The 53,623-nt window shown below is 57.6% G+C and carries 68 protein-coding genes (2 of these 68 only partly in view); 28 read left to right on the top strand and 40 right to left on the bottom strand.

Annotated elements, in window-relative coordinates:
- The 3 genes in view from ACR0KG_RS04295 to ACR0KG_RS04285 are tightly spaced (at most 32 nt apart) and all read right to left on the bottom strand, a layout consistent with a single transcriptional unit that may run on beyond the window.
- Positions 1-1,393, bottom strand: partial view of an ATP-binding protein gene (locus ACR0KG_RS04295; RefSeq protein ID WP_480826579.1) — the 5' portion only. The gene continues 326 nt to the left of window position 1, outside the view; 1,393 of the gene's 1,719 nt are visible here — the first part of the coding sequence; its start codon is at positions 1,391-1,393; its stop codon lies beyond the left edge, outside the window.
- A gap of 32 nt (positions 1,394-1,425) precedes the next feature.
- The gene (locus ACR0KG_RS04290) at positions 1,426-2,130 is read right to left on the bottom strand and encodes a response regulator (protein ID WP_170531319.1); all 705 of its coding nucleotides are present in this window, start codon (positions 2,128-2,130) and stop codon (positions 1,426-1,428) included.
- A 21-nt stretch (positions 2,131-2,151) separates the two neighbouring features.
- The gene (locus ACR0KG_RS04285) at positions 2,152-2,397 is read right to left on the bottom strand and encodes a hypothetical protein (RefSeq protein ID WP_480826578.1); all 246 of its coding nucleotides are present in this window, start codon (positions 2,395-2,397) and stop codon (positions 2,152-2,154) included.
- A gap of 80 nt (positions 2,398-2,477) precedes the next feature.
- On the opposite strand from ACR0KG_RS04285, the gene ACR0KG_RS04280 reads away from it, so the two are divergent.
- The 3 genes from ACR0KG_RS04280 (at position 2,478) to ACR0KG_RS04270 (ending at position 5,300) form a co-directional block, all read left to right on the top strand.
- Entirely contained in the window at positions 2,478-4,076 is a 1,599-nt protein-coding gene (locus ACR0KG_RS04280) for a phosphoenolpyruvate carboxykinase (RefSeq protein ID WP_480545012.1), read from the top strand.
- 357 nt (positions 4,077-4,433) lie between these two features.
- Positions 4,434-4,724, top strand: coding sequence for a hypothetical protein (locus tag ACR0KG_RS04275; RefSeq protein WP_170531325.1), 291 nt, complete (start codon positions 4,434-4,436; stop codon positions 4,722-4,724).
- Positions 4,725-4,835: 111 nt separating this feature from the next.
- Positions 4,836-5,300, top strand: a complete 465-nt coding sequence (locus ACR0KG_RS04270; RefSeq protein WP_480549933.1) for a hypothetical protein — start codon at positions 4,836-4,838, stop codon at positions 5,298-5,300.
- 4 nt (positions 5,301-5,304) lie between these two features.
- On the opposite strand, the gene ACR0KG_RS04265 is transcribed toward ACR0KG_RS04270, so the two are convergent.
- Positions 5,305-6,069, bottom strand: a complete 765-nt coding sequence (locus ACR0KG_RS04265; protein ID WP_480545009.1) for a sulfite exporter TauE/SafE family protein — start codon at positions 6,067-6,069, stop codon at positions 5,305-5,307.
- A gap of 144 nt (positions 6,070-6,213) precedes the next feature.
- Here ACR0KG_RS04265 and ACR0KG_RS04260 point away from each other — a divergent pair, with 144 nt between their 5' ends.
- Together ACR0KG_RS04260 and ACR0KG_RS04255 are read left to right on the top strand one after the other, a co-directional pair.
- The gene (locus ACR0KG_RS04260; RefSeq protein ID WP_480826577.1) at positions 6,214-7,905 is read left to right on the top strand and encodes an acyl-CoA dehydrogenase family protein; all 1,692 of its coding nucleotides are present in this window, start codon (positions 6,214-6,216) and stop codon (positions 7,903-7,905) included.
- A 197-nt stretch (positions 7,906-8,102) separates the two neighbouring features.
- The gene (locus ACR0KG_RS04255; protein ID WP_480545007.1) at positions 8,103-8,654 is read left to right on the top strand and encodes a hypothetical protein; all 552 of its coding nucleotides are present in this window, start codon (positions 8,103-8,105) and stop codon (positions 8,652-8,654) included.
- A 2-nt stretch (positions 8,655-8,656) separates the two neighbouring features.
- Here the strand turns inward: ACR0KG_RS04255 and ACR0KG_RS04250 are convergent, their stop codons facing one another.
- Positions 8,657-9,889, bottom strand: coding sequence for a hypothetical protein (locus ACR0KG_RS04250; protein ID WP_480826576.1), 1,233 nt, complete (start codon positions 9,887-9,889; stop codon positions 8,657-8,659).
- A 218-nt stretch (positions 9,890-10,107) separates the two neighbouring features.
- Between ACR0KG_RS04250 and ACR0KG_RS04245 the strand changes: the two genes are divergently transcribed.
- Complete coding sequence (locus ACR0KG_RS04245) at positions 10,108-10,500, top strand: META domain-containing protein (protein WP_480826575.1); 393 nt, start codon at positions 10,108-10,110, stop codon at positions 10,498-10,500.
- Here ACR0KG_RS04245 and recO read toward each other — a convergent pair.
- Complete coding sequence (gene recO, locus ACR0KG_RS04240) at positions 10,484-11,209, bottom strand: DNA repair protein RecO (protein WP_480826574.1); 726 nt, start codon at positions 11,207-11,209, stop codon at positions 10,484-10,486. The genes ACR0KG_RS04245 and recO overlap by 17 nt on opposite strands.
- A 166-nt stretch (positions 11,210-11,375) precedes the next feature.
- On the opposite strand from recO, the gene ACR0KG_RS04235 reads away from it, so the two are divergent.
- Positions 11,376-11,765: a VOC family protein gene (locus ACR0KG_RS04235; RefSeq protein WP_480826573.1), complete on the top strand. Its 390-nt coding sequence runs from the start codon at positions 11,376-11,378 to the stop codon at positions 11,763-11,765.
- A 49-nt stretch (positions 11,766-11,814) separates the two neighbouring features.
- Here ACR0KG_RS04235 and ACR0KG_RS04230 read toward each other — a convergent pair whose 3' ends face one another.
- The 12 genes from ACR0KG_RS04230 to folK form a co-directional block, all read right to left on the bottom strand.
- Positions 11,815-12,144 (bottom strand): DUF1491 family protein, encoded by a 330-nt coding sequence (locus ACR0KG_RS04230; RefSeq protein ID WP_480826572.1) that lies wholly within the window; start codon positions 12,142-12,144, stop codon positions 11,815-11,817.
- Entirely contained in the window at positions 12,141-13,049 is a 909-nt protein-coding gene (gene era, locus ACR0KG_RS04225) for a GTPase Era (RefSeq protein WP_480826571.1), read from the bottom strand. Before era ends, ACR0KG_RS04230 begins: the two co-directional genes overlap by 4 nt.
- Positions 13,050-13,232: 183 nt before the next feature.
- The gene (locus ACR0KG_RS04220; protein ID WP_480826570.1) at positions 13,233-13,751 is read right to left on the bottom strand and encodes a GNAT family N-acetyltransferase; all 519 of its coding nucleotides are present in this window, start codon (positions 13,749-13,751) and stop codon (positions 13,233-13,235) included.
- A 22-nt stretch (positions 13,752-13,773) separates the two neighbouring features.
- Entirely contained in the window at positions 13,774-14,451 is a 678-nt protein-coding gene (rnc, locus tag ACR0KG_RS04215; RefSeq protein WP_480544997.1) for a ribonuclease III, read from the bottom strand.
- The gene (lepB, locus tag ACR0KG_RS04210) at positions 14,448-15,275 is read right to left on the bottom strand and encodes a signal peptidase I (protein ID WP_480544996.1); all 828 of its coding nucleotides are present in this window, start codon (positions 15,273-15,275) and stop codon (positions 14,448-14,450) included. The genes rnc and lepB overlap by 4 nt, the downstream gene beginning before the upstream one ends.
- Positions 15,276-15,306: 31 nt before the next feature.
- Complete coding sequence (gene acpS, locus ACR0KG_RS04205) at positions 15,307-15,750, bottom strand: holo-ACP synthase (RefSeq protein WP_480826569.1); 444 nt, start codon at positions 15,748-15,750, stop codon at positions 15,307-15,309.
- Positions 15,747-16,370 carry a LysE family translocator gene (locus ACR0KG_RS04200; RefSeq protein WP_480826568.1) on the bottom strand — a complete coding sequence of 208 codons (624 nt, stop codon included), beginning with the start codon at positions 16,368-16,370 and terminating at the stop codon, positions 15,747-15,749. The genes acpS and ACR0KG_RS04200 overlap by 4 nt, the downstream gene beginning before the upstream one ends.
- A complete protein-coding gene (locus ACR0KG_RS04195; protein WP_480826567.1) occupies positions 16,367-17,113 on the bottom strand; it encodes a pyridoxine 5'-phosphate synthase in 747 nt (248 codons plus the stop codon). Before ACR0KG_RS04195 ends, ACR0KG_RS04200 begins: the two co-directional genes overlap by 4 nt.
- On the bottom strand, positions 17,106-17,804 hold the full coding sequence (locus tag ACR0KG_RS04190) for a DUF2062 domain-containing protein (RefSeq protein ID WP_480826566.1): 699 nt from the start codon (positions 17,802-17,804) through the stop codon (positions 17,106-17,108). Before ACR0KG_RS04190 ends, ACR0KG_RS04195 begins: the two co-directional genes overlap by 8 nt.
- 16 nt (positions 17,805-17,820) lie before the next feature.
- Positions 17,821-19,953 carry a RelA/SpoT family protein gene (locus tag ACR0KG_RS04185; RefSeq protein ID WP_480826565.1) on the bottom strand — a complete coding sequence of 711 codons (2,133 nt, stop codon included), beginning with the start codon at positions 19,951-19,953 and terminating at the stop codon, positions 17,821-17,823.
- A 25-nt stretch (positions 19,954-19,978) separates the two neighbouring features.
- A complete protein-coding gene (gene rpoZ, locus ACR0KG_RS04180) occupies positions 19,979-20,332 on the bottom strand; it encodes a DNA-directed RNA polymerase subunit omega (RefSeq protein ID WP_142639234.1) in 354 nt (117 codons plus the stop codon).
- Between the two features lie 94 nt (positions 20,333-20,426).
- Positions 20,427-20,996, bottom strand: a complete 570-nt coding sequence (folK, locus tag ACR0KG_RS04175) for a 2-amino-4-hydroxy-6-hydroxymethyldihydropteridine diphosphokinase (RefSeq protein WP_480544990.1) — start codon at positions 20,994-20,996, stop codon at positions 20,427-20,429.
- Between the two features lie 137 nt (positions 20,997-21,133).
- Between folK and ACR0KG_RS04170 the strand changes: the two genes are divergently transcribed.
- The 7 genes from ACR0KG_RS04170 (at position 21,134) to ACR0KG_RS04140 (ending at position 25,631) form a co-directional block, all read left to right on the top strand.
- Positions 21,134-21,709 (top strand): LabA-like NYN domain-containing protein, encoded by a 576-nt coding sequence (locus tag ACR0KG_RS04170; protein WP_480549967.1) that lies wholly within the window; start codon positions 21,134-21,136, stop codon positions 21,707-21,709.
- A 190-nt stretch (positions 21,710-21,899) separates the two neighbouring features.
- A complete protein-coding gene (gene ispH, locus ACR0KG_RS04165; protein ID WP_480826564.1) occupies positions 21,900-22,850 on the top strand; it encodes a 4-hydroxy-3-methylbut-2-enyl diphosphate reductase in 951 nt (316 codons plus the stop codon).
- Positions 22,847-23,299, top strand: a complete 453-nt coding sequence (locus tag ACR0KG_RS04160) for a DUF3429 domain-containing protein (protein WP_480549969.1) — start codon at positions 22,847-22,849, stop codon at positions 23,297-23,299. Before ispH ends, ACR0KG_RS04160 begins: the two co-directional genes overlap by 4 nt.
- Positions 23,296-23,889 (top strand): class I SAM-dependent DNA methyltransferase, encoded by a 594-nt coding sequence (locus tag ACR0KG_RS04155; protein ID WP_480549971.1) that lies wholly within the window; start codon positions 23,296-23,298, stop codon positions 23,887-23,889. Before ACR0KG_RS04160 ends, ACR0KG_RS04155 begins: the two co-directional genes overlap by 4 nt.
- Complete coding sequence (gene rnhA / locus ACR0KG_RS04150) at positions 23,882-24,349, top strand: ribonuclease HI (RefSeq protein ID WP_480544985.1); 468 nt, start codon at positions 23,882-23,884, stop codon at positions 24,347-24,349. Before ACR0KG_RS04155 ends, rnhA begins: the two co-directional genes overlap by 8 nt.
- Positions 24,346-24,969 (top strand): trimeric intracellular cation channel family protein, encoded by a 624-nt coding sequence (locus tag ACR0KG_RS04145; RefSeq protein WP_480826563.1) that lies wholly within the window; start codon positions 24,346-24,348, stop codon positions 24,967-24,969. The genes rnhA and ACR0KG_RS04145 overlap by 4 nt, the downstream gene beginning before the upstream one ends.
- A 65-nt stretch (positions 24,970-25,034) precedes the next feature.
- Positions 25,035-25,631: a COG3904 family protein gene (locus ACR0KG_RS04140; RefSeq protein WP_480826562.1), complete on the top strand. Its 597-nt coding sequence runs from the start codon at positions 25,035-25,037 to the stop codon at positions 25,629-25,631.
- 46 nt (positions 25,632-25,677) lie between these two features.
- Here ACR0KG_RS04140 and ACR0KG_RS04135 read toward each other — a convergent pair whose 3' ends face one another.
- From ACR0KG_RS04135 to def (ACR0KG_RS04115), 5 genes are read right to left on the bottom strand one after another with little or no spacing between them, the layout of a single operon-like run.
- Positions 25,678-25,914 (bottom strand): GlsB/YeaQ/YmgE family stress response membrane protein, encoded by a 237-nt coding sequence (locus ACR0KG_RS04135; protein ID WP_170531376.1) that lies wholly within the window; start codon positions 25,912-25,914, stop codon positions 25,678-25,680.
- Between the two features lies 1 nt (position 25,915).
- Positions 25,916-26,152 (bottom strand): hypothetical protein, encoded by a 237-nt coding sequence (locus tag ACR0KG_RS04130; protein WP_170531378.1) that lies wholly within the window; start codon positions 26,150-26,152, stop codon positions 25,916-25,918.
- A gap of 7 nt (positions 26,153-26,159) precedes the next feature.
- Complete coding sequence (gene fmt, locus ACR0KG_RS04125) at positions 26,160-27,074, bottom strand: methionyl-tRNA formyltransferase (protein ID WP_480549977.1); 915 nt, start codon at positions 27,072-27,074, stop codon at positions 26,160-26,162.
- Between the two features lie 2 nt (positions 27,075-27,076).
- A complete protein-coding gene (def, locus tag ACR0KG_RS04120) occupies positions 27,077-27,571 on the bottom strand; it encodes a peptide deformylase (protein ID WP_480826561.1) in 495 nt (164 codons plus the stop codon).
- Entirely contained in the window at positions 27,568-28,086 is a 519-nt protein-coding gene (gene def / locus ACR0KG_RS04115) for a peptide deformylase (protein WP_480826559.1), read from the bottom strand. Before def (ACR0KG_RS04115) ends, def (ACR0KG_RS04120) begins: the two co-directional genes overlap by 4 nt.
- Before the next feature lie 97 nt (positions 28,087-28,183).
- On the opposite strand from def (ACR0KG_RS04115), the gene ACR0KG_RS04110 reads away from it, so the two are divergent.
- Positions 28,184-29,356 (top strand): MalY/PatB family protein, encoded by a 1,173-nt coding sequence (locus ACR0KG_RS04110; protein ID WP_480826558.1) that lies wholly within the window; start codon positions 28,184-28,186, stop codon positions 29,354-29,356.
- 78 nt (positions 29,357-29,434) lie between these two features.
- Here ACR0KG_RS04110 and ACR0KG_RS04105 read toward each other — a convergent pair whose 3' ends face one another.
- Positions 29,435-29,788, bottom strand: coding sequence for a hypothetical protein (locus tag ACR0KG_RS04105; protein WP_170531387.1), 354 nt, complete (start codon positions 29,786-29,788; stop codon positions 29,435-29,437).
- 215 nt (positions 29,789-30,003) lie between these two features.
- Between ACR0KG_RS04105 and ACR0KG_RS04100 the strand changes: the two genes are divergently transcribed.
- Positions 30,004-30,993 carry a glutathione S-transferase family protein gene (locus ACR0KG_RS04100; RefSeq protein ID WP_480544976.1) on the top strand — a complete coding sequence of 330 codons (990 nt, stop codon included), beginning with the start codon at positions 30,004-30,006 and terminating at the stop codon, positions 30,991-30,993.
- On the opposite strand, the gene ACR0KG_RS04095 is transcribed toward ACR0KG_RS04100, so the two are convergent.
- Positions 30,975-31,337, bottom strand: coding sequence for a response regulator (locus ACR0KG_RS04095; protein WP_170531391.1), 363 nt, complete (start codon positions 31,335-31,337; stop codon positions 30,975-30,977). The two genes, ACR0KG_RS04100 and ACR0KG_RS04095, sit on opposite strands and share 19 nt — an antisense overlap.
- A gap of 183 nt (positions 31,338-31,520) precedes the next feature.
- Here ACR0KG_RS04095 and cobD point away from each other — a divergent pair, with 183 nt between their 5' ends.
- The 3 genes from cobD to ACR0KG_RS04080 are packed head-to-tail and all read left to right on the top strand — an operon-like array spanning position 31,521 to position 34,571.
- Complete coding sequence (gene cobD, locus ACR0KG_RS04090; protein WP_480826557.1) at positions 31,521-32,480, top strand: threonine-phosphate decarboxylase CobD; 960 nt, start codon at positions 31,521-31,523, stop codon at positions 32,478-32,480.
- On the top strand, positions 32,477-33,397 hold the full coding sequence (gene cbiB, locus ACR0KG_RS04085; RefSeq protein ID WP_480826556.1) for an adenosylcobinamide-phosphate synthase CbiB: 921 nt from the start codon (positions 32,477-32,479) through the stop codon (positions 33,395-33,397). Before cobD ends, cbiB begins: the two co-directional genes overlap by 4 nt.
- A gap of 10 nt (positions 33,398-33,407) precedes the next feature.
- Complete coding sequence (locus tag ACR0KG_RS04080) at positions 33,408-34,571, top strand: lytic murein transglycosylase (RefSeq protein ID WP_480826555.1); 1,164 nt, start codon at positions 33,408-33,410, stop codon at positions 34,569-34,571.
- Positions 34,572-34,581: 10 nt separating this feature from the next.
- On the opposite strand, the gene ACR0KG_RS04075 is transcribed toward ACR0KG_RS04080, so the two are convergent.
- The 5 genes from ACR0KG_RS04075 to ACR0KG_RS04055 form a co-directional block, all read right to left on the bottom strand.
- Entirely contained in the window at positions 34,582-35,379 is a 798-nt protein-coding gene (locus ACR0KG_RS04075; protein ID WP_480544971.1) for a class II glutamine amidotransferase, read from the bottom strand.
- A gap of 131 nt (positions 35,380-35,510) precedes the next feature.
- Entirely contained in the window at positions 35,511-35,861 is a 351-nt protein-coding gene (locus ACR0KG_RS04070) for a hypothetical protein (RefSeq protein ID WP_480544970.1), read from the bottom strand.
- A gap of 53 nt (positions 35,862-35,914) precedes the next feature.
- Complete coding sequence (locus tag ACR0KG_RS04065; protein WP_480826554.1) at positions 35,915-39,370, bottom strand: chromosome segregation SMC family protein; 3,456 nt, start codon at positions 39,368-39,370, stop codon at positions 35,915-35,917.
- Between the two features lie 140 nt (positions 39,371-39,510).
- Positions 39,511-39,906: a hypothetical protein gene (locus ACR0KG_RS04060; RefSeq protein WP_480826553.1), complete on the bottom strand. Its 396-nt coding sequence runs from the start codon at positions 39,904-39,906 to the stop codon at positions 39,511-39,513.
- Between the two features lie 44 nt (positions 39,907-39,950).
- On the bottom strand, positions 39,951-41,144 hold the full coding sequence (locus tag ACR0KG_RS04055) for an aminotransferase-like domain-containing protein (protein WP_480826552.1): 1,194 nt from the start codon (positions 41,142-41,144) through the stop codon (positions 39,951-39,953).
- A 146-nt stretch (positions 41,145-41,290) separates the two neighbouring features.
- Here ACR0KG_RS04055 and ACR0KG_RS04050 point away from each other — a divergent pair, with 146 nt between their 5' ends.
- Together ACR0KG_RS04050 and ACR0KG_RS04045 are read left to right on the top strand one after the other, a co-directional pair.
- Complete coding sequence (locus ACR0KG_RS04050) at positions 41,291-42,061, top strand: FadR/GntR family transcriptional regulator (RefSeq protein ID WP_480544965.1); 771 nt, start codon at positions 41,291-41,293, stop codon at positions 42,059-42,061.
- Complete coding sequence (locus ACR0KG_RS04045) at positions 42,061-42,549, top strand: metal-dependent hydrolase (RefSeq protein ID WP_480549999.1); 489 nt, start codon at positions 42,061-42,063, stop codon at positions 42,547-42,549. The genes ACR0KG_RS04050 and ACR0KG_RS04045 overlap by 1 nt, the downstream gene beginning before the upstream one ends.
- A 63-nt stretch (positions 42,550-42,612) precedes the next feature.
- On the opposite strand, the gene ACR0KG_RS04040 is transcribed toward ACR0KG_RS04045, so the two are convergent.
- From ACR0KG_RS04040 to ACR0KG_RS04020, 5 genes are all read right to left on the bottom strand, one after another.
- Positions 42,613-43,173: a F0F1 ATP synthase subunit B gene (locus ACR0KG_RS04040; RefSeq protein ID WP_480826551.1), complete on the bottom strand. Its 561-nt coding sequence runs from the start codon at positions 43,171-43,173 to the stop codon at positions 42,613-42,615.
- Positions 43,174-43,178: 5 nt separating this feature from the next.
- Positions 43,179-43,730 carry a F0F1 ATP synthase subunit B' gene (locus tag ACR0KG_RS04035; protein WP_480501553.1) on the bottom strand — a complete coding sequence of 184 codons (552 nt, stop codon included), beginning with the start codon at positions 43,728-43,730 and terminating at the stop codon, positions 43,179-43,181.
- Positions 43,731-43,816: 86 nt separating this feature from the next.
- Positions 43,817-44,041, bottom strand: coding sequence for a F0F1 ATP synthase subunit C (locus ACR0KG_RS04030; protein WP_005981269.1), 225 nt, complete (start codon positions 44,039-44,041; stop codon positions 43,817-43,819).
- Between the two features lie 69 nt (positions 44,042-44,110).
- Entirely contained in the window at positions 44,111-44,869 is a 759-nt protein-coding gene (locus tag ACR0KG_RS04025) for a F0F1 ATP synthase subunit A (protein ID WP_480826550.1), read from the bottom strand.
- A gap of 2 nt (positions 44,870-44,871) precedes the next feature.
- The gene (locus ACR0KG_RS04020; RefSeq protein WP_170531415.1) at positions 44,872-45,204 is read right to left on the bottom strand and encodes an AtpZ/AtpI family protein; all 333 of its coding nucleotides are present in this window, start codon (positions 45,202-45,204) and stop codon (positions 44,872-44,874) included.
- 231 nt (positions 45,205-45,435) lie between these two features.
- Here ACR0KG_RS04020 and ACR0KG_RS04015 point away from each other — a divergent pair, with 231 nt between their 5' ends.
- Positions 45,436-45,777, top strand: a complete 342-nt coding sequence (locus ACR0KG_RS04015) for an ArsR/SmtB family transcription factor (RefSeq protein WP_480544959.1) — start codon at positions 45,436-45,438, stop codon at positions 45,775-45,777.
- Here the strand turns inward: ACR0KG_RS04015 and ACR0KG_RS04010 are convergent.
- The 4 genes from ACR0KG_RS04010 to ACR0KG_RS03995 form a co-directional block, all read right to left on the bottom strand.
- Positions 45,770-46,183, bottom strand: a complete 414-nt coding sequence (locus ACR0KG_RS04010) for a universal stress protein (RefSeq protein WP_480826549.1) — start codon at positions 46,181-46,183, stop codon at positions 45,770-45,772. The two genes, ACR0KG_RS04015 and ACR0KG_RS04010, sit on opposite strands and share 8 nt — an antisense overlap.
- An 85-nt stretch (positions 46,184-46,268) precedes the next feature.
- Complete coding sequence (locus tag ACR0KG_RS04005; protein WP_480826548.1) at positions 46,269-46,541, bottom strand: hypothetical protein; 273 nt, start codon at positions 46,539-46,541, stop codon at positions 46,269-46,271.
- A gap of 66 nt (positions 46,542-46,607) precedes the next feature.
- Positions 46,608-47,522, bottom strand: coding sequence for a DMT family transporter (locus ACR0KG_RS04000; RefSeq protein WP_480826547.1), 915 nt, complete (start codon positions 47,520-47,522; stop codon positions 46,608-46,610).
- Complete coding sequence (locus ACR0KG_RS03995; protein ID WP_480826546.1) at positions 47,515-48,396, bottom strand: LysR family transcriptional regulator; 882 nt, start codon at positions 48,394-48,396, stop codon at positions 47,515-47,517. The genes ACR0KG_RS04000 and ACR0KG_RS03995 overlap by 8 nt, the downstream gene beginning before the upstream one ends.
- A gap of 117 nt (positions 48,397-48,513) precedes the next feature.
- Between ACR0KG_RS03995 and ACR0KG_RS03990 the strand changes: the two genes are divergently transcribed.
- Together ACR0KG_RS03990 and ACR0KG_RS03985 are read left to right on the top strand one after the other, a co-directional pair.
- A complete protein-coding gene (locus ACR0KG_RS03990; RefSeq protein WP_480826545.1) occupies positions 48,514-49,095 on the top strand; it encodes an FMN-dependent NADH-azoreductase in 582 nt (193 codons plus the stop codon).
- Positions 49,096-49,164: 69 nt separating this feature from the next.
- Positions 49,165-49,908: an aspartate/glutamate racemase family protein gene (locus tag ACR0KG_RS03985; protein WP_480826544.1), complete on the top strand. Its 744-nt coding sequence runs from the start codon at positions 49,165-49,167 to the stop codon at positions 49,906-49,908.
- On the opposite strand, the gene ACR0KG_RS03980 is transcribed toward ACR0KG_RS03985, so the two are convergent.
- Positions 49,905-50,435 (bottom strand): prolyl-tRNA synthetase associated domain-containing protein, encoded by a 531-nt coding sequence (locus ACR0KG_RS03980; protein ID WP_480826543.1) that lies wholly within the window; start codon positions 50,433-50,435, stop codon positions 49,905-49,907. The two genes, ACR0KG_RS03985 and ACR0KG_RS03980, sit on opposite strands and share 4 nt — an antisense overlap.
- A gap of 89 nt (positions 50,436-50,524) precedes the next feature.
- Between ACR0KG_RS03980 and ACR0KG_RS03975 the strand changes: the two genes are divergently transcribed.
- From ACR0KG_RS03975 to ACR0KG_RS03960, 4 genes are all read left to right on the top strand, one after another.
- Positions 50,525-51,043: a hypothetical protein gene (locus ACR0KG_RS03975; RefSeq protein ID WP_480544948.1), complete on the top strand. Its 519-nt coding sequence runs from the start codon at positions 50,525-50,527 to the stop codon at positions 51,041-51,043.
- Positions 51,044-51,204: 161 nt separating this feature from the next.
- Complete coding sequence (gene ffh, locus ACR0KG_RS03970) at positions 51,205-52,707, top strand: signal recognition particle protein (RefSeq protein ID WP_480826542.1); 1,503 nt, start codon at positions 51,205-51,207, stop codon at positions 52,705-52,707.
- Position 52,708: 1 nt separating this feature from the next.
- Positions 52,709-53,221 carry a GNAT family N-acetyltransferase gene (locus ACR0KG_RS03965; RefSeq protein ID WP_480826541.1) on the top strand — a complete coding sequence of 171 codons (513 nt, stop codon included), beginning with the start codon at positions 52,709-52,711 and terminating at the stop codon, positions 53,219-53,221.
- Positions 53,218-53,623 carry the 5' portion of a GNAT family N-acetyltransferase gene (locus ACR0KG_RS03960; protein ID WP_480826540.1) on the top strand. 185 nt of this gene lie beyond the right edge of the window, so 406 of the gene's 591 nt are visible here — the first part of the coding sequence; it begins with the start codon at positions 53,218-53,220; its stop codon lies beyond the right edge, outside the window. The genes ACR0KG_RS03965 and ACR0KG_RS03960 overlap by 4 nt, the downstream gene beginning before the upstream one ends.

The raw sequence follows: 53,623 nt of genomic DNA, 5'->3' as shown, positions 1-53,623 counted from the left end.
TGACGAACACCTGTGCCAAGCGTGCCTCTAGCCCGTTCACGACAATCGGATCGGCAGGCAGGTCAGTGATATAGTCGATACCCTGCGCACGGGCATCCTCGCCCAAAAACTGCCCGATATTGCCAAGCAGTTTAAGCAGATCAAAAGGCTGTTCTTCCTCTTTGACCAGTTCCGCATCCAGACGTGACGCGTTCGAGATGTCGCTGACCAAACGATCCAGCCGCTTTACGTCATGTTCAATCACGCCCAGCAGCTTCTCGCGCTGATCATCGCGTTTGACCATGCGCAGGGTTCCGACGGCGGATTGCAGGCTGGCCAGCGGATTCTTGATTTCATGCGCGACATCGGCAGCAAATTGTTCATTCGCATCAATGCGATTGTACAGCGCAGTCACCATACCCCGCAGCGCGCGGCTCAGCCGGCCAATTTCATCCGGTCGGGCGCTGAGGTCCGGAATGCGAATACGCCCCGGATTGACACCTGTGCCCCTGTCCTTCCCCATCTCGGCCGCCGAGGCGAGATCTGCCAACGGGTTGGCAATAGTCGAGGCCAGAACAAGGCTAAGGCCGATCGAGACAAGCAGCGCAACAACAAACATCTGAAGGATGCGTTCCTGTTCACGCCTGGCGAGCGCATCAATCTCACCCGCAGGACCGGACATTGCCACGGCACCTGCTGGAACATCTTCATACAGGATCGGAGCTGCGGCCACGATCACCGTATCTCCAGCATCATCCTGCACAGCCTGAACCTGGCTCTGGCCCATCAACGCTTGCGGAATGATAGCCTGCACCTGTTGTGCCAATGTCGGAGCCTCGGTGTCCGAAGACCAGTTGAATATGCGTGACAATCCCGTCCAAACCGCATTCAGCGCGTCGCTGATGACTGTGCCGCCTGTCCGCATCTCGGTGTCCGGCCGCAAAAGTACAGGAAGCTCCGATGCTTGCGGCGCGCCCCGTGTCCAGCCGATCAGCGTACCGCTGGCATCGTAAACAAAAACCTCGCCCCCTTCAGGCAGGCTGAGACCAGCCAGCGTGTCCTTAACGTCAAGTTGGCTTGTATCCTGCGACGATTGCACAACACCCTGTCGCAACTGTGTTTCGAACACATTGCTGACCAGCTGCGCATCGCCCATCAAGTTGCGTGCGGTCTGCTGTACCTGCTCGGACCGCGAGTCATCCAGATAGAGTAGCCCCGTGACCAAGATCACGAGAGCAATCAGGTTGAAGGTGATGATCTTGCGGGCCAAAGGTGACCCGCGCAAAGAAAACAGGTTCCTGCGGGATCGCTTTTCTCGTAACTCCGCAGACTCGGGGTCCTGGGGGATAACCCAGTCATCCCCGAGAACGACATCACCGTCGCGCGTTTCATTGGCTTGTTCGGTGTCGCGCACGGGACCCCATTACCCCTTGTAGATGGCCGCGCCTATTCTTCGTTGTATCTGTACCCGATACCATAAAGCGTTTCGATTGCCGAAAACTCAGAATCTGCCGCACGCATTTTCTTGCGCAGACGCTTGATATGGCTGTCGATGGTGCGGTCATCAACATAAACCTGATCATCATAAGCCACATCCATTAACTGATCCCGGCTTTTGACAAAGCCCGGACGCTGTGCAAGTGCCTGCAACAACAGGAATTCGGTCACTGTCAACGAGACATCGGTGCCTTTCCAACTGACCGCGTGGCGCAACGGATCCATCCGCAATTCTCCGCGTTCCATGACCTTGGTGTCGCCGGTTGCGGCAACAGTTGCATCACCGCTGGTGGCTTCTTGCCGACGCAGCAGCGCACGAATGCGCTCAACCAACAGACGCTGAGAGAATGGCTTTTTGACATAGTCATCAGCCCCCATACGCAGGCCCAGAACCTCATCAATTTCGTCATCTTTCGAGGTCAGAAAGATCACCGGCATTTGCGTCTTCTGGCGCAGCCGCTGCAACAGGTCCATCCCGTCCATACGCGGCATTTTGATATCCAGAACGGCCATATCCGGCAGTTTCTTGTTGAACGCGTCCAGCGCGGCCTGTCCATCATTGTAGGTTTCAACCTCGAAACCTTCGGCTTCGAGCGTCATGGATACGGACGTCAGAATGTTTCTATCGTCATCCACCAGTGCAATCTTTGACATCGGGCTTACCCCTATTCCTGCTCACATACGCAATAATACGCTTTTTTGTAAGGTATTGTTGGCGTTTTTGCTGATCCGAATCAATCCGTAACCCTGAATCGTGCCATTGTTGCGGCAGCTATGCGGCAAAAATGCCTTGCTGCCCGCAAAATGCTGCCCAGTTTTCCGACAGGAAATATTTGGTGGCGCTAAACCTGAACTTGGTTGCGCTAACTGCGCCAAACCGTCCTGTTCACGCCCCAAAGGACCATGATAAGACCCGCTCATCGGCCGGTTTTCCCCGGCAAACTGCCCCAATGGTGCACCCGGCCAAACACGCCGCAGCGCCGCCACAGGAGAAGACACGCATGACATCTGGACGGGTTAACCCGCAATTCCGCCTCGAAAATCAGGGGATCGAGGGCCTGGGCAATGTCTATTATAACTTCATGGAACCGGCGCTAATCGAAGAGGCGCTGAAGCGTGGTGAAGGCACGCTGGGCAACGGCGGTGCCTTTTTGGTCACCACCGGTAAGTTCACCGGCCGCTCGCCCAAGGACAAGCACGTCGTCAAGACCGACAGCGTCGCCGACAGCATCTGGTGGGAAAACAACGCCGCGATGAGCCCGGAGGGGTTCGATACGCTCTATGAAGATATGCTCGAGCATATGAAGGGCCGCGACTATTTCGTACAGGACCTCGTAGGCGGAGCTGATCCTACCTATTCAATCAATGTGCGCATGGTCACCGAGCTGGCCTGGCACAACCTGTTTATCCGCCATCTGCTGCGCCGTCCTGATCGTGAGGATCTGGACGAATTCATCGCGGATTTCACCGTCATCAACTGCCCCAGCTTCATGGCCGACCCAAGCAAGCACAACTGCCGCAGCGAGACAGTGATTGCGTTGAACTTTGACCGCAAGCTGATCCTGATCGGCGGCACGGAGTACGCAGGTGAGAACAAAAAGTCCGTCTTCACCCTGTTGAACTACATGCTGCCGGAAAAAGGCGTAATGCCGATGCATTGCTCAGCCAACCACGCCGTGGGCAACCCAGTCGACACGGCGGTTTTCTTTGGCCTTTCGGGCACAGGTAAGACCACGCTGTCGGCGGACCCAGCACGCGTGCTGATCGGCGATGACGAACATGGCTGGTCGGATCGCGGCACCTTCAACTTCGAAGGTGGCTGCTACGCCAAGACGATCAACCTGAATGCCGAGGCCGAGCCCGAGATCTACGCGACAACCAGCAAGTTCGGCACAGTCATCGAGAACATGGTCTTCGACCCCGAAACCAAGGAATTGGATTTCGATGATGACTCGCTGACCGCGAACATGCGCTGTGCCTACCCGCTCGAGTATATCTCGAACGCGTCCAGTAGCGCTCTGGGCGGTCACCCGAAGAACATCATCATGCTGACTTGCGATGCGTTTGGCGTCCTGCCTCCGATCGCGCGTCTGACACCGGCGCAGGCGATGTATCACTTCCTGTCTGGCTTCACCTCAAAGGTTGCAGGTACCGAGCGTGGCGTGACCGAGCCGCAGCCGACCTTCTCGACCTGCTTTGGCGCACCCTTCATGCCGCGTCGACCCGAGGCCTATGGCAACCTGCTGCGTGACAAGATCGCCCAGCACGGCGCCACCTGTTGGCTGGTCAACACAGGTTGGACTGGCGGCGCTTATGGTGTGGGCAGCCGGATGCCGATCAAGGCGACCCGCGCGCTGCTGACAGCTGCGCTCGAAGGGTCTCTGGCTGACGCCGAATTCCGCAAGGATGCCAATTTCGGCTTTGACGTACCCGTTTCAGTGCCCGGCGTTCCCGAAGTTCTGCTGGACCCGCGCCGTACGTGGGACGATCAGGCAGCCTTTGACAAGCAAGCCGAGAAATTGGTGCAGATGTTTGCCGAGAATTTTGAGCAATACATCCCCTTCATCGACGACGACATAAAATCGGTCGCAATCGGCTAAACAGACAGGGGCGCTTGCGCCCCTTCTTTTTTGCGTCATCAATATGGCGCTTTGACCTTCAATAGTTACGCGACGGCACCATTCTCCACAATTTTATTGTTTTGACACTCAGATTGAGATAGGCACTCTGCCCATTACTAAGACCTCCGATGCAACTGCGCCGGAACCAAAACAGAAAGCACCACAGGGTTTCTCGCGCCTGCATACTCACCTCTGCAGATCGGGCCACCCAAATAGCAGAGTAAACCACTTACACGGGGATACGTGCCAGCGCGCAACTTGTTGAACACCCAAATTCAACCGATTTCGCGCCACCAGGACTGGACAGTGTCAGGCACGAAGCAAGACAGGTAAAATATGACAGAAATTTCGAAACTGACCGAGCTGCGCAAGTTGATGCAGAGCATGGAGCGTACATTGGGGCTGGAGAATCTCTCACCGGTCGAGCGCGACATCTACTACGCGGCCGAGGAGCTGTCGAAAGCAGATCAAGAGGTTCGGACATTCGGCTTGATCGAACACACACTGGTCCAAAGAGTTTCGCGCCCGACTTTTTTTCGTGCGCTGAAATCGTTGGTTGAAAAAGGCTATTTGTCTCAAAGCGGCAATGCAAATCGAGGGCGATACATCGTTCATGCGCCCAGATAAGCTGCGCCTCTTACGCGTTGTCGGTTGATCCCGGTGCGCAGGTGGGTCACCGAAACTTTCTTTGCCTCTTTGGCTTATGTGGTCGCATCACTCCTCACCTTTGAGGTTTTGATGCCGCTACAGAACATGTTCTTTCCAGAATATCCCAGCCGGGCAAGCCTGCTGTTTCTACCGCACGGTGTGCGCGTGCTATCCGCCTGGCTGTTGGGTTGGCGGGCGATCTTTGCGCTGTTGCCGGGGGTCATTGCGGTTTTTGCAATACTGGGCGGGGCGGATCTGTTCCTGCCCAGCCGCCTGATGGCCATTGCCATCGCGGTCACAACCGTACCGGCGGTGTTCTACCTTCTGAAATGGATGGGTTGGGATTTGTTCCCAAGAGCCGACAGAAAGCCCTGTTGGATTTGCGTCATGGGCGTTGGCGTAATCACGTCAATTCTGGTCTCTGGCCTGACCAACATGGCCTTTGGCAGCGCGACGGTTGAATATGTTGCCTTTTTGATCGGCGATATCTCGGGCCTGTTTTTCCTGATGCTGGGTCTCTATTTTGTGTTTCGCTTAGCAGACAAACGGGCATAACCGGCTAGCCAAACAGACCGCGCCGCACAAGGTTCAGCCCTGCGATCAAAAGCACCAACAGAGTGATTTTCCGAAATCTGACCTGATCAATGCGCGTTTGCTGCCGCATCCCCAACCACAACCCTGCAAGGGCTGGCACGACCAATACCGCCGAGAACGGTGCAGTGTCACGATTTAGAATCCCCGATCCGATATGAGCAACCACCAAGGCAACGGCGCCCAGGCCATAGATCACGCCCTGAACCCGGAATTGCTCTTGTTTCGGTGTATTCAGGGCTGTCAGGTAAGCCACGGTCGGCGGACCCCAAACCCCCGACATCCCTCCAACAAAACCTGCGACAGCGCCTATTGCGGCCTCAACGAGGGTGGATGCTGACGTCAGTGAGACCTTAACTCCGAAGACCTGGATCAGCGCAAAGACTGTCACTGGCACACCAATCAGCAGCAAAAACGTGGCCGTGGGCACAAGCGCCACGAGCTGAGCGCCGATTAACAGGAACACCAAACCAACAGTCAGAAAAACCTTGAACCGCCGGATCGATTCATAGGCGGCCCGAACCCCTTCGCGCAGCGCCTGCACGCCGTTGGTCACCAGTGTGGGCAAGATCAACCCGGCGACTGCAAGCTCGGGCGGCAAAATCATACTGAGACCCGAGACCAGAACCATGGGCATTGCAAACCCGACCATGCCTTTTATCCAACCTGCTAGGCACGCAATTGTGGCAGCCACGGCAAGATCAAAAGGGGAGAGCATAGAAAGCAATGTCATGGCTTCTAGATATCATTGCAGAAAATCTCTGCACTGCAAAAACGAAAGCGCAATTTTTGAACTTTTTCGCAGCGTAATAAGTATTTTTGTTGCGCTGCACGTGCAGCATGATATGACCAGACCACCCAAGACAGGACGCGATTCATGGCCCATGATGGACAGGACATATCCCAGATGACCACCAATGCAACTTTGCCAGACCTTCTGAACCTGACCAGCAAAGCTGTACCCGCTGTTGAAGCTGTCTTTGAAAAGGCGCGCGTTTCAGTACGGGACAAGGTGACATCTGATGGGCGCGTCTCTGGTGCGTTGATCGAAGCCAACCAAACCGCCGCCCATGGGCTTGCATGGCTGGCCACATATCACCAATCGCTACAACAGATGCAGCGGTGGGCCGAAGCACTGGAAGCCGCAGGCAAGTTCGGTGAGATCGAACAGCTGCTGCATCAGATCGCCTTTGGTGAATACCTGCATCAGGTGGCCGGTGGCATCCCCATGAACCAGGGCGAAGTTGTGCGCCTTCAGGATCTTGGCCTTGGTTGGGATGCGTTGTCCGGGTTCCAATGCCCCGAGGTGCAGACCCTCATGTCGCAGGCCAACTCACAGGCCGCGCGGACACGTTTGGTCGAATTGATGGAGGCGCAGGCCGGTGCCGCCATGTTCGGGGCTTCGGGGCTGGATGAAGAGCTTGAGATGATCCGCGACCAGTTCCGCCGCTATGCGGTCGAAAAGGTCGAACCCAACGCCCATGACTGGCATCTGAAGGACGAGCTGATCCCGATCGAGATCATCGAAGAGCTGGCCGAAATGGGCGTGTTCGGCCTGACCATACCCGAAGAGTTCGGCGGATTTGGCCTGTCCAAGGCCTCAATGTGCGTGGTCTCGGAAGAATTGTCACGCGGCTATATCGGCGTCGGTTCTCTGGGTACCCGGTCTGAAATTGCGGCTGAATTGATCCTGGCTGGCGGCACGAACGAACAAAAAGCCAATTGGCTGCCCAAACTGGCCAGCGCCGAGATCTTGCCGACCGCCGTGTTTACAGAACCCAATACTGGCTCGGACCTTGGCAGCCTGCGCACCAGAGCGGTCAAAGATGAGAACGGCGACTACCAGATCACTGGCAACAAAACCTGGATCACCCACGCGGCCCGCACCCATGTTATGACCCTGCTGGCCCGCACCAACCCGGACAGCACCGACCACCGTGGCCTGTCCATGTTCCTGGCCGAAAAAACCCCGGGCACCGATGAAAATCCATTCCCCACCCCCGGAATGACCGGTGGCGAGATCGAGGTTCTGGGCTATCGCGGGATGAAAGAATACGAGCTGGGCTTTGACGGTTTCCACGTGAAAGGCGAAAACCTTCTGGGCGGGGAAGAAGGCAAAGGCTTCAAACAGCTGATGGAGACCTTTGAATCTGCTCGCATCCAGACGGCCGCACGCGCGATTGGCGTGGCGCAAAGCGCATTGGATATTGCGATGCAATATGCGCAGGATCGGAAACAATTCGGTAAATCGCTGATCAACTTCCCCCGTGTCTCGGGCAAACTGGCGATGATGGCGGTCGAGATCATGATCGCGCGTCAGCTGACCTATTTCTCGGCCTGGGAAAAGGACCACGGCCACCGCTGCGACCTTGAGGCCGGTATGGCCAAACTGCTGGGGGCCCGCGTCGCTTGGGCTGCGGCCGACAATGGGCTGCAAATTCATGGCGGCAACGGCTTTGCACTGGAATACAAGATCAGCCGCGTTCTGTGTGACGCGCGCATTCTAAATATCTTCGAAGGGGCTGCCGAAATTCAGGCACAGGTCATCGCACGACGTCTGCTCGGGTGATCGAATAAGGCGGCCTTGTTTCCCCAACTGACCCGGTCTTTGCACCGGGTCTTTTCTTGCGCCAGTTGTTGCAACCAACGCAGTCCAATTTCCTAAACCAGTAGTGTTGGCAAACCTGCGGCCAAACTTCCCCTATGAAATCCGTCGATACCGACTTATTGCCACCAAAAGAAACTGGACAATTGCTGGCACCCGACATGACACGAATATTGGTTCTCTGGGCTATGTTGACAGCCCTGACCCTATGCGGCTGCGCGGTACCGCAGCCAACCGCAAATCAAGATGATATCGACGAACTGGCACAAGCCATTCAATCCCTCGGGCCAGAGGTTGATCCAATTGAGGCACAAACCGCCGCATCAATCTCGTACAGCTATTCTCAGCACCTCGCCCGGGATTGGAACGTAACCGACCCGGCGATCATACATAACGCCAAGGTCGCCAACGGCTTTCGGGAATACGGGCTGTGCAATGACTGGGCACAGGCCATGACGCGGCGACTGCGGCAGGAAGGGTTTCGAACACTCGAACTACACTGGGCTACATCCCCACCCACACCCTTTCGGATCATTCACCATTCCGCCCTGATCAGCGCCAAGGGCGATTCGATGTATGACGGCATAATCCTTGATCCGTGGCGCAATAGCGGCGCCTTGTTCTGGGGGCCTGTTCGGAAAGATACCCGGTACAACTGGCGCCCAAGGATGGAGGTGCGCACACAATTGCTAAACGGTGAACTTGCGTTCTGAGATCAGGACCCCGTCTCGCATTTTGAAATGGTGTCGATCACTACGGGCAGCATCCGGGCCGCCACCAGTTTCGAACCTTCCGCCGTCAGGTGCGTATAGTCGACATACAGGCTTTTGTCCTTGTGTTCAGGAGCTGCGATCTCAGCGATTTCGGTATAGGGAATATCGGCCTGATCAAACAGCTCCGGAAACTCAGCGCGCGCGCGCGTCATCACCTGCTCTCGTCCGGGCACGTACCAGTCGCGCGTAATCTGAGCGATTTCCTGATCTGCCGCGCTCAGGTTTTCGACGTTTTCGAATACCACCTCAGGCTGCAGGAAGACATGGTAGCAGAACCCGTGATAGGCACCAAAAGACTCGATCAGCTTGTAATTGCGCAAAAACCCACGACGTGCGGTCTCGGCCAGCTCGGCTGAGAAATCGCGTTCCAACGCGGTCACGTCGCCGGTCAGATTGTAGTTGGGTGCCTCATAGCGCTGATACAAACCTTGGGTGAATTTCGACGCCAGCTTGAACGTATAGGAATACTCGGCCGGGGCCCGCAAGAACGCATAGGCCGCAAAGAAAGGCTCGCGGTCGTTGAGCGCATCCACCATCCGAGCCGAGGAATAGCCATAGCTCTGGATCGGATTTTTAACCCCCACATTGTAGAAATCATTGTGACCGTCCAGAAAAACAATCAGGTCAGGCTCGTACTCATAGAGCGTCTCGTAGATATACAGCACATGCTGAAAGCTGTGATAGGCGGCAACACCGGCGTTGATCACCTCGATCTTCACACCGGGCATTTCATCCTTCAGCTGCTCGCGGAGAGTTTGTTCAAGGAAGTAAGACACCGTTTCACTATTGGTGAGCGTCGGATGATCTGGATACACGCGCCCTTGTGATCCGATGGCATAGGCGGTGGAGCCGCCCATCAGAAAGATGCGGTAGGTGCTATTCGGCTTGGGCAGATCGACAACGGAGTCATACCGGAACCCCTGATCCGAATGAATGCGCTGCCCGCCAGTATCGAATTGACGTTGGTAGTCGGGGTTAAGTTCATGCCCTCGGATCGAGGAGTAAAGATGACGCTCGGCCTTGCCACCGAGCGCATTGTCAAACAGGTGGACAACCGCGACGTAAGACAACAATTCAACCAGCAGGAACAAAAACACCAGATAAACCAGGACGATCACGACTTTGACGATGGGCCGCGTTCGCTTTTTGGTTTCGGTGTCGCTGACCTGTGACATGAAACAAACTCTGCTTTTGCGCTACCAGCTTAATGGGCATTGCCCTTCGGGATTAGCTGTGATGCTGACTAGGGCCCGGGTTTGGCTTGGCTCCACTATGTCGATTTGTGACCTTGGGTCAACTATGGCCTGAATACGACCAGAAGCCTTCAACTTCCTTGACGATGCCGGATCGACACGCCTAAAGGCGAAGCGTTCCGAGGTCGTGGGAGACTGATATGATCCGCCTTGCCTTTGCGTTACCGCTCATCGGGCTCTTGCAATGTGACCGGGATGAAACCTTGTCTGCCTATGGTGCGGCAGACCAGTCATGGCAGTTGCAGGAGATTGATGGCCAATCGTTTGAGGCCAGCGCGCTGCTACGGTTTCCCGCAGACGGGCAGATTGCCGGAAATGCCCCCTGCAACAGCTATCAGGCGACGATCAGCGCGCCATATCCCTGGTTCGGGATTGAAAACCTCAGCGCTACGCGTGCGGCTTGCGCATCGCTGGAACTTGAAGGCACTTATTTTGCCGCGTTGATGGCGATGACACAATCCGAGGTGTCGGGGAATGTGCTGATCTTACGCAACGAAGCCGGGCACGAGATGGTGTTTAAAGCCGTCGAGTAAGTTGATCTACAAACCGCGCCCGTGCCTGAGGCAATGGCGTATGACCCAACGCGGGGGCGACGCGGTTTTCTAGGAAATAACCTGTGGTCTGTAGGCCGGTTGCAACCTCAACATCCGGCGCGTCGCCTTCGCCGCGCAAGCAGGGCGGCAACGGCAACAACCGATCTGCCCAATCACCTGCGCCCTCAGTGCTGACCGCCCGCCCCGTTTTGGGTGAGACAAAGACCAGCCCCTCGGTCGCGCCGGTGACGGCGCAGGCTGACAGGTCCAGACCAAAGCCCAGCTCCTCAAGCAACGCCAACTCCCACCGCAGATAGGCCAGCGGCCAAATGTCGTCCTGTCCCAACAGGTCCATCAATTGTTCGGTCTGCTTGTAGATCGCCGGATGAGGCTCTCGCTCTGGCAGGCAGAAGGACAGCAGCGATACAACCGCGTTCAAACCTGACAAAGCCAACCGCCCCGAAAACGCCGCAGCTGCGCGGGACCGCAGAGGTTCAACCTGAAACATGCCGATATGCTCCTCCAACCGCGCGCGCCACAGCACATCCAGCTGCGCGCCCGGCTGTAGGATCGGCGCAATCTTCCGGCTGGTCCCACCGCGCACAACCCCGGCATGGCGACCGTGGGCTTCAGTGAAAACCTCGACAATCGCAGATGTTTCGCCGTGTCGGCGAGAAGTCAGAAGTATGCCGTGATCGCGCCAGTCCAAGGCTGTATCCGTTCGGTTGTCTTGTCTATTCGCAGAAAATCTCATGCCCGCTGAACACACAAGGCAGAAACTGGCCTAAGGGATTTACAGGGTCGAACAATCGAATTGCACGCTATCACCGCACTGGCTAATGTTCGCTCAATGTTCTTAGCAAGGAATTCAATCCATGTCTCTTAACTACGTAATGATCGGCTCAAACGACGTTGCCAAAGCCCGCAAATTTTACGACACAACAATGGCCGGAATTGGTGGCAAAGTCGTAGCTGAATACATGCCATACGCTGTCTGCTACCAACTGCGCGACGGCGGACGAATATGGGTTTCGCTGCCACATGATCAAAAGACTGCAACACCGGGCAACGGCAACATGGTTGGCCTGATGTGCGAAAGCGAAGATGAAGTGCGCAAAGTCCATGCAATCGCGATGGCCAATGGCGGCACCAACGAAGGCGACCCGGGACCGCGCCCACAGTATGGCCCGGACTTTTTTGGCGCATATGCCCGCGATCTGGACGGCAACAAGATGAGCTTTGTTTATTTTTCAGACTTAGACTGAACGCGTTTATGTTCAGGCAAAAGAGTGGATACCGAACTCGCTAGAGTTCTTACTCCAACCCCTCTTCCCCTAACAGATGCCGCCCTTGCCTATCCTCGACCTCGATCACCCAAAGATCGGGGTCAAAGCTGCGCTGCCTGGTGAGGGTGGCATCCACATCGCCCTCGGGCCCCGAGGATAGCTCAATCCATTTCCGCTCACCGCTCATAAGGTCAAAGCTGCGTTGATAGGCGATGGCCTGACCGTCGAGCGTGTTCATCTTGACCAGCACCGCGCCTGCAGTGTTGTCCCCATGGGCCACGACAAAGGCCGGGATATCCTGTAGCCGCAGCCGCGCCAGATAGGCATGCACCCAGAATTCGGCCGTCAGGCGAGTCATGCGTTGCCGTCTTTGAAGTCCAGCCCCATTTCCGAATAGCGCTCGGATTCCTCCAGCCAGTTGGGCCGGACTTTGACCTGCAGGAACAGGTGGATCTTGCGGTCGAGAAACTCTTCCAACTCAGCCCGCGCGGCCTGGCTGACGGCCTTGATCGTCTCTCCGCGTTTGCCCAGAACGATGCCCTTGTGGCCGTCGCGCATGACATAGATGACCTGATCGATCTTGGCCGAACCATCCTTGCGCTCTTCCCAGTTCTCGGTCTCGACGGTCAATTGATAGGGCAGTTCCTGATGTAGGCGCAGGGTCAGTTTCTCGCGCGTCATCTCGGCGGCGATCATACGCAGAGGCAGATCGGCGATCTGGTCTTCGGGGTAGAGCCACGGGCCTTCGGGCGCCTCGCTAGCCAGCCATTTCCGCAGATCTTCGACGCCGTGACCCTTTTCCGCGGAAATCATGAAGGTTTCGGCAAAGGGATAGCGCGCATTCAGATCGCTGGTCAGCGCCAGCAGCTTCTCAGACGGCACCTTGTCGATCTTGTTTATGGCCAGAGCAATGGTGCGGCCCTGCCCAATCTCTTCCAGACCTTCAAGGATGCGTTCGAGGCCTTCGGTGATGCCGCGATGGGCCTCGATCATCAGGACAACCACATCCGCATCCGCAGCGCCGCCCCAAGCGGCGGCGACCATGGCGCGATCCAGGCGGCGGCGGGGTTTGAACAGGCCGGGCGTATCGACAAAAACCAGTTGCGCATCGCCCTCCATCGCTACACCGCGAATGCGCGCGCGTGTGGTCTGCACCTTATGCGTCACGATCGAGACCTTGGCCCCGACCATTCGATTCAGAAGGGTGGATTTGCCTGCATTGGGCTCTCCGATCAGGGCGATAAATCCGGCGCGTGTGGTCATGTGTGCTGCGATCCTGTTTGCAAGTGCGCACCCCTATAGCAGAATGGCGCCGCGGGCCAGAGGGATTTGTTGCGTTTCCGGCGGGTTGCGTAGTTGTGGAGCGTTCGGGAAGTCAGCCGCTTCAGTGTCATGTGATCAAGCATTGGAAGACCGGGCCAAGCGGCTTTACCCAGCAGATTGACTTTAGGCTTGCCCTTGTATGGTCAAAGCCAGCACATGGTTCGGGTAGGCTTGATCCCCGATACGGAAATCCGTGACGCCAACCTGCCGGAACCCTTTGGACAGGTAGAAATCAATCGCGGGTTTGTTCTCGGAATTGGTTGTCAGCCAGATCCCATTCCGGCCTCGATCCCGAGCATATTCGATCGCAACATCCAACAATGCGGAACCTATGCCTTTGCCGTGATGGCGGGGCTGGACGTAAAACGTCAGGACCTCAAGATCGGAAAGCCCGTCAACAGGTGCAACGCGTTGCTCTGCCAGCCGAATATAGCCGTCGATCCCGTCGCTGTTTTCCGAGACCATCAGCGTATCGCCCCCCTCTTCAAGCAGAGCCTCGAACTGGGCGGCCGTGAATTCGGACAGAACAAATTCGGCGAAGAAAGCGTTTACGCCATGCCGCAGGTAAGTACTGATCCAGACTTCAATCGACAATGCCGCAAGGCTGGCAGCATCCGCTTTCTGTGCAGGTCTGATCTTCATGTTCCGAATTCGGCAAAACAGCTCAACTCAACTGACCCAACAGGGATTTTGCTGCAGCCTGCTCGGCCTGGCGTTTGGAGCCTGCGGTCGCCTGCGCCTCAGTGCCATCTTGCAAACGGGCAGCGATGGTGAAGATGGGGGCGTGGTCAGGGCCGGTGCGCTTGACCTCGACATAAGCCGGAGGTTTCTGACCGCGGGCTTGCGCCCATTCCTGCAGCGCGGTTTTGGCATCACGGGCGTCGGCTTCAACCTTATGAATGCGCTCGCCCCATAGGGCTATGATGACGTCCCGCGCCGCCTCAAAACCAGCATCACGATAGATGGCCGCGATGACCGCCTCCATCGCATCGCCAAGCAGTGCCTGTTTGCGGCGACCACCCGACAGCATCTCGGACCGGCCCAGTTTCAGGACGGCCCCCAGATCAATCTGGCGAGCGACATCTGCACAGGCCTCTTTGCGGACCAACGCGTTGAAGCGCGGCGCCAACTGGCCTTCGGTGGCTTTCTTGTCCGCCTCTAGGAGCGCAGTCGCCATAACCAACCCCAGCACACGGTCCCCCAGAAACTCCAACCGCTGGTTATCGGGCCGCGTGGCCGAAGACACTGATCCATGAGTCAATGCGCGCACCAGCAGTTGGGGATTGGTGAATTCGTATCCCAAACGCTGCTGGAATGCTTTTATCTCGGATGAAAGCTTCAATTCACCGCCTTAAAGAACCGATCCCCACGCCAGGTCCAGAAGAACAGCATGGAGCGCCCGGCGGACGAGAACATGATCCGGTCAGCACGGCCAATTAGGTTTTCGTAGGGAACATAGCCAACGCCGCCAGCAGATTGCGGCAGACGGCTGTCGGCGGAGTTGTCGCGGTTGTCCCCCATGAAGAAGTAATGGCCTTCGGGCACTGTATAGATGCCGGTATTGTCTGACCCTTGATTGCCGATGTTCAGCACATCATAGGACACGCCATTGGGCAAAGTTTCAATTAGGCGCGACTTTTCGCAGGTGCCGCCATTTCCAACCGGCCCGTTTTCACAGCGCGGGCGCAGGCGTTGCGGCCCCTGGGGTTCGGCGATTTCTGTAAACACCCCGTCAGGCTGTTGCGGCACCGGCGTGCCGTTCAAAATGATCTGACCTTCGCGCACCTGAATGCGGTCACCCGGCAAACCGATCAAACGTTTGATGTAGTCCCGCCCCGTAACCGGATGTCGGAACACAATGACATCACCGCGCTCGGGCTCGCCGCCCCAGATACGCGTGTTGTCATCACCGGGCAGCCAACCACAGATGTCTTCGGCGTCGATGTTCATAAAGGTCAAGCTGGGGCAGGACGCATAGGAGTAGCCATAAGCCATCTTGTTCACGAACAGAAAGTCGCCAATCAGCAGGGTTTGCTTCATCGAGCCGGAGGGAATCCAGAACGGCTGAAAGAACAGGGTGCGGAAAACGCCCGCGATCAAAAGGGCATAGACGATGGTTTTGATCGTCTCCCACACGGGGTTACCTGTTTTGGCGTCCTCGGCCATACTGCTCTCCGGTCATTGCGTTGTTGGGATGCTACATGCGGGGCGACTGGGGCCAAGTCAAGGCCGCAGCCGTGTCAGCAATGGGTCTGGCCTCGATCACCACGAAAGCCTGCGCCCAAGGGTGATCATCCGTCAGGGTGACATGGATGATTGCCTCATGCCCCTCGGGTGTCATTTCCTTGAGACGCTCGGCCGCCCAACCGGTGACATGCATCACGGGTTGACCGGTTTTAAGGTTGGTAACCGCCATATCTTTCCAAGAGATACCCATACGCAAACCAGTGCCCAGCGCCTTGGAACACGCCTCTTTTGCGGCCCAGCGTTTGGCATAGGTGCCAGCGATGTCAGCGCGGCGTTCGGCCTTACGCTGCTCGGTCTCGGTGAAGACCCGGTTGCGGAACCGGTCGCCAAAGCGATCCAGCGTGCCCTGGATGCGGTCGATGTTTGCGAGGTCTGTGCCGATGCCGAGGATCATTGCAACCGCACCGTCAGGATCTTGTAACTCGCCAGCCCGAAGAACCCGGCAAATGCCAGGTCAAACCAGCGGCGGGCGCGACGGTAACCTTGGACCATGCGGCTTGAGGAAAAGAGAAAGGCATAGCCGATAAAGATCAGCAACGACCCGACATAGAGCAGCGCGAAATACCCAAGCAACATCAGCAAGCTGGCATCGTTCGGCGCAACGATGGCGTAGATAGAACCCCAGCTGAGGATTGCCTTAGGATTGGTTAGGTGGATTGCAGCGCCTTTGGCAAAGATTGTCGGCAGAGAACCTGTGACAGGTTGGCCCAAAGCAACTTCATCCGAGGTCATCGCGCGGCGCAGAGCATTGAAGGCAAGCCAGCCCAGATAGGCCACGCCCACATATCGGATGATTTCGAAAACCCAGACATTGGCCAGCATGATCGCCGACAGGCCCAGTGCAGCGGCGATCCCCCAGGCTGCAGAGCCAGCACAAATGCCCAGCGCGAAGGCCAACCCGGCGCGGCGGCCTTCATTCATCGCGGTTCCTGCGATGCCCATGGTTGCAGGCCCCGGAGCGCCCCCGGCCATGATCCAGGCAAACCAGATCGCAATGAAGCCGTATGTGATCATGCGCGCGCCTCATCCATCAGACGACGCATCTGCTGGATGGCAGGCGTAAGGCCCAGAAAGATCGACTCGCCAATCAGGAAGTGACCGATATTCAGCTCTTTCACCTCGGGGAAAGCAGCGACTGGTTGAACCGTATCATAGGTCAGCCCGTGGCCGGCATGTACCTCAAGCCCCATAGAATGGGCAAAGCTCGACATTGTGCGCAGCGCCTCAAGCTCGCGGGTAGCCTCCTCCATGCGGCCTTCGGCATGGGCATCGCAATAGGCACCGGTGTGCAACTCGATGACCTCGGCCCCAATGCGATGCGCGGCTTCGATCTGGCGTTGATCTGCGGCGATGAAGATCGACACGCGGCAACCTACGTCGCGCAAAGGTGCGATGAAATGCGCCAGCTTGTTTTCCTCGCGCGCGACCTCAAGCCCGCCCTCGGTTGTGCGCTCCTCACGCTTTTCGGGAACGATACACACAGCATGCGGTTTGTGGCGCAGGGCGATTTTCTGCATCTCGTCCGTTGCCGCCATCTCGAAATTCAGCGGGACCGACAGAACCTCCATCAGCCCGTCGATATCGGCGTCAGAGATATGACGACGGTCCTCGCGCAAATGGGCGGTGATGCCATCTGCCCCCGCCTCTTCGGCCAGCTTGGCAGCGCGCAGAGGGTCAGGATAAGCCCCGCCACGCGCATTACGTACGGTGGCGACGTGGTCGATGTTTACACCCAGGCGCAATTGGTTGTCAGACATCGTTCGATTCCTTTTTCAATGTTTGACCCGAGCCTAGGGGTTTTGAGGTCAGGGCGTCAGCCGATTCTTCCGCCCGTCGTTTGATTTCTTCGAATTTCGCTTTGATCTTATCGCGGCGGCGTTGCTGATACGTGCGGATCAGCGGCAGGCTGAGGTAGTGGCATATAGCTCCGGCCAAAAGTCCGGGCAGAATGCCCCCAACGAGGTAGGGATAAAACACCTCGTAGTAAAATACGCCAAGCCCGTGCCAGTCCGCGACACGGTCGGTGAATATCGACAGAAAGTTATTTTTGAGATCGCCCAACGCGCTGGCGAACTTACCCATCAACCCGCGCTCAACACTCTTGTCGAACTCTGTGCCCAGTATGAAATGACCCGCCTGTAGACAGATCACCCCAATCGGTACATAAGTCATTGGATTGCCAAAAAAAGTCCCGCTAAGCGCCGCCAGGATATTGCCGTTAATCAGACGCGCACACAGGGCGGCTACGACAAAATGCAATCCATAAAACGGCGTAAAGGCTGCAAATACTCCGGCGCCGATGCCTCGCGCGATCCGATCAGGGGAATCCGGCAGACGCCGCACCCGATGTTTGACGTAGTGGAAGGCGCGGGTCCATCCACCGCGCGGATAGACGAACTCCGATGCGATCTGGATGGGCGAGCGTCGATCTCGGCGCTTGAAAACCACTCCTGATCACCTCATCTCAACCAGCCACAACAACTGGTTTTGCCTGTTCCCTGTGCCGCTCAACGGCGGCGACATCGCTTTCAGCCTCAAGCATCAGCATAAGCGAATGCAACTGTTCCAGGTCACGCAACTCAACATTGATCAGCAACCGGTAAAAATCTGGTTTCCGATCAACAAACTCCAAGTTCGAGATATTGGCCTTTTTCTCACCAATCAATGTGCAAATGCGCCCCAGCACCCCGGCATCATTGCCGATGGTAAGGTCAAGCGTCGCGCCATAGGCGGCGGGGTGAGTGCCGGAATGCCAATGCAGATCGACCCAGCGCTCCGGCTCGCTTTCGAATTCGGACAATCGATTGCAATCGATTGCGTGCACCTCAACGCCTTTACCGCGATAGGTGATGCCAACAATGCGCTCACCGGGAAGTGGCTGACAGCAAGGTGCTCGGTCGAATTTCTGCCCCGGCTCCAGGCCAATCACCGCGCGGCGCATCGGGATCGCATCGCCCTCATCCTTGGTCAGTTCGGGATAAACCGCCTCGACCACGTCATGGGCGGTCAGTTCCGCACTGCCCAATCGCGCCAGCAGTTCATCACGATCCTTCAGGCGCAAATGCTTGGCCGCAGTGTCCAACGCCTTGTCGGTCGCCTTGCGGCCCACATGTTCAAAGCCCGAGCGCGCCAGTTCTTTGCCCAGCCGAATAAAGCGCTCGCGATCAACTTCGCGCAGCGCACGCCGGATCGCGGTGCGGGCCTTGCCTGTTACCGCGATCTCAAGCCATGTGACCTGCGGCGTCTGCCCATCTGCGGTGATGATATCCACCGATTGTCCGTTCTTGAGCCGGGTCCATAGCGGTACGCGAATGCCATCCACCTTTGCTCCGACACAAGCGTGCCCAATCCGGGTGTGGATCGCATAGGCGAAATCAATTGGTGTCGCCCCGCGCGGCAATTTCACCACATCGCCCTTGGGCGTAAAGCAGAAGACCTGGTCGGAGTACATTTCCAGCTTTACGGCTTCGAGGAAATCTTCGTGGTCTTCTTCGTTGTCGAACTGTTCAGTCAGGTTCGAAATCCACTTGGCCGGGTCCACGGCGAACGGGTTTTCAGTACGCACGCCATCGCGATACGACCAATGCGCCGCAACCCCGGTTTCGGCGACATCATGCATCTGACGGGTGCGGATCTGCACCTCAACCCGCTTACCATCGCGGCCCGACACGGTGGTGTGGATCGAACGGTATCCGTTCGATTTCGGCTGGCTGATATAATCCTTGAAACGCCCAGGCACCGCTCGCCAACGCTGATGGATGGCTCCAAGCGTGCGATAGCAATCCTCCTCGGTCATGGTGATGATGCGGAACCCGTAGATGTCGGACAGCCGCGAGAAACCCTGGTCTTTCTCCTGCATCTTGCGCCAGATTGAATAAGGTTTCTTGGCGCGGCCAAAGACCTCGGCCTCAATCTCTGCCTTTTCCAATTCATGCCGCATATCACCGGTGATCCGGTGGATCACATCGCCGGTTTCGCGTTGCAGCGTGATGAAACGGCGAATGATCGACTGGCGGCCTTCGGGGTTGAGAACGCGGAAGGCGAGGTCTTCCAGTTCCTCACGCATCCATTGCATCCCCATCCGGCCTGCAAGTGGCGCATAGATATCCATCGTCTCGCGCGCCTTGATCACCTGCTTTTCGGGGCGCATCGCCTTGATCGTGCGCATGTTGTGCAGACGGTCAGCCAGCTTGACCAGAATGACCCGCAGGTCCTTGGACATGGCCATGAACAGCTTGCGGAAATTCTCAGCCTGTTTGGTTTCGCGGCTAGAAAGCTGCAGGTTGGTCAGCTTGGTGACGCCATCCACCAGCTTGGCGACCTCATCCCCGAACAGCTCGGCCACTTTGCCGTAGCTGGCTTTGGTGTCTTCAATCGTGTCGTGCAAAAGCGCCGTGATGATCGTCGCATCATCCAGACGCTGTTCGGTCAAAATGGCGGCAACGGCAACGGGATGGGTAAAATAGGGCTCGCCAGAATGGCGGAACTGCCCCTCATGCATCTGATGGCCAAACTCATAGGCCCGCTCGATGCGCTCGGCATTTGTCTTGGGATTGTAATTGCGGACCAGCGCAATCAGGTCTTCTGCTGAAATCATCCGGTCCGCACCTTTATCGCTGGGGTTAACCCTGGCCTTGCGCCTCCATCAGAGCACGCAGGAGCTTTTCTTCGGACATGTCGTCATCGGCGGGCTTGTCCGTTTCTGCACCCATCAGCAATGCCATCTGATCTTCTTCGGGCTCATCAACCTCGATCTGGGTCTGGTTGGCTTCGATCAGACGCTCGCGCAATTCATCCGCGCTCTGGGTTTCGTCGGCGATCTCGCGCAGCGACACGACAGGGTTCTTGTCGTTGTCACGGTCAACGGTGATCGGACCGCCGGCAGAAATCTCGCGCGCCCGGTGGGCGGCAAGCATCACCAGTTCGAACCGGTTCGGAACCTTGTCTACGCAGTCTTCAACCGTCACGCGGGCCATTGGGCGCTCTCCGTTACTGAGTCCATGTCAGGAAGAGGTTTATCTAAGGCCGATTGTACGCCTTGACAAGCAAGAAATGCTGCCCCTGCACCAATCACAGTGGCGTGACCTCAGCCACGTCTGCAGCGGGTAAGGCAGCCATCATCTGCATCACAGTCTTGTTCAGCACCGGATGCCGCCAGTCCGGCGCAATGTCGGCCATAGGAATCAGCACAAACGCCCTGTCCTGAAGACGCGGATGCGGTAGGATCAGCTCGTCCGGGGCCGCCCGCGCCTGCAGATCCGGATCAAGATCACACCAAAGATCGAAAGTGGCGCGATCTGGCAATACCTGATCCGCGTAGCAGATCAGATCCAGATCAAGGGTCCGCATGCCCCATCGCTGCGCGCGTTCTCGACCGAACTCATGTTCCACGGCATGCAAATCCTGCAACAACTCCACCGGAGCCTTGGCCGTTTCAATCGACGCAGCCGCATTCACATAATCAGGCCCCGCACCTGCGGGAAAACACGGTGTGGAAAAAAACCGGCTGACGTCGCGAATCACCAGGCCCTTCTCCGAAAGTGCAGAAAGCGCCTGCCGTAACGTCAAGTGAGGCTCAGTTCGTCCCAAACTGAGATTTGCCCCCAAGGCAACGATGGTTTTTGGCACAGAATCACTCATATGAGGCCGTATATTCGGTCAACTGCATACTTGCGATGCCCAACAAAAGCCCTAATTATAGGAGCACCAAAGCGCGACATTTTTACACCCACTCACACATCACTCACCGCGCTGTATTATACCGGAAGGGACTATTTATGTTTTATAAAGACGAACGGCTAGCGCTGTTCATCGACGGCTCCAATCTTTATGCGGCCGCCAAAGCGCTTGGATTTGATATCGACTACAAGCTGCTGCGACAGGAATTCATGCGCAGAGGTAAACTGCTTCGGGCTTTCTATTACACAGCGCTTCTGGAAAATGATGAGTATTCTCCGATCCGTCCGCTTGTAGACTGGCTGCATTATAACGGCTTCACCATGGTGACCAAGCCGGCCAAGGAATACACCGACAGCATGGGGCGTCGGAAGGTCAAGGGAAACATGGATATCGAGCTTACCGTCGATGCGATGGAACTGGCACCGCGGGTTGATCATATCGTGCTGTTCTCGGGCGATGGGGATTTCCGCCCACTGATTGCCAGCCTGCAACGACAGGGCGTGCGCGTTTCGGTGGTCTCAACCATCCGCAGCCAACCGCCGATGATCTCGGACGAGCTCCGCCGCCAGGCCGACAACTTTATCGAACTGGAAGACCTACGCGATGTAATCGGGCGGCCCCCGCGCGAAATGCCGGCTGAACCCCGCAGCGTCGCAGTCGCTAGCGGAACTTGATCGAAATTTGGCCCCAAAGGGCCAAGAAGGTTGCGCGGCCAGGGCTCACTGATCTGGCCGCGCTTCATTAACTATAGCTTGGTGCTCAAACACCGGCTGGCTAACACCGATTCATGTCAGATGGATGACAGATCTGGCGGCTGGACCAATGCCGGGAAAAGACTTACCTGTGCCGTAAGGAGACACCGACATGACCAAGCCACCGCTGACATTGTATCTGGCTGCCCCCCGCGGATTTTGCGCAGGCGTAGACCGAGCCATCAAGATCGTTGAAATGGCACTGGAGAAGTGGGGAGCGCCTGTCTACGTGCGCCACGAAATCGTTCACAACAAGTTTGTCGTCGACGGGTTACGCGACAAAGGTGCTGTGTTTGTAGCCGAGCTGAACGAATGCCCCGATGATCGCCCTGTGATCTTCTCGGCTCATGGCGTTCCAAAATCTGTCCCGGCTGAGGCATCCAGGCGCGAGATGCTGTTTGTAGATGCGACCTGCCCGCTGGTGTCAAAGGTGCATATCGAGGCGCAACGCCATTTCGATGCCGGTCTGCAGATGGTGATGATCGGCCATAAAGGACACCCGGAAACGATTGGCACCATGGGGCAATTGCCCGAAGGCGAAGTGCTGTTGGTCGAAACGGTCGAAGATGTCGCTGATATCGAGGTACGAGACCCGGACAAGCTGGCGTTTGTGACCCAGACCACCCTGTCGATTGACGACACGAAAGACGTGATTGCAGCCCTGCAGGACCGCTTTCCAGCCATCGTAGGGCCGCAAAAGGAAGACATCTGCTACGCCACCACAAACCGGCAAGAAGCTGTCAAAGCCGTCGCCCCAAAGTCAGACGCCTTGCTGGTAGTCGGTGCACCAAACTCGTCAAACTCGAAACGTCTGGTCGAGGTCGCCTCACGCGCCGGATGCAGCTATGCGCAGCTGGTTCAGCGCGCACCCGATATCGACTGGCGCGCCCTTGAGGGTATTGCCAGCGTGGCCATCACAGCCGGCGCCTCGGCCCCCGAGCAACTGGTGAACGAGGTCGTCGACGCTTTCCGTGAACGGTATAACGTGACAGTTGAACTGGCTGAAAACGCCGTGGAAAACGTGGAATTCAAAGTGCCCCGTGTGCTTAGGCAGCCGGCATGAATGGCGTGCCCAAGGCCGCGCTGTACTTGGGTCTGGCGGGGTTGATTCCGTTTATCTGGGGCGCATTGACCTATCTGAACAGCGATCTGAACGCTTGGGGTTCACGGCAGTTTGGCGCGCGTTTCGTAGGGCCATATATCCAGCTGTTTTACGGCTCGGTCATTCTGAGTTTCATGTCGGGGGTGCTTTGGGGTTTTGCAACCAAAGCATCAGGTAGCCGAGCAACAGTGGGGTATACCCTGTCTGTTCTGCCTGCGCTCTGGGCCTTCTTCATGACAGGTGGCGGGCCTGTGAATGCAGGCAACAATCTGATTGCTGGCTTTGCGGGGCTTTTGGTCTTGGATGCCATCTTTTGGTACTGGGGTTTGGCCCCCAACTGGTGGATGCGACTGCGCATTCTGCTAACCTTGATTGTACTGCTTTGCCTAGCAGTTGGAGTTTACCTGTGAGCAACCGCAACACCATATCCGTCTATGACGCTCAGGCGACGCGCTACGCCGAGCTGACGAATGAAGACAATAAGGGCGATCCTCAATTAGGTCGGTTCATCCAAGCAGTGCCCGCCGGTGGCAAAGTGCTGGATTTCGGGTGTGGACCGGGCGCATCCTCTGCAATCATGGCCAAGGCCGGATTACAAGTCGACGCAATGGATGCATCGGAAGAAATGGTGAAACTGGCCTCGGAACACCCCGGTGTATCGGCCAGACAAGCCACGTTTTCCGACCTTACAGTCGTGGGCATCTATGATGGCATCTGGGCCAATTTTAGCCTGCTGCATGCCACGCGGGCAGAATTTCCCAAACACCTGAGCGCTATTCACCGCGCACTGAAACCCGGTGGTGCGTTCTTTATCGCCATGAAACTGGGCGAAGGTGACGGGCCTGACCGTTTGGGTCGATATTACAGTTACTACTCCGAGGACGAATTGAAGACTTATCTGGAAGATGCCGGCTTCACCATCACGAACCGAAGACGAGGCAGCGGTACTGGACTTGACGGCTCGGTCTCGGAATACATCGCACTGGCCGCCCATGCCTGAACTGTTCGCCTACACGGACGGAGCCTGCTCTGGCAATCCCGGCCCCGGTGGTTGGGGCGTGCTGCTGCGCGCGATCGAGGGTGAGAAGGTCCTGAAAGAGCGCGAGTTAAACGGTGGCGAGGCCGAGACAACGAATAACCGCATGGAATTGCTGGCCGCAATCAGCGCCTTGGAAACGCTAGAACGCGCATCCCGTATCACCATCGTGACCGACAGCGCCTATGTAAAAAACGGCGTCACCGGCTGGATTTTCGGGTGGAAGCGTAACGGGTGGAAAACGTCGAACAAAAAGCCCGTCAAGAATGTCGACCTGTGGCAACGTCTGGATACCGCGCAAGAACGCCATGATGTGACCTGGGAATGGGTCAAAGGCCATGCGGGTCATCCCGAAAATGAAAAAGCCGATGAACTGGCCCGCGCCGGCATGGCCCCGTTCAAACCCAAAAAGGCGCAGGCGTGAACGGGCTTGCACTGCTCGACTATGCCTCGGTCCTGATCTTTGCATTGACCGGCGCGCTGGTTGCAAGCCGCGCGCAGCTTGACCTTGTGGGGTTTGCATTTATGGCCTGCCTGACGGCAGTGGGAGGTGGCACCGTTCGGGACCTTCTGCTGGATCGACATCCTGTCTTTTGGGTTGGTCAGCCGGATTACATCCTGATCGCAGTCAGCGCCGCCGTTCTGGTGTTTTTCACCGCTCATCTGGTTGAAAGCAGATATAGCTGGCTGGTCTGGCTGGACAGTTTCGCCCTATCCATCGCCGTTGCTGCCGGAACAGGTGCCGCGCTTTCATTGGGCCAATCCGGGATCATCGTGGTGTTGATGGGAGTTACAACCGGATGTCTAGGCGGCCTGATGCGCGATGTGGTTTGCAATGAGGTGCCTCTGGTACTGAAACAGGGTGAACTCTATGTCTCCTGCGCCTTAGCAGGCGCATTGAGCGCGGTTTTGGCCACCAAATTCGGGCTAGAGGGCCTGCTGGCTCTTGGGTTATGTGCTCTTGTTTGCTGGGTTCTCAGAGCTGGCTCTTTGCTGTTTGGCTGGCAACTACCGGTTTACAAGGCCCGTCCACCGCGACAATAAGCTCGATACCTACGCACCATCTTTGGGCTGTTTGCAGTCTGCTAGACTTTGGAGGTCAAAGACTGATGAAAGCATATGCGATTTTGACGAGCCTGACCGTCCTGACCGCCTGCGCCGAGCAATACACGCCTGTCAGCTTTGTCTCCCAAGGGGATCAGATCATTGCCGCAGGTACCATTGATCACACCACGCTGGATGCGTTTGAAGAGGTGATTGCGCAGAATCCTCAAGCCAAAACGCTGGTGTTGCAGCAAATCGAAGGATCGGTCGATGACGATGCGAATGTCATCTTCAGCCGCGTTGTTCATGAGAGCGGGATGACTACGGTTGTGCCCTCTGATGGGCTGGTCGCATCGGGCGGGACCGATCTTTTTCTGGCCGGGAACTCCCGTGTTCTGCAACCTGGCGCGTGCGTCGGTGTCCACAGCTGGAGCGGTGGGGGATTGGTTGCGACAGAGTTGCCAGAGGATGACGCCGAACATGACCGCTATCTCGACTACTTCGAAGATATCGGCGTGGACGAAGACTTCTACTGGTTCACGCTCGAAGCTGCCCCGGCTGAAGACATGCACTGGATGACCGCGGCCGAAGCGAACCGGTTCGATATGACCAGTCTCACCGCAACTCGTCTGAGCTCAGCAACAGTTTGCGACGAACGCTAAGACGCGCATTGCATTTGCTCGGACAGCATAGGGCCAAAGAAGCTCGCTATCGACGACGAATTGCCTGCCAAATCCAGATCACCAGCAACGCCCCGAGTACAGCCCCCACAAATCCAGATAACCAGCCCATCATCGTCGCCAGGGCCCGCAGAAGGAAACCACCAACCAGCGCTCCTACAATGCCAATCAACATCGTCGTAGGGATATCGGATTCGATCCGCATCAAACGAGTGGCCAGAAAGCCCGCAGCAGCACCGATGATGATCAGGGCGATAACGGGCATGTCACTTCCTCCAATGGGTCGGGACGATGATCAGCGCGCCGATAGAGGACAAAACCGCATCCAACCCCGGAGGTCCAAAGCTGATGCCGAACATGATGCGCACAAAGTAGAACAGAAACGCCCCACCCACGCAGATTATGATGGATTGCAAATAGCCATTATGGGTAAAGCCTGTTTTCTCGGACAGGTATCCAACGATCCCGGCGATCACCACAGTACCCATCAAGACCATGAACATGAATGCGCTACTCCGATGCCAATCGCGTGCCCGGCGGGATCGGCCAGCCCCGCAGGAAGGTTTCCCGATCCTGCGCACCTTTGCCTGCCCTTTGCAAGCGCAGCAGCTCGACCGCGCATTGGCCGCAGGCCACGTGCAGATCATCGTTCAGAACCTCACCGGGCGCGCCCTGCCCCTCTGCCAAACGTGAGGCCAGCAACTTGATCCGCTCTCCATCGATCTCGGTCCATGCACCGGGAAATGGAGAAAGGCCGCGTATCTGGCGATCAACCTCGGCAGCGCTGCGTGACCAGTCGATCCGAGCCTCGGCCTTGTCGATCTTCGAGGCATAGGTGACGCCTTCATCGGGTTGCGGCTCGGGCGTCAGATTAGACAGGCGGTTCAGCGCCTGAACGATCAGCGCCGCACCCATGACTGACAGGCGGTCGTGCAACTGGGCCGTTGTCTCTTCGGTCTGGATCGGTGTTGCTTGCCGCAACAGGACGGGGCCTGTATCCAGCCCAGCCTCCATCTGCATGATACAGACGCCGGTTTCTGCATCCCCCGACATGATCGCACGATGTATCGGGGCCGCCCCGCGCCAGCGCGGCAATAGGCTGGCATGGATGTTCAAACAGCCCTGCGCAGGCGCATCCAGAATGGCTTGTGGCAGGATTAGCCCATAAGCGACCACAACCGCCACATCTGCATTCAGTGCCGCAAAAGCGGACTGTTCTTCGGCTGATTTCAGAGACACCGGATGACGTACCACCAGGCCCAGCGCCTCGGCGCGTGCATGAACTGGCGTCGGGCGATCTTTCTTGCCGCGGCCCGCCGGACGTGGCGGCTGGCAATAAACGGCGGCAATCTCATGTCCGGCCTCAACCAGCGCATCCAGAACCGGGACCGAGAAATCGGGCGTACCCATGAAAACGACGCGCATCGTTACCCCTGTTTCCTGGCTTTGCGCAGAAGCATGTCGCGTTTGACCTTGCTAAGCCGGTCGAAATACATCTTGCCGTTCAGATGATCGATTTGGTGCTGCACGCTGGTGGCTTCGATCCCCACGAAATCGCGGCGGTCGATCATCCCGTTTTCATTCAGGAACTTGACCGTTACAGCACGCGGGCGTTTCACCTTGGCCGACACACCTGGCAGGTTGGGACTGGCCTCATCATGCTCACGCATCTCGATTGAACTGTGCAGGATTTCCGGGTTTGCCAAACGCACCGCCCGTCCCCGTTCAGTCGAGCCGTCAACAACCGCCAAGCGCAGCATCACACCGATCTGCGTGGCGGCAAGGCCAACGCCTGGCATCGCCTCCATCGTGTCGATCATATCGTCCCAGATTGCGCGGATTTCATCCGTGATCTCGGCAACGTCTTCGGCCTTGGTGCGCAGGCGCTTGTCGGGCCAGGGCAGGCAAGTTCGAACGCTCATGCCCGCGCCTTTTCGCGCTTTAGCTTCTGCATCTTGCGCGTGATCATCTGCCGTTTCAGAGGCTTGAGGTAGTCGATAAACAGTTTGCCATCCAGATGATCAATCTCATGCTGCACACAGGTCGCCCAGAGCCCATCGAAGGTTTCTTGCTGCAGGTTGCCGTTCCGATCCATCCAGGCGACATCCACAACCTTGGGGCGCGTCACCTCGGCATATTGTTCGGGAATCGACAGACAGCCCTCTTCATAGACATTGGTCTTATCGGAGGAGGCAATGATCTCGGGGTTGAACATGATCAACGGGCGTGGGGCCTCGCCCTCTTCCTTGACACAATCCAGTACGATCAGCCGATCCAAAACACCGATCTGCGGCGCGGCCAAGCCAATACCTGGCGCGTCATACATCGTCTCGAGCATATCATCAGCCAGCTTGCGCAAATCGTCCGTCAGGTCAGCCACCGGCGCGCAGACCTTTTTCAGACGGGGATCAGGGTGAATTAGAATAGTGCGTTTCATGGGGCTGATTTAGGGCATCGTGCGCGCCGCCGCAACGCCCCCCTTGCGCATGCTGCAATTCCCGATAGCTTGCGAAACGATCATACAGGAGACACACATGAGCTTTGACGACCTCATCAACCGCCACGGCACCCATTGCGCCAAATGGGACATGATGGAGCCGGTTTACGGCGTGCCAGCCGATGACGGCCTGGCGATGTGGGTCGCCGACACTGACTTTCGCGCACCGCCACCTGTGCTGAACAAGATGCGCGAGCTGCTGGATCATGGCGTTTTTGGCTATGTAAACCTCGATCAACCCTATAAGGACGCGATCCGCTGGTGGATGCGCACCCGTCACGACTGGGTGGTCGATGCCGATGCGATCTTTACGACCACCGGTCTGGTCAACGGGGTTGGCATGTGCCTGGACACCTTTACCAAACCGGGTGACGGGATCGTATTGTTCACCCCGGTCTATCACGCCTTTGCCAAAGTCATCCGCAATGCCGGGCGCGAAGTCGTTGAATGCGAGATGATCAATACCGATGGACGGTATGAGATGGATTTCGACGCCTATGACGAACAGATGACCGGTCGCGAGAAGATGGTTATCCTGTGCTCGCCACACAATCCCGGTGGGCGCGTCTGGAGTCAGGACGAGCTGCAAGCCGTTGCCGATTTCGCCAAGCGTCATGACCTGCTGATCCTGTCGGATGAGATTCACCACGATCTGGTCTTTCCGGGTCACACTCACATCCCGATGCAGAACGCGGCCCCTGAGATTTCCGACCGTTTGTTGATGCTGACTGCGCCGTCAAAGACGTTCAACATCGCGGGGCTGCACACCGGTCAAGTGATCATCCCCGATCCCGAATTGCGCGGCAAATTCGCCAAACGTATGGCTGCCTTGTCGCTTGCACCCAACTCGGTCGGCCAGTTTGCAACGGCGGCCGCGTATTCAGCAGAAGGCGCTGCTTGGGTGGACGAACAGGTCGCGTATATCGAAACGAACCGCCAGGTGTTCGACGCGGCCATCGCTGACATCCCCGGCCTTCGGTCAATGCCGCTGGAGGCCACTTACCTTGCCTGGGTTGATTTCTCGGGAACCGGGATGGAGCGTGCCGAATTCACCAACCGTGTCGAACAGACCGCCAAAATCGCGGTGAACCACGGCACAACTTTTGGAACCGGCGGCGAAAACTTCCTGCGCTTCAACCTGGGAACCCAGCGCGCGCGGATCGAGGACGCCTGTGCGCGGTTGAAAAAGGCTTTCTCGGATTTGCAGTAAGCGATCTGCTTTTGCATAAAAAACAAAGCCGGGCGAACTTCTTTACGGAGCACCCGGCTTCGATCCAGCCTTAAGGCCCTAGTCCTCGTGCCCCAACAACGCGATTGGCGCGTCCGGCGCACGGTAGAAATCGAGCGGTGCCTTATCATGCGCCGCTGTGCTGCGCTTGAACTCGTATCGCATCTCGCCGCCTTCATCCTCATCCGCGATGATCAGGCACTGGTACAGATGGTTCGCCCCGTCGTAGATATCGACCAGCCCGCGCAGGCGTGGCGTGGTGGCAGCCTCAACCGTGAACCCATCTTTCCACAATTTCAGAATTTTGTAGGTATTGTCGCCCATCTCAACCCGCAAACGGCTGGATTTTTTCAGGGCAGCGATTCGAGCGGCATCTAATTCGGCGCGAATCTCCTTGGAAACATAAGTACTCATCAAACTATTCCCCCTCTTGTATCCATTATTGTGGGCACGCGAGCGTAAAAATCCAGTGAACTTCGTCACATACACCAGACCGGGTGGCAAAATGTTGCGCAGCCATCGCAGGCCTGACTGTGCAAAGGCGCAGGCCAGATGCGCATATGCTGATGTGGCATGGCTATCTCTGCACTCCTATCTTTGCTGCAGACACAAAATGCGGAGGATGACCAATGGGTTTGCTAGTCGATGGGACATGGCACGATACCTGGTACGATACTAAGTCCACCGGCGGGGCGTTCAAACGCAGCGCCGCGCAATTTCGCAACTGGCTAACGGCTGATGGTAGCGCTGGACCATCTGGTAAGGCCGGGTTCAAGGCGGAACCGGATCGCTATCACCTCTATGTCTCTCACGCCTGCCCTTGGGCACATCGCACATTGATCTTCCGCGAACTCAAAGGGCTGCGTGATCTGATCCCCGTCTCAGTCGTGCATCCGGACATGCTGGACAAAGGTTGGACGTTCGAAACGGACAATCACGGCGCAACGGGCGATGACCTCTATGACCTCGATTTCGCCCATCAGATCTATAGCAAGGCCGATCCCGCCTATTCCGGTCGCGTTACCGTGCCGATCCTTTGGGACAAACAACAAGAGACAATCGTGTCGAACGAAAGCTCGGAAATCATCCGCATGTTCAACACGGCTTTCGACGGGATCACCGGCAACACAGATGATTATTGGCCCGAAGAGATGCGCGCTCAGATCGAAGAGGTCAACGCTCGCATCTATTCTGACGTCAACAATGGCGTCTACAAATCTGGCTTTGCCACCTCGCAAGAGGCTTACGATGCCGCCGTAGGTCCGTTGTTCGACACACTGGATTGGCTCGAAGACCGCCTAAGCCGAAATCGCTATTTGATGGGGGATCGCGTGACCGAGGCGGACTGGCGCTTATTCACAACCCTGATCCGGTTCGATCCGGTCTATCACTTGCATTTCAAGTGCAACAAGCGCCGGCTGGTCGATTACCCGAACCTTTGGGCCTACACCCGCGAGCTATATCAATGGCCCGGAGTCGCACAGACGGTGAATATGAACCACATCGTGCGGCACTATCATTATAGCCACGACAGCATCAATCCGCACCGGATCATCCCGGTGAACCCGGTGCTGGACTACATGGAACCGCATGGCCGCGATCAGCGACCTGCTGCGTAGTGTTCAACCATCGCCGCCAGATCCTCTGGCGGCGTGCCACTTTGCACATAGGCACAGGCATTGGGGCTATGGGCAAAGATCGAACCATCTGAGAAGAACGTTGTGTTGGTAACAAAGATCACCCGCGCCTCGGGGCGACGATAGCTGGCAAAGTCAGCCACAGCCAAGGCACTGCCGCTTTCCAGCACCAGATCCAGCACGATAATGTCAAACGCAGTGCTATAGAGCGCGAGGATCGCAGCCTCTTGCCCCGTGACCAGTTCAACATCTGCACCTTGTCTTTCAAGATGTCTTTTCCAGACCCGACCAAGGTCGGGGTTACTCTCAACAATCAGAACTTTCATTTGCAACAACCTCGGCACTTGGTATGGTGAGTGGTGCCGACCCCCGTGGTCTGTGATCCCGTTATTTCCTTAACAAAGTGTTAACGACACCAGCGACACGCGCTGATCACGCGGATTTGCTTGTCAAAACGGCAAAAATCCGCTTGAAGCAACGCGAATTCGGCGGTTGAGGCTTGAGGCGCGATGACTGAAAACATGTTGAATCCGCGCACCGAACGCGACCATGGCGGCGGGCTGGATCAGGCGATCAAGCACTATGGCGGCACCCGAAGCGATTGGATAGACCTGTCGACCGGTGTCAACCCACACCCCTATGACCTGCCAGCCTTCCAACCCGAAGACTGGGCCCAATTGCCCGATCATGGCGCTTTTGAACGGCTCTGTGAGGCAGCGCGGGGTTTTTGGAATGTGCCCGAAACTGCACATATACTGCCTGCCCCCGGCGCATCCGCTGTGATTGCACGCCTACCCGCGCTTGCGCCCGTTGGGCGGGTGCAAATCACGACGCCTACCTATAACGAACATGCTGCTGCCTTTGCCGTGCAAGGCTGGCAAGTTCAAGAATACGGGTCGGCCGATGCGCGCGTTCTGGTGCACCCGAACAACCCAGACGGACGCCTCTGGCGTGAAGAGGATGCCAATGCGCCCTTGACCGTGATTGATGAAAGCTTCTGCGACGTGAGCCCAGAGGCGTCTCTGATCCAGTTATCCGCCCGCCGAGGTGTCGTTGTACTAAAGAGCTTTGGCAAATTCTGGGGCCTGGCTGGGCTGCGGTTGGGCTTTGCGATCGGTCAGCCTGACATGATCTCTCGGCTGAACGACCTGACCGGTCCTTGGGCGGTATCCGGACCAGCGTTGCGAACGGGAACCGCCGCTTTGCAAGACAGGAACTGGGCCGAAGAGACGCGCGCGAAACTGGCAACCAACGCCGATCGTCTGGACACTTTGCTACTGGACAGCGGCGCGCAGCTGGTCGGCGGCACCACGCTGTTTCGTCTTTACAAGGTCGACAACGCACGAGGTTGGCGGGACCGTCTGGCCAGCGCACACATCTGGAGCCGCATCTTCCCCTATTCCGACACCTATCTGCGCCTTGGACTGCCCCCATCAGACGGGTGGAGCCGGCTGGAAAACGCGTTATGAGCACGGCCTTTGTGCTGGCTTGCGCCATGCTGCTGGACGCGGCACTGGGCGAACCCGATTGGCTCTGGTCCCGCGTGCGTCACCCTGCGGTGATCATGGGGAAAGCGGTTGGCACGCTTGATAAGACCCTGAACCAAGAGCCATATCAACGCTTGAAGGGCGTAGGTGCTTTGATCCTACTGATCGGCCTAGCTGGCCTGTTGGGCTGGGCGCTGACCTTACTTGGCCTGGTTGCCGAAGGGGTCATCTGCGCCATCCTTCTGGCTCAGAACTCACTGGTTTCACATGTGCGAGCGGTTGCAGAAGGGCTGCGTCAATCGGTGGAAGCAGGTCGAGCCAAGGTTGCCATGATCGTATCCCGCGATACGACGGATATGACAGAGGCTCAGATCGCGCGCTCCGCCATCGAAAGCGCGGCGGAGAACCTGAGCGACGGGGTCATCGCGCCAGCCTTCTGGTTCCTGATTGGTGGATTGCCTGGGCTGTTGATCTACAAGGTCGTCAACACCGCCGACAGCATGATCGGCTACCGCACGGAAAAGCACCGCGCATTCGGATGGGCCTCGGCCCGGTTCGACGATCTGCTGAACCTGATCCCGGCACGGCTGACCTGTCTGATGATCATCGCTCTATCGGGCCAATGGTCCCGCTGGTCCGAGATCATCGCAGATGCGCGCCGCCATATCTCGCCCAACGCGGGATGGCCTGAGGCTGCAATGGCGCGGGCCCTGAACATCGCATTGGCTGGGCCGCGCAGCTATGATGGACAGCTCCGCGATCTGGCCTGGGTAAACGGAAACGCCGAGCGCGAGATCGGAGCTGAGGAGATTTTCCGCGCATGTACCATCTTGTGGCAGGTCTGGGGGCTTGCACTCGGCCTTCTGTCAGTGTGGGTTGGGATCACGTTTATTTTCTGAAGGACATCCGATGCGTTTGTTGCCCTCTTTGTTCGTCGCCGCCCTGTTTGCGGCACCTGCCTTTGCCCAATGCGGTGGCGGTTTCAACCAGTTCGTAAACGGGCTGAAATCCGAAGCCGCGCAAAAGGGCTTTGATCAGGCCACGGTGAATGCCTTCCTTCAAGGCGTCCAACAGGACCCAGCGGTGCTACGCGCTGACCGGGCTCAGGGGGTGTTTCAGAAACCTTTCATCGATTTTTCCCGCCGCCTGATTTCGCAAAACCGGATCGACCGAGGGCAATCCATGTCGCGCAAATACGACGCGGTGTTTGACCGGATCGAGCGCGAATACGGCGTTTCACGGGGCGTTTTGCTGGCCTTCTGGGCGTTCGAAACCGACTACGGCGCGGTTCAGGGTGATTTCAACACCCGCAACGCGCTGGTCACCCTGGCCCATGATTGTCGTCGCCCCGATTTGTTCCGACCACAGGTTTTTGCGGCCATCGAGCTGTTCAGCCAAGGCAATTTCGACCCGAACCGCACCACCGGGGCCTGGGCCGGTGAAATCGGCATGGTGCAAATGCTGCCGCAAGACATTCTGGACAATGGCGTCGACGGCGATGGCGATGGCAAGGTTTCCCTAAAAACATCGGCCCCCGATGCGTTGGTGTCCGGTGGCAAGATGCTGTCACATCTGGGCTGGCAACCGGGCCAGCCCTGGCTGCAAGAGGTGATAGTGCCTGCCCAGATGGATTGGTCTTTGTCTGGCCCTGGCAAATCACGTTCAATCGCGGATTGGCAGGCAATGGGCGTTCAGGCGCGCAGCGGGTCTCTGGCCAGCCTGCCCGCATCGCTGATCCTGCCACAGGGGCACAAAGGGCCTGCCTTCCTCGCCTATCCGAATTTCGACGTCTACTTCGAGTGGAATCAGAGCTTTGTCTATGTGCTGACCGCCGCCTATTTCGGCACCCGACTTGAAGGCGGTCAAATCTATGACGCAGGCAACCCTCCTGCGGGATTATCGGGTGCGCAGATGAAACAGCTGCAAACCAAATTGCAGGCCAAAGGCTATGACGTCGGCAAGATCGACGGCATTCTGGGTGCGGGTACACGCGCCGCGGTACAGGCTGAACAAAAGCGGTTGGGGCTACCTGCGGATGCTTGGCCAACCGCAGACCTACTGAACCGGCTGTGACAGGGCAGCCTTAGGCAACCTCGACCTGATCCAAAGCCTCGAACGGCCTGAACGAGTGTGCCCTGACCAAGGACCCCTCGGTTTCAATCGCCGTATTGGGTTGGATTTCGATCCAACCCTCATTGTTTCCATCCAGCGGCTCGGATGAGATGATGATGCCGTCCGTGCAGGTTCGGTAGTGCAGACTGGGCGCGTATTTGTCGGACGCATAGCGCGCTGCGTATACGCGTTCGCCATCTGACCAGCATGCCGCGAACCTCATGTACGGCAATACTCTTTGCTGACTGGATACCTGTTCCACCCGCGCAACGGCGCGTGCCATCGCACCAATCGGATCCGTTTCCAGCCCTTCACCATGCGCGATCAAGAAAATGGCTTCGCTTTCTGTGGCCCCAAACCGCTGCCCGTATAGATGCGCCGGAATCATCGCATCCAGTTCCTGCCGTATCAGATCATGCCCGCCCGCCTGACCATTATGCATAAAGCTCCAGTGATCAACGCCAAAGGGATGGCAATTATTCCGGGATGTGGCTGTGCCGGTAGAGGCTCGCACGTGGGCCAGAAAAAGTCGCGACTGCGTGTGATGTGCCAGTTGTTTCAGGTTGGCGTCCGACCAGGCCGGATTTGTGTCTTTGTAAAAGCAAGGCATCTTTCGGTCTGAATACCAAGCAAGGCCAAACCCATCCGCATTGATCGGTGTCTTTCCGATCAGGGCATTGCGGCTTTGGATGACAAGAGATTGCTCTTGCTCCAGCACCAGTTCATCAAGATATCGCTGCTTGCCGACCCAAGCCAAAAACCGACACATCTAATCACTTTCTTCACCATTCGAGTCGAGGGAAGACTATCAAAGCAGTACGCAGATTTTTTTCGGTTTTGCCTTACGAATTTCCTCTTCTTTCGATCAAATGATCTTCCAAGAAGACAAAAGCGGGTCAATTAATTCGGTCGCACCGGATATCGATCGCCTTTTTGATCAATCAGGATCAATCGCTCGCCATTGCGCACATACAGATCACACCGGTCAAACCCATTGCGGTAGGCGATGCAGACACTGCCATCTTCAGCGATGGAGTATGTCCCAAAGGCCGCGTCGCCGCTGGAATAGGTGTAGGAATACGCCCCACCTGCCGAAAATCTGGCCTGACCGTCATCATAGAATGTCAGTGTTTGGCCTGCCAAAGCATCCAATTCGTCAGAGGACAAAGGAATGTCACCAGATTTAGTGGGCCAATCAGCGGCAAAGATCGGGCTGGCAGCGATGAGGGCGGGGATCAGAATGCGTTTCATAGACCAAAGTTAGCGCGATAATCCCGACATGATCGTAACGATCCGGTGAGGGGTCAGGCGACCATCTGCTCGGCCTTCTTCAGATCGACCGAGACCAGCTGGCTGACGCCTTGTTCCTGCATGGTCACACCAAACAACCGGTCCATCCGCGCCATGGTCACTGCGTGGTGGGTGATGATCAGGAATCGCGTGTCAGTCTGGCGGCACATCTCGTCCAACAAATCGCAGAACCGCGTCACGTTGGCATCATCCAACGGCGCGTCAACCTCGTCCAGAACACAGATCGGAGCAGGGTTGGCCAGGAAGACGCCAAAGATCAGCGCGGTCGCGGTCAGCGTCTGCTCGCCACCCGACAGCAAGCTGAGGGTCGAGAGTTTCTTGCCCGGTGGCTGGCACATGATCTCAAGGCCTGCATCCAGCGGGTCGTCGCTTTCGACCATAACCAGATTGGCCTCACCGCCGCCGAACAGATGCTTGAACAGCATTGCGAAGTTTGAATTCACCTGTTCGAACGCAGTCAACAGACGCTCGCGCCCTTCACGGTTCAGGCTGGCGATACCACTGCGCAGGGCCTTGATCGCCTCTTCCAGATCAGCCTTTTCAGTGTTGAGCGTGTCGAACTCTTCCTGAACCTCTTTGCTGTCCTCTTCGGCCCGCAGGTTCACAGCGCCCATCGCATCGCGCTGGCGCTTGTGGCGGTTAACCTCTGCCTCCAGTGCATCGGCGGCAGGCATCTGATCAGGGTTCACATCCAGCTGGTTCAATAATTGGTTTGGGGTCAACTGCTGATCTTCCGCGATCCGCTCTGCCGCCGCGACGACGCTTTCCTTGGCCGCATCACAGCGCGCTTCGGCCGCCGCTCGGATTTCGCGCGCTTCCGAGGCTAGTCGCTCCGCCTCGCGCTCGGCCATCACAACCTCGCGCTGCTGGGTTTCGGCAGTGGCCAGCTTGTCGGCAGCTTCAGCCCGGCGGGCCTCGGCGGTTTCGATCAGAGTGTTCAACTCGGCACGCGCCTCGGCGATTTCACTCGGCGCGGCGGTAGCCTCCGTCAGTTCTAGCTCAGAGCTTTCCTTGCGCTCAGCCAATTCGGAAATGCGTTTCTCGGCCGTTTCCAGGCGATGCCGCCATCCGCTAAGGTCCTTGGTGACCTCCTGCGAGCGCCGTGTCCGGGCGTCGCCTTCGCGGCGAAGTTCATCATGGGAAGAACGATGAGTCAGCATGGTAATGCGCGCCGCTTCGACCGTCTGTTTGATATCTTCAACCTGCGCCCGCGCACTATCAAGATCACCCAACCCTGTCAGGGCACCTTCGGCCTCGCGCAGTTGCGCGCGGGCAGCCATGGCGTCCTCTTTGTGGCGATCCACAGCCAATGTCAGGGTCTCAAGCTTGCCCTGCGCCAGATTGCGGTCTGCCTCTGCCCGGCTGAGCTGTCGGGCGGTTTCGGCCATACGCTGATCGGCTGCCCGGCGTGCCTCTCGTGCGCGGCGGTCAGCTTCAGTCACCTCTGCGAGTTGTTTTGACAGGGCCTCATGTGCCGCGCGCGCGCCATCGGCTTGTGCTTCGATCCGCGCAAGCTCTTGCTTAAGCGCTTCCAGCTTGTTCAGCTGTTCCAACCGCAAGGCCGCCGCGCTTGGGGCATCCTCAGCCCAGGCCCGGAACCCGTCCCAACGCCACAAATCGCCCGACCGAGAAACCAACCGCTGGCCCGGTTTCAACTGGGTCTGCAAACGCGCGCCCTGATCTGCATCCACCAGCCCGATCTGAGCGATCCGTCGGCTCAACCGATCCGGGCCGTTGATATGCAAGGCCAAAGGTTCGGCCCCTTCGGGCAAAGGTTGGTCGCTGTCATAGCCCGCCATCGGAACCCAGCCGGATGGCCCGTCGCCTTCGACCAGCGGCGCGCGCAAATCGTCGGCCAGTGCAGCGCCCAAAGCCTTCTCATAACCCGGTGCCACCCGAAGCATGTCCAACACTTGACCACCCTCAGCGGTATCGCGTTCGACCAGCTTGGCCAGCGCCATGGTTTCAGCGCGGATTGCACCCAACTCGCCTTCGGCCTCGGACCGTTGCGCCCGCGCTTCGGCCTCACGCGCCTGCGTTTCCGAGCGCTTCTCATCCGCTGCCGTCAACGCCTGTTCGGCCGCATCCGCTGCCACACGGGCCTCTTCCTCACCGACCTGCGCCGTTGCAAAAGCGTCACTGGCGCGGGTCAGGGCCTGTTTGGCATCGTCCACTGCGGCGCGGGCTTTGTCCTCTTCACCCTCCGAACGAGCCAAGGTTTTCCGGCTGTCCTCGACCAGACGCTGCGCCGATTGGTGACGGGCCACCAGCCGGGCCATATCTTCTGTTTCCTGCGACAAGTGATCTTCGCGCTGTTGCAAAACGGTGGCAGCTTCGCGGGCAATCTCAGCAGCTTGAGACACTTTGTCATCGTAACCTTCGGCGGCTTTGGCAAGCTCGCGAGCCTCCCATTCCAGCCGCTCGATCATCTCGCCCGCGTCACGATTCAGGCCGGATTCGCGTTCGATATCGTTGCCCAGCTGCTTAATCCGGTTAGTCAGTGTCTCAATCGTCTGACGCGCGCGCGTTTCCTGATCGGACAATTGATCGCGCTGAACCTGCTGGCGTTGCAGTACCGCAGCCGCAATAGCCTCTTCTTCGCGCAGAGGCGGCAGCGTATCTTCGATCTGGGCCCGCTTGACCCCGGCTTCACGGGCGGCGGCTTCGGCGCGTGAGGCTTCGGTGATCCGCTCGCGCAGCTTCTCTTCTGCCGACTGGCGCGCCATGTCAGCCTCTTTCCAACGGCGATACAGCAGCATGCCTTCGGCCTGGCGCAGCAACTCTCCAATCTCGCGATAGCGTGCTGCCTGCCGAGCTTGACGCGCCAACTGCGCCAGTTGGCCGCCCAACTGTTCCAGTACGTCATCGACGCGGGTCAGGTTGGCCTCGGTGCCTTTCAGCTTCAACTCGGCCTCGTGACGCCGTTGATAAAGGCCCGAGATCCCGGCGGCCTCTTCCAGAATCCGACGACGCGCACGGGGTTTGGCGTTAATTAGCTCGGCAATGCGGTTCTGCCCCACCAGCGCTGGCGAATGCGCACCAGTTGAGGCATCCGCAAAAAGCATCTGCACATCGCGCGCCCGTACATCTTTGCCATTGGTCTTGTAGGCGCTGCCCACATCGCGGGTGATGCGGCGCACAATCTCAAGCTGATCGCTTTCATTGAATCCCGACGGCGCGAGGCGTTCTGAATTGTCCATAGTCAGGACAACCTCGGCAAAATTGCGTGCAGGCCGGGTAGCCGCCCCGGCAAAGATCACATCTTCCATAGCGCCGCCGCGCATCGACTTGGGACGGTTTTCGCCCATTACCCAACGCAAAGCTTCGAGAAGATTGGATTTGCCGCAACCATTCGGACCCACGACCCCGGTTAACCCGTCCGCGATGATCAGATCGGTCGGGTCAACGAAGCTTTTGAAGCCGGTCAGTTTGAGTTTGCTAAAGCGCAATGGCTGCTCTTTGGATGATTCCTATGGATAAGAAGTCTGCGCAACGGATCACAGAGGTGTCAACGTGAATGCGCAGGATATGGCATATTGCGGCAAGTTATCCACAATATCTTGCCAAAATACGAGGTGAAACCCGTGTTTCAATACGGCGTGCACTCGAACACTTCGTAGGCATAGCCACTGGATGCGCCGTAATTTACGCATTCGTAATTGGGGCGTGAGATTGCAGTCAGCAGCAAACGCTCACCTGCCTCACGGTCACAGCCCAGCACTCCAACCGTGACAGCAGCGTCGCCCAGCACATCCAAAATAGGACAACCGGACACCTGCGCCATGGCAAGCGCCGCCCGATCCCGGATTGGCCCCAACCGAGGCGCATATTGAGCGTTCACGCGGACCGCCTCGGCCAGCTCTCCGCGCACACGGACATCGAACACGCTGCCATTGACTGATACGCGCGTCGCAGGCAGATCGCGGAAATGTGGCGTGCCAGCCGAACAGGCCGCCAGCAGCAAAGGGGCAAGGTGTCGGATCATGCCCGTAGGATTGCAGAGTATTGGTTAACAGAACCTTTCCGCACTCAAGCGCGCAGCACGACACCCAAGCGCCGAATTCCCTCGCGGATCGCGTCTTCGTTGGAATTCGAAAAGCTCAGCCGGATCGTATTGGCACCGCTTCCGTCAGGGAAAAAGGCCCGACCGGGAACAAAAGCGACCTTCTCCGTCTCCAATGCTCGATCTAACAAGGTGGCGCCATCGATATCAGACGGCAACGTCAGCCAAACGAACATACCACCTTCGGGGCGGGTCCACTGAACACCATCTGGCATATGCTGTTCCAGCGCCACCAGCATCGCGTCGCGGCGCGCCTGATAGGCCGCACGGACCTTGGGGATATGCGTGTCGAAACAGGTCTCAGCCACATAGTGAACCGCCATCTGGTTGATGGTTGCCGAGTGCAGATCGGCGGCTTGTTTCAACAGCACCATCTGCGAAATGATCGCTTTGGCCGCGACGACCCAACCCATACGCAGCCCCGGTGATAGAGTTTTGGAGAAACTGCCGCAGTAAATCGTGCGACACGCTTCGATCGTTCCTTTGCGCGCAAGCTCCAGCGCCAGAATCGATGGTATGGCCTCTCCGTCATAGCGCAACGCTTGATAGGCCCCGTCCTCGATGATCGCACAATCAAGCTCCTCTGCCCGATCAAGCAACGCCTCGCGGCCGCGTAGATCAACGGTTTCCCCCGTCGGGTTTGAAAAGTCGGGCGACAGATAGGCGAACTTCACGGCCCCATCGCCGGCAGCATCCCGATATTCCGCCGCACCGCGATTGCCCTGAGGGTCAAGCCGGTCAAAACGTGGTTCATAGGCGTCAAAGGCGTTAATCGCTCCCAGATAGGTCGGCCAGCCGACCAACGCCGTATCACCAGGAGACAGGAATAGCTTGCCCAGATAGTCCAACGCTTGCTGCGAACCAGAGGTGATCAGGATGTTGTCAACATCACACTCCACACCGATCCCGCGCATATGATCCGCCAGCCATTCACGCAACGGGGCATACCCTTCGCTGACCGAATATTGCAGCGCCTGCGCCTGCTTCTCAGGCCCGAGTGCGTTCTGAAACGCCTCTGCGAATGCGTCCGCCGGAAACAAGTCCGGATCGGGAATGCCCCCCGCAAAAGAAATAATGCCCGGTTGGCCCAGCAGCTTCAGCAACTCACGGATTTCGGATGCCTTCATCCTCGATGTGCGGGTGGCGTATAGCTGATCCATCTATCTGGGCCTCCTCTGCCCCAGCGCAAAGATTAGGCACTTCACCCTCTAAGTCAACAATACTGACCTATTGTTTCAAGCACCGTGATCGGCTTGAACGCCGCCATCAATCGTGGTCAATTGACTTGACCAATTTTGGAACGTCTATGCCCTTTCAAAAAGTTCAAACCGAAAAACTGTCTCTGGCCGTCGTTCGCCAGATCGAGTTGCTGATCCTGCGCGGCATCCTGCGCCCGGGTGAGCGCCTTCCGTCCGAGCGCGAGCTGGCCGAGCGAATGGGAGTGTCACGCCCGTCGTTGCGAGACGCCATTTCCAACTTGCAGGAACAGGGGTTACTGACACCCAAAGCCGGATCAGGGATCTATGTGGCCGAAGTGCTGGGGTCGGCATTTTCACCGGCCTTGATCCGTCTGTTCAGCAGCCATGATGAAGCTGTGTTCGACTACTTGTCCTTTCGCCGTGACATGGAGGGATTGGCTGCGGAACGTGCGGCGCGCTTGGGATCCGACAGTGATCTGAAAGTGGTTCAGACCATATTCGACCGGATGCAATCTGCCCATGATCGCAATGCACCCGAGGACGAGGCACAACTGGATGCCGAATTTCACATGGCGATCATCGAGGCCAGTCACAACGTGGTCATGCTACATATGATGCGGTCGATGTATGATCTGCTGCGCCAAGGCGTATTCTACAATCGCCAGATGATGTTCCAGCAACGCGCCACTCGCGATGCATTGCTGGATCAGCACAGGGCGATCAATGCAGCCCTTCAAAGCCGTGACCCGGATGCAGCGCGTGTTGCGGTCGAACTGCATCTGGATTTTGTCGAACGTTGCATGCAGGATCAGCAGAAGGCCCTGCGTAACGAAGAGGTCGCCCAGCAGAGGTTGAAGCACGAGACTGGCGAGGCTTGATGTTCATCGGGCACCTGCCGGGGGCTTATCTGATCTTCCGGGCTACTGCGCCAAACCTTGGCAAACTTGCCCTTACAGCCACGATGATCGGGGCCGTCGCGCCCGATATCGACATGCTTTGGTTCTATCTTGTCGATGATCGCGGGCATCATCACCATTCCTACCTGACCCACCGCCCGATCATCTGGGCAGGCTTTCTATTTGCCGGGTTGGCACTGCGCCTGTGGGCCGTCAAGGCGGGCACCTTTCTGACCTTCTTTGGTGCAGGCGGGTTGGTGCATATGATGCTGGATACGATCACCGGGGCCGTTGCCTGGCTTTGGCCCTTTTCAGACGCCACCTACCCGCTGGTCGTGGTGCAGGCGACCCATTCGCACTGGATTTTGTCGTTCCTCAACCACTGGACGTTCAAAGTCGAGATCGCAATCACACTGCTTGCTCTGATGGTCTGGTTTGTCACTTGGCGCAGATCAAAACAAGCGCGCTGATACGAAGAAAAAACCCGAAGGCCTGAGGCCCTCGGGTCTTTCAGAGACATATGCTCGTAGAGCTCAGTGTAGCTTGGCATCCACATCCGCAATGGACGCGTCAATCAGCTTGTTGGCTTGCGCCGCGTTCATCTGTTTGGCCAGAACCGCACTGGCTGCCGAGACCGCCACAGAAATCGCCTGATCGCGGACTTCTTTCACAGCCGAGGCTTCCGCCGATGCAATCTGGTCCTGAGCAGCCGCCAGACGCCGCTCGATTGAGTTTTGCAGATCAACCTTTGCCTGTTCAGCAGCACGGACAGCGTCTTCCTTGGCGGCGGCCACGATAGCGTCTGCCTGCGTTTGCACTTCGCGATGTTTACGCTCGTACGAGGCCAGCAGGCTGCGGGCTTCTTCGTGCAATGCGCGGGCTTCGTCCAGTTCCGACTTGATGCCCTCGGCACGATTGTCCAGGGCGCCGCCGATCATGCCGGGGACCTTGAAGTAGAACAAAACCGCGATGAAGACGATGAATCCCAGCAGTACAACAAAGTCCGTGTTGCCCAACGAGAAGAACGGACCCTTGGCCGCCAAGGCTGGGCTGGCAGCGCCGAAGGTCAGGATAAGGGCAAGAGTGTTCCGCATGTCACTTATCCTTTCATCTGCGCGTCGATCGCACCGTCGATGGCTTTGGCATCCGCCTCGCCGCCCAGTGCTGTCACCAATTCAGCCGCCGTATCTTTGGCAACCACTTGAATGCTTTCCAGCGCGCCGGCACGGATTTCAGCAATTGCCTTTTCCGATTCAGCCGCTTTGGCAGCGATTTCCGCATCCGCCGTCGCAATCGCGTCATCCAGATCAGCCTGAATTTCCGCACGTGCTTCGGCAGCGATCCGCTGCGCCTCGGCACGGGCATCGGCCAGCGCCTTGTTATAGGCCTCTTCGGCCTCGACCGCTTTGGCCTTCAGATCTTCGGCCGCAGCCAGGTCATTTGTAATGGTCCCCTGACGTTCCGCCAGGATTGCCGCGATACGCGGCAGAGCCACGCGAGACAGGACCAGAAAGATGACGACCAGCGTGATGACCAGCCAGAAAATCTGGTTGGGGAACCAATCGAAGCAGAGCTGCGGCATCCCGATGGCAGAGCCATAGGAGTCGACGCACGAGCCGGCTACCTCTTTTGTAATGGGTTCAGTCGCCATGATATCCTCCGTCGGAAACTTGTCTTTACAACAGGTGGGCCGCTATGGCTTGGACCCACCTGCGCGTAAGGATCAGGTTCCGCAGATTATACGGCGAACATCAGCAGCAGCGAGACCAGGAATGCGAAGATCCCCAGGGCTTCTGCGAACGCGATACCGATGAAGAGGGTTGCGGTCTGCGAAGCAGCCGCCGAAGGGTTGCGCAGGGCGCCGGCCAGGAAGTTGCCTGCTACGTTGCCCACCCCGATTGCGGCTGCGCCGGAACCGATTGCTGCCAGGCCTGCGCCGATGTGTGCGAGATCGCCTTCCATGATGTATCTCCTTACGAATTGGAAGTTTCGATGTTGGGTTATCGTTCCTGTGCTCAGGGTTACCCCTGATCAGTGATGCGGATGCAAAGCGTCCTTCAGGTAAACACAGGTCAGAATGGTAAAGACGTAGGCCTGGATGAAGGACACAAGGACCTCAAGGCCATACATTGCGGTGATCGCCAGAACGGACACGGGCGAGATCACGGCAATCGCGGCAAAGCCTGCGAATACTTTGATCACCGCGTGGCCAGCCATAACGTTACCGGCAAGACGAATGGAGTGGCTGACCGGGCGTACAAAATACGAGATCAGCTCGATCACCGCCAGAATTGGGCGCAGCGCCAGAGGGGCGCTGGACACCCAGAACAGACCCAGGAACGCAGCACCGTTCTTGACAAAGCCCAGGACGGTCACGGTCAGGAACACCGCCAGAGCCAGAGGGATGGTCACGGCGAAATGCGATGTGGTGGTGAACGACGTCGGAATCAGGCCCAGGAAGTTGGCGCAGACGATGAACATAAACAGGGTCATGACATAGGGGAAGTACTTCACACCTTCCTTGCCGCAGATGTCTTCAAGCATTTTGTAGACGAAACCGTAGGTCAGTTCCGCCACCGACTGCATTCGCGTCGGAACTATGGCACGCTTGGACGTAGGCAGAACCAGCAGCAGGATAACAGCGATAATTGCAAGGAACAGCCACAGCGTCACGTTAGTGATCGTGAACATGCCAACCGCACCGTCGCCGAACAACGGCTTAACGATGAACTGGTCCATCGGGTGGAAAACCAGGCTGCTGCCTTCTGCTGCGGTGGTCTCAGTTGCCACGTTCAGTCCCTCTCGTCCTTCTCGGCCGCCTCAGCCGCCGCTTGTTTCTCTTGAACCTCTTTCGCGCTGCGGAGCATAACCTTCACGCCCGCGACAAGGCCCAGCAATGTGAACAGCACCAGAAAGATCGGGATTGTCCCGAGCAGGCTGTCCAGCCCGTATCCGATGCCAAATCCGATCCCCAGACCGGATACCATTTCGATGACCATCCTCCAGGCAAGCTCGCCCCCGGACACGTCAGCATCTGCACGGGGCTTGGGCGCTTTGGCCTTTTTCGCCGCGTCGATCTTGGCCTCCAGCTGCGCCATACGCTGCTTTTGGTCGTCATCGGTCAAGGGCGTTTTCCTCGCACAGTCTTGAGGCTAGGTGCTAAGGGCGAACAGGCACAGAGTCAACGCTATAGAATGCCCGAATTGCCGCACATTAAATTATTGATTTTTCTATATTTTTTACACCTCCTTCGGTAAGAAAAACGATGCGCATGCCCAGCGCCACCGGAAATCAAAGCAAATTCCGATATTCAACCAATCGGTTGACCAAACCCATGCAGTATGGTTCAGCGGGCCATGTCTAATGATCTGGATACCGTGTTCGCGGCGCTTGCCGATCCGACCCGGCGCGCCATCCTGGCGATGCTGCTTGAGGATGATATGGCCGTGACGGATGTGGCCGAGCCGTTCGAAATGTCGCTTGCGGCCATCTCGAAGCACCTGGTCATTCTGACCAAGGCTGGGTTGATCTCTCAGGAAAAACGCGGCCGGGTTAAGTGGTGCAAACTGGAGCCCGACGCGTTACGCGCTGCCTCGGTCTGGATGCAGGGATTCGGGCAGTTCGAGCCGGTCAACCTGGATGCGTTCGAACGGTTTTTGGAAGCGGAACTGCCCACGTCGCAGGATGGTCCTACCTGACCACAAAAACCGACACCTTGGCGTGTTTCGCCAGATACCCGGCATGACTTGAGAAGATATAGTCCGTGATGCGCGGCGCATGGGTTCCGACGACGATCAGATCCGCACCCAGTTCCTCTGCCGCACGAGCCAGATCGCCATCCACCTCTGCTGCGACATCGACGGAATGGATGTTTTGGGTTTCGACCTGCACACCAGCTTTCGCTGTCAGATCCTTGGAAAGCGCAGCCAGCCCCTCAGCAACTGAATCTTGGGAAACAGGCGCGTCCCCAGGCTGCGTGCCCGTGACGCTGACGAGGGTCACCCGCGCGTTCTGCCATTTGGCGATGTCACCGGCCACGGCAATCGCCTTATGGACCTCGGGCGGCAAATGAAGGTCTACTGGGATCATGATATGTTGAAACATGGTGTTCTCCTCTCCTTACGGAAAAGCATAGACACCTGGCCCTTTCGGGACCTTGATCTGCCTCAACAGAGGTTTTGTCGCAAATTTAGCCCTGTATCACGCTGGTAATGACACCCATTTGATCAGCGGAACATAACCACGGGTCGCTTTGACCTTCGGCTAGAACAGTTGTGACAGACCCGGTCGGGTTCGTTTGTGTTTCCTGCGCTTTGACGGCGTCGATACGCACACCACTTTCGGCTGAAACCAATGCCTCGCAACTGGCTTGCATGGTTGTCTCGTCGCCGGAGCCTTGCAAACCGCTTTGGCCGCAAGCGGCCAATAGCAACACGACTGAGCTCGATAGAGTTAGTTTCATTGACCTACCCGACATTTTTTATCTTCACCGATTGCATCGTGCCAGACGCAGACGCGAACACAAGCCTCAATCCACAGTGTATAAATCAGCGCTTGCGCTGGGTTTTTCTTCCTTCAACAGCAAGAGTAAGGCCAAGACGGTCAGCGCGATGCCGATAATGATCAATCCGGTTGGGGCGCCGTTGCCCAAGGCGATCTCCCACAGAATGACCCAGCTGGGCACTAGATAGGTATAGGCCATTACCTTTGCCGAGGGCAGCCTGAGCGCCGCGAACTGTACCAGCACAAAGCTGACCGCCGTGGCGAAGAAGGAGACATAAAATAGACCGATCCAGAAAATGGTCGGCAAGCGCGACCAATCGGTTCTAACCAAATCTGACCAACCAAATGCCACCAATAAGACGCACCCCGCGACCAAAGTGCCAAAGGCAAACACGACCGCAGGTTCACCACGGTTCAGCTTGCGGACCATCGGCGTGTAAATCGCATGGGCGACACAGCCAACAAAATAGATAACTTCACCTTGGCCAATCTGAAAGGCGCGAAAAAGCTGCCAATCGGCGCGAAAGATCACCCATAGCGCCCCGGTGCCCCCCACAGAAAGCGCAAGCGCCATCCTTGGGGTTGTGACCTGACGCAACAAGACCCATCCGGCAATGGCCGATAAGACAGGGGTGAGGGTAAACACAGCCGCTGCGCTGACCGGCGGGGCCGTCTGCAGGCCGTAGAACATCAGCACGAAATAGGTGGCAAACAAACCACCAAGAACCAAGTAGCGCCAGGGCGCTTGCAGCGCCGCACGCGACACACCGGTTGTAACGAAGGCGGCGATCCCGATCACAACCGCCGCAATTCCAAAGCGCACAGCATTCAGCGCAGCTGGCGCAATCTCATTCGCGATCATCGATCCCAGCGAAAAGCTGCCCGCCACCAGCGCCGAAAAGACCAGCATGGCCAGATGGCCACGGGTTTGCTCAGTCACAGATCCAATCCTTGGACTTCGCCTTCAGGAATTTCAGAAAAGCCTGGACCTTGGTGGTGCGGTGCAGATCGACATGGGTCACCAACCAAAGCTTTCCGGACCATTCCGGCAGGCTGTTCATAACCTCCTCCAAATCGGGATATCGGGCCGCTTCCCAGCGCGCCATAAACCCGATCCCGGCCCCGGCCCGGACCGCCTCGGCCACGGTGAAGTTGTTCGAGCATCGGAATGTCAGCGCCTCGGCCGGGGCATTGGCTCGCAACCACTGCGAAAAAGGCGCGCGGCTATTTTCGTCATCATTGCCGACAAAAGCGTGCTGCGGAAATTCTTCAATACTCTCCGGCTTGCCCCGGCGGGCGATGTAGTCCTTGCTTGCATATAGCCCCACATCCTGCGTCACAAAAGGCTGGACCACGTTGTCCGGCTGATCCGGCGCTGACCCGGCACGGATGGCAACATGCGCCTCGCCATATTCCAACCGAAACAAGCGATCTCCGGTCAGATAGCGCACAATCAGGTCCGGGTGGGCTTGCTGGAACTCGCTCAGCGCAGGAGCCAATAAAGGTACGAGCGATGACAACGACGTCACCACCAACTCGCCCGAGACATCGTCACCACGGCCTTTCATCCGCCCCACCAGCTGATTGAACTGATCCTCGGTCGCCTGCGCCACCCTCAGCAGATCCTCGCCCGCTTCGGTCGGTGTGTACCCGCGGGCATGACGCTGGAACAGCTTCACCCCCAACCGAGCCTCGATCGCATCGATATGCCGAATGACAGTGGCATGGTGCACACCCAATACTTCGGCCGCGCCACTAACCGTACCCATCCGGGCCACCTGATAGGCCGTTCTCACTTCGTCCCAGTTATCCATAGCGCTTTCACTATTGTGCAATTTCTAACATTAGATGTTGGTATATTCGAGTTTTGTTCGAAAAAACAATATTCATATCATCTGTCATAAGATAACTCTCGACCAAAGGAGATGAAAATGACCAAGACCATCCTGCACATTGACGCGTCGGCCCGCCGCAGCGGGTCTTCGACCCGAGACCTGTCTGACCGCATCGTCAAGCACTTGGGGGCAAGCCGGATTATCCGGCGTGATCTGGCATCGCCGCTGCCGCTGTTAACTGAAGACTGGATCGCGGCCAACTTCACTCCCGCCGATCAGCGCGATGCAGTGCAACGGGATCAACTGGCCTTGTCGGATCAACTGGTCGAAGAACTTCAGCAAGCTGATACAATTGTCATTGGTTTGCCAATCTACAACTTCTCGGTTCCCGCGGCATTCAAGGCTTGGATCGACCTGGTGGCGCGGGCTGGCTTGACCTTTTCCTATAGTGAAAACGGTCCCAAAGGCCTGCTGGAGGGCAAGCGGGCTGTTTTGGCCATCGCCTCGGGCGGTACCGCCATTGGATCCGAGGTCGATTTCGCAACCGGCTATGCGAAACATGTTTTGGGCTTTATTGGCATTCATGATGTCGATGTGGTTGCCGCTGACCAGTTGGCCATCGATCCGGACACTTCAGTTCAGAACGCGCACAAAGCAGTCTTGGAACTGGCGGCTTAATCGGTCTGGCCAATCTATTCAGAAATGTCCAATCTGATGCTGATATTGGCTGCGGGTTGGACATAGACCATGAAGAAGATAGGAATACTTGGCGGCGTTGGCTGGGCTTCGACCGTCGACTATTATCGGGCCATTGCGGAAGGCTCTGGCCGACATTTCGCAGCACAGGGCCACGGGTCGCCGCTGCCTGTGCCACCAATGACAATCGAGTCGGTGACGCAGGCCAAAACCCGCGCCCTGCGCGGTGTCGCTGGCGATGAAAGCAGCTGGCAAGATTTTGATGCGGTATTCCGTGACGCTTTGATCACGCTCCAGCGCGCTGGGTGTGACTTTGGCATCATTGCATCGAACACCCCCCATGCACGACTTCATGCAATCCGCCAGGGTGTGACGATGCCGATCCTGAGCATTTTCGACGCGACCGCAGAGGCGACGAAAGCCACCGGTTGCAAGACAGCACTGGTGCTGGGGACAAGCGTCACAATGCAGGCTCGAAACTACGCAGATCGTCTGGCCCAAGAAAGTATTTCGGCAAATGACACTCTACCCGAGGCAGACATCGCCGAGATGCAAGCCATGATCGACCGTGATTTCTACGGCGGCGCGTCAAGTACGGCACGCGCGCGGTTGGTGGCCTTCTGCAATCAGCATGCAGAACCTGGCACCGCAGTGCTGTTGGCCTGCACCGAACTGCCCTTGGCATTTCCCGATCATCTGGACGATCCCGTGTTTGAGGCAGACGGACATTTGTTCGTGAACCCCTCTGCTGCCCATGTAGCAGCCGCGCTTGCGCTGGCCCTGGAGGGGGCCTAGGGCAACCAGTTCACGTCACATCCTGTCTTTTCAAAAAACGCCATCAGGTCACCAAGAGAGATCGCAATGGTCCGGTCATTGACCAGTGGATGCATGTAAATGACATCCGCCTGCTGCGCGGCGCTGTCCATGAAAAACCGTACATCATTCTGAACGCCGTTGATCATCGCCAGGGGGCTTACGGCACCGGGGCGGATACCGAGGTTTTGCAACAGCCGATCCGCAGATCCAAAGGACAGGCTGCCAACCCCCAACTCGGCGCCCAGCGCTTTCAAATCGATCTCGCGGCTTTGCTCCAGCGTCACCAGATAGTTCCGCTTTTTCTTGTCGCGCAGATACAGGTTCTTGAGACGCAGCGCGTTTTCGCCAGGGATCACGAACTGATCTTCAACCGCCTTCGACTCCTCAACGGTGCGCAACGGGACATGAGTGTGTAGGCGGTAGGTCAACTCCCAAGCATCTAGCTGCGCCAACAGCGCATCCGAGCTGAGCGGCAATGTATCTTGAAAAGCGGAAGATGCGTCCATGGGAAACCTCCTGTCTGGCACGCTCATCGCGCAGCGTGCCGGCAAATACAAGCCACGACAGCCCTTATAATCGATGCTAGCGTGCCGCCATGAAAGTCACGCTCAATACGCCGGACCAGTTGATCCTAAGCCACAAACCCTGGTTTTTCGGCATCCTGTTTTCTTTGAACACGCTGATTTTTGCCGCATCTGGTCTGTTGCTGATCTGGGCCGGAGGCACCGCTTTATGGTACGGTCTGGCACTGATCATCGCCGGAGCTGCCTTTGGCGTCTGGAGTTTTTATCTTTTGGTTCGGCGCGTTCAGGTCATATTTGATCGCGCCAAAAGCACCATCGTTATTCGCCAGAAATCGATCTTGGGATATGAAGCCATCGAACACACGCTGTCCGAGCTATCGCATGCCGAAGTGGAAAGCGCAGCGCAAACGCCTTCTTGGGTGGCAAAACCGCGTTACAGACCCACTCTGGTTCTGGACAAGGGCATGAGCGCGGGACGTCATCCGATCATTCTGGCCTACTCACCGGGATCAGACGCGAAGCGCATCGTCGATGTCATCAACGACTGGCTATCAGTAGATACGGTTGACTCTGACAGCCAACCGACCTAAATCGCCCCCAAACATCCGGAAGCGTTTGACCTTCCGGTCCCTTGAGTCGTTCAGGGATCGCCCCCCACCAGCGAGTTTCGCCCGTGGGGGCGTTTGTGCATTTAACCGACGCATCCTATCTAGGACGCGCCACCAGATAACCGGCTAAGGAGGCCGAAGGCATGTTTGAAAATCTATCCGAACGCCTTTCCGGCGTCTTTGACCGGCTGACCAAACAGGGTGCCCTGTCCGAAGAAGACGTCAAGACCGCCCTGCGCGAGGTTCGCGTTGCCCTGCTTGAGGCTGACGTCTCGCTGCCGGTGGCCCGCGCCTTCGTCAAGAAGGTGCAGGAACAGGCGACCGGTCAGGCGGTGACCAAGTCGATCACGCCCGGCCAGCAGGTCGTCAAGATCGTGCATGACGCGCTGGTCGACACCCTGCGCGGCGAGGAAGACCCCGGTAAACTCAAGATCGACAACCCGCCTGCCCCGATCCTGATGGTTGGTCTGCAGGGCTCGGGTAAGACCACCACCACCGGTAAGCTGGCAAAGCGCCTGAAAGAGAAAGAGGGTAAAAAGGTCCTGATGGCCTCGCTGGACGTTTACCGCCCGGCGGCGATGGATCAGTTGGCAGTTCTGGGCACGCAGGTCGGCGTTGATACTATGCCGATCGTTCCCGGCCAGAAACCCGTCGAAATCGCCAAACGGGCAAAGCAGCAGGCGACGCTTGGTGGCTATGACGTCTACATGCTCGACACCGCGGGCCGTCTGCATATCGACGAAGTCCTGATGGACGAGGTCGAGCAGGTCCGCAATGTGGTCGACCCACGCGAGACTCTGCTGGTGGTCGACGGCCTGACCGGTCAGGTCGCCGTTGAAGTGGCCGAGGAGTTCGACGCCAAGGTCGGCATCTCCGGCGTGGTCCTGACCCGGATGGACGGTGACGGGCGCGGCGGTGCGGCACTGTCGATGCGCGCGGTCACTGGCAAGCCGATCCGTTTCGTCGGTCTGGGCGAGAAGATGGACGCGCTCGAAACCTTCGAGCCGGACCGGATCGCCGGACGTATTCTGGGCATGGGCGACATCGTGGCCCTGGTTGAAAAAGCCCAGGAAACGATGGAGATGGAACAGACCGAGCGCATGATGAAGCGCATGGTCAAAGGTCAGTTCAACATGAACGACCTGAAGATGCAGCTGGAGCAGATGATCCAGATGGGCGGCATGCAGGGCATGATGGGCATGATGCCGGGTATGGGCAAAATGGCCAAGCAGGTCGAAGAGGCGGGCATGGACGACAAGGTGCTCAAGCGCCAGATCGCCATGATCCAGTCGATGACCAAACGCGAACGCGCCAATCCCCAACTGTTGCAGGCCAGCCGCAAGAAACGTATCGCCGCTGGTTCCGGCATGGAGGTCAGCGACCTCAACAAGCTGCTCAAGATGCACCGGCAGATGTCAGACATGATGAAGAAGATGGGCAAGATGGGCAAAGGCAAGATGCTGAAACAGGCCATGAAAGGCATGTTCGGCAAAGGCGGTCCCTCACCCGAAGAAATGGCGGCCGGCATGGACCCCAAGGCGCTGGAACAGGCGGCCAAGGCGATGGGTGGCCGCGGTGGCTTGCCCGGCATGGGTGGCGGCATGGCGCTGCCTCCAGGCCTCAGCGGATTCGGGAAGAAGAAGTAACGTGATCGTCGCTTCGGACATAACCACAGCACGTTTGCGTTTGCGCCGGCCCGACCCATCGGACTTGCCTGCATATGCGGCCTATTACATGGGTCCGCGTAGTAAATTCGTGCGGGGTCCTTATACTGAGGCCGAGTGTTTCGATAAGTTTGCGGCCGTACTTGGTCACTGGGAAATCCGTGGCTTCGGCCGCTACACCATCACTCTGGATGATCGCCCCATCGGACATGTCGGTCCGTTGAACATCGACGCAAACAAAGCGCCAGAGCTGACTTGGACACTATGGGACGGAGCCTGCGAGGGTAACGGATATGCCACCGAAGCCAGCATCGCCGTCCGCGATCACCTTTTGGGCGAGTGTCGCTGGCCACTGCTAGAAATCCTCGTACAGCCCGGCAACACACCGTCCGTGCGCGTGGCTGAACGCCTGAATGCACGCTTGACCGATGCGCCTGCGCCAGAGTGGTATCCCGGGGCGTTGACTTATCATCTGGACGCGGGGTCAATCCAATGACCTTCCGTTTTGAAGCTGCGCCAAATGCTCAGGGGGCTGAACTGGCGTCTCGCGTGGCGGGTGCCATTCCAACACTCGAAACCGGGCGTCTGGTTCTGCGCGCGCCGCATTTGTCGGATTTTGACACCTACGCCCGGATCGTGGCAAGCCCGCGCGCGCGGTATTTGTCTGTCATGTCGCGTGAAGACGCTTGGTACGACTTTGCCCAGATGGTGGCCATTTGGTCCTTGCGCGGCCATGGATTGTGGTCGGTCGCGACGAAAACAGAAGGCACGCTTTTGGGGTTTGTCGTTCTGGGATTTGAACCGGAAGACCCCGAACCAGAGCTTGGCTTTATTTTCACCGAAGACGGCGAAGGCCACGGCTATGCGTTTGAGGCCGCCAGTGCCGCGCGCGGCTTTG

It is taken from the genome of Ruegeria sp. H4 (assembly GCF_056533065.1).
This window is presented reverse-complemented; position numbering and strand designations above follow the sequence as displayed.

Excerpts from the sequence above, each read along its gene's own strand:
- ACR0KG_RS04290 (WP_170531319.1), bottom strand. The coding sequence starts at position 2,130 with ATGTCAAAGATTGCACTGGTGGATGACGATAGAAACATTCTGACGTCC.
- ACR0KG_RS04285 (WP_480826578.1), bottom strand. The coding sequence starts at position 2,397 with ATGAGCGGGTCTTATCATGGTCCTTTGGGGCGTGAACAGGACGGTTTG.
- ACR0KG_RS04280 (WP_480545012.1), top strand. The coding sequence starts at position 2,478 with ATGACATCTGGACGGGTTAACCCGCAATTCCGCCTCGAAAATCAGGGG.
- ACR0KG_RS04275 (WP_170531325.1), top strand. The coding sequence starts at position 4,434 with ATGACAGAAATTTCGAAACTGACCGAGCTGCGCAAGTTGATGCAGAGC.
- ACR0KG_RS04270 (WP_480549933.1), top strand. The coding sequence starts at position 4,836 with ATGCCGCTACAGAACATGTTCTTTCCAGAATATCCCAGCCGGGCAAGC.
- ACR0KG_RS04265 (WP_480545009.1), bottom strand. The coding sequence starts at position 6,069 with ATGACATTGCTTTCTATGCTCTCCCCTTTTGATCTTGCCGTGGCTGCC.
- ACR0KG_RS04260 (WP_480826577.1), top strand. The coding sequence starts at position 6,214 with ATGGCCCATGATGGACAGGACATATCCCAGATGACCACCAATGCAACT.
- ACR0KG_RS04255 (WP_480545007.1), top strand. The coding sequence starts at position 8,103 with ATGACACGAATATTGGTTCTCTGGGCTATGTTGACAGCCCTGACCCTA.
- ACR0KG_RS04250 (WP_480826576.1), bottom strand. The coding sequence starts at position 9,889 with ATGTCACAGGTCAGCGACACCGAAACCAAAAAGCGAACGCGGCCCATC.
- ACR0KG_RS04245 (WP_480826575.1), top strand. The coding sequence starts at position 10,108 with ATGATCCGCCTTGCCTTTGCGTTACCGCTCATCGGGCTCTTGCAATGT.
- ACR0KG_RS04235 (WP_480826573.1), top strand. The coding sequence starts at position 11,376 with ATGTCTCTTAACTACGTAATGATCGGCTCAAACGACGTTGCCAAAGCC.
- ACR0KG_RS04230 (WP_480826572.1), bottom strand. The coding sequence starts at position 12,144 with ATGACTCGCCTGACGGCCGAATTCTGGGTGCATGCCTATCTGGCGCGG.
- era (WP_480826571.1), bottom strand. The coding sequence starts at position 13,049 with ATGACCACACGCGCCGGATTTATCGCCCTGATCGGAGAGCCCAATGCA.
- ACR0KG_RS04220 (WP_480826570.1), bottom strand. The coding sequence starts at position 13,751 with ATGAAGATCAGACCTGCACAGAAAGCGGATGCTGCCAGCCTTGCGGCA.
- lepB (WP_480544996.1), bottom strand. The coding sequence starts at position 15,275 with ATGGCCGAGGACGCCAAAACAGGTAACCCCGTGTGGGAGACGATCAAA.
- acpS (WP_480826569.1), bottom strand. The coding sequence starts at position 15,750 with ATGATCCTCGGCATCGGCACAGACCTCGCAAACATCGACCGCATCCAG.
- ACR0KG_RS04200 (WP_480826568.1), bottom strand. The coding sequence starts at position 16,370 with ATGATCACATACGGCTTCATTGCGATCTGGTTTGCCTGGATCATGGCC.
- ACR0KG_RS04195 (WP_480826567.1), bottom strand. The coding sequence starts at position 17,113 with ATGTCTGACAACCAATTGCGCCTGGGTGTAAACATCGACCACGTCGCC.
- ACR0KG_RS04185 (WP_480826565.1), bottom strand. The coding sequence starts at position 19,953 with ATGATTTCAGCAGAAGACCTGATTGCGCTGGTCCGCAATTACAATCCC.
- rpoZ (WP_142639234.1), bottom strand. The coding sequence starts at position 20,332 with ATGGCCCGCGTGACGGTTGAAGACTGCGTAGACAAGGTTCCGAACCGG.
- folK (WP_480544990.1), bottom strand. The coding sequence starts at position 20,996 with ATGAGTGATTCTGTGCCAAAAACCATCGTTGCCTTGGGGGCAAATCTC.
- ACR0KG_RS04170 (WP_480549967.1), top strand. The coding sequence starts at position 21,134 with ATGTTTTATAAAGACGAACGGCTAGCGCTGTTCATCGACGGCTCCAAT.
- ispH (WP_480826564.1), top strand. The coding sequence starts at position 21,900 with ATGACCAAGCCACCGCTGACATTGTATCTGGCTGCCCCCCGCGGATTT.
- ACR0KG_RS04160 (WP_480549969.1), top strand. The coding sequence starts at position 22,847 with ATGAATGGCGTGCCCAAGGCCGCGCTGTACTTGGGTCTGGCGGGGTTG.
- rnhA (WP_480544985.1), top strand. The coding sequence starts at position 23,882 with ATGCCTGAACTGTTCGCCTACACGGACGGAGCCTGCTCTGGCAATCCC.
- ACR0KG_RS04140 (WP_480826562.1), top strand. The coding sequence starts at position 25,035 with ATGAAAGCATATGCGATTTTGACGAGCCTGACCGTCCTGACCGCCTGC.
- ACR0KG_RS04135 (WP_170531376.1), bottom strand. The coding sequence starts at position 25,914 with ATGCCCGTTATCGCCCTGATCATCATCGGTGCTGCTGCGGGCTTTCTG.
- ACR0KG_RS04130 (WP_170531378.1), bottom strand. The coding sequence starts at position 26,152 with ATGTTCATGGTCTTGATGGGTACTGTGGTGATCGCCGGGATCGTTGGA.
- fmt (WP_480549977.1), bottom strand. The coding sequence starts at position 27,074 with ATGCGCGTCGTTTTCATGGGTACGCCCGATTTCTCGGTCCCGGTTCTG.
- def (WP_480826561.1), bottom strand. The coding sequence starts at position 27,571 with ATGAGCGTTCGAACTTGCCTGCCCTGGCCCGACAAGCGCCTGCGCACC.
- def (WP_480826559.1), bottom strand. The coding sequence starts at position 28,086 with ATGAAACGCACTATTCTAATTCACCCTGATCCCCGTCTGAAAAAGGTC.
- ACR0KG_RS04110 (WP_480826558.1), top strand. The coding sequence starts at position 28,184 with ATGAGCTTTGACGACCTCATCAACCGCCACGGCACCCATTGCGCCAAA.
- ACR0KG_RS04105 (WP_170531387.1), bottom strand. The coding sequence starts at position 29,788 with ATGAGTACTTATGTTTCCAAGGAGATTCGCGCCGAATTAGATGCCGCT.
- ACR0KG_RS04100 (WP_480544976.1), top strand. The coding sequence starts at position 30,004 with ATGGGTTTGCTAGTCGATGGGACATGGCACGATACCTGGTACGATACT.
- ACR0KG_RS04095 (WP_170531391.1), bottom strand. The coding sequence starts at position 31,337 with ATGAAAGTTCTGATTGTTGAGAGTAACCCCGACCTTGGTCGGGTCTGG.
- cobD (WP_480826557.1), top strand. The coding sequence starts at position 31,521 with ATGACTGAAAACATGTTGAATCCGCGCACCGAACGCGACCATGGCGGC.
- cbiB (WP_480826556.1), top strand. The coding sequence starts at position 32,477 with ATGAGCACGGCCTTTGTGCTGGCTTGCGCCATGCTGCTGGACGCGGCA.
- ACR0KG_RS04080 (WP_480826555.1), top strand. The coding sequence starts at position 33,408 with ATGCGTTTGTTGCCCTCTTTGTTCGTCGCCGCCCTGTTTGCGGCACCT.
- ACR0KG_RS04075 (WP_480544971.1), bottom strand. The coding sequence starts at position 35,379 with ATGTGTCGGTTTTTGGCTTGGGTCGGCAAGCAGCGATATCTTGATGAA.
- ACR0KG_RS04070 (WP_480544970.1), bottom strand. The coding sequence starts at position 35,861 with ATGAAACGCATTCTGATCCCCGCCCTCATCGCTGCCAGCCCGATCTTT.
- ACR0KG_RS04060 (WP_480826553.1), bottom strand. The coding sequence starts at position 39,906 with ATGATCCGACACCTTGCCCCTTTGCTGCTGGCGGCCTGTTCGGCTGGC.
- ACR0KG_RS04055 (WP_480826552.1), bottom strand. The coding sequence starts at position 41,144 with ATGGATCAGCTATACGCCACCCGCACATCGAGGATGAAGGCATCCGAA.
- ACR0KG_RS04050 (WP_480544965.1), top strand. The coding sequence starts at position 41,291 with ATGCCCTTTCAAAAAGTTCAAACCGAAAAACTGTCTCTGGCCGTCGTT.
- ACR0KG_RS04045 (WP_480549999.1), top strand. The coding sequence starts at position 42,061 with ATGTTCATCGGGCACCTGCCGGGGGCTTATCTGATCTTCCGGGCTACT.
- ACR0KG_RS04040 (WP_480826551.1), bottom strand. The coding sequence starts at position 43,173 with ATGCGGAACACTCTTGCCCTTATCCTGACCTTCGGCGCTGCCAGCCCA.
- ACR0KG_RS04035 (WP_480501553.1), bottom strand. The coding sequence starts at position 43,730 with ATGGCGACTGAACCCATTACAAAAGAGGTAGCCGGCTCGTGCGTCGAC.
- ACR0KG_RS04030 (WP_005981269.1), bottom strand. The coding sequence starts at position 44,041 with ATGGAAGGCGATCTCGCACACATCGGCGCAGGCCTGGCAGCAATCGGT.
- ACR0KG_RS04015 (WP_480544959.1), top strand. The coding sequence starts at position 45,436 with ATGTCTAATGATCTGGATACCGTGTTCGCGGCGCTTGCCGATCCGACC.
- ACR0KG_RS04010 (WP_480826549.1), bottom strand. The coding sequence starts at position 46,183 with ATGTTTCAACATATCATGATCCCAGTAGACCTTCATTTGCCGCCCGAG.
- ACR0KG_RS04005 (WP_480826548.1), bottom strand. The coding sequence starts at position 46,541 with ATGAAACTAACTCTATCGAGCTCAGTCGTGTTGCTATTGGCCGCTTGC.
- ACR0KG_RS03995 (WP_480826546.1), bottom strand. The coding sequence starts at position 48,396 with ATGGATAACTGGGACGAAGTGAGAACGGCCTATCAGGTGGCCCGGATG.
- ACR0KG_RS03990 (WP_480826545.1), top strand. The coding sequence starts at position 48,514 with ATGACCAAGACCATCCTGCACATTGACGCGTCGGCCCGCCGCAGCGGG.
- ACR0KG_RS03985 (WP_480826544.1), top strand. The coding sequence starts at position 49,165 with ATGAAGAAGATAGGAATACTTGGCGGCGTTGGCTGGGCTTCGACCGTC.
- ACR0KG_RS03980 (WP_480826543.1), bottom strand. The coding sequence starts at position 50,435 with ATGGACGCATCTTCCGCTTTTCAAGATACATTGCCGCTCAGCTCGGAT.
- ACR0KG_RS03975 (WP_480544948.1), top strand. The coding sequence starts at position 50,525 with ATGAAAGTCACGCTCAATACGCCGGACCAGTTGATCCTAAGCCACAAA.
- ffh (WP_480826542.1), top strand. The coding sequence starts at position 51,205 with ATGTTTGAAAATCTATCCGAACGCCTTTCCGGCGTCTTTGACCGGCTG.